This window comes from Betaproteobacteria bacterium (genome assembly GCA_009377585.1).
GTDB lineage: Bacteria > Pseudomonadota > Gammaproteobacteria > Burkholderiales > WYBJ01 > WYBJ01.
Map to the genome: position 1 here is coordinate 1 of WHTS01000037.1, position 50,748 is coordinate 50,748.

Below are 50,748 nucleotides of genomic sequence, written 5' to 3' on the forward strand. Positions count from 1 at the left end.
ACACCAAGACGCTCGCGATCGCGGCAATGTAGAGAGGCAGTGCGGGCCTGCCGGAGAAAATGCAGATTCCCACCGGAAGGATGTAGAAGATCCATTCCGCCAGGCCGAGCCGCGTGTAGTAGTCCGCTATGAATACGGAAACCAGCAGGCCGGCAATCAACAAGAGGAGCGTAGTGTTCTTTTCGTTGTCGGGAAACATATGACATTGCGTCGGTGTGATGGCGATGCTCGATATTAGGGCATGGCAGCGACTCGGCGCGATGTTCGCTCAGCGCTAGGGGGCTGCCGCGACGCGACGGCGTGCGGCGCGTGACGCCGTCCTGCAAGCGGGTGCAATAGTTGCAGCGTCTACACGGCCTCGGGTGGCGGTCAGTCCATGAGTCCCGCGCCCGCTGGAGGTGCGTGATGTCGATGCGCTACCGCGTCGTGGGCTTTGTGACCTACGCAGATGACAGGGGAAGGCGCTGCCCGGTCCCAGTGGGCACGCTGGTCGAAGTGAGTCCTGCCGCCGATGGCGGCGGCACCATGACATGGCAAGACCCCTCCGGGCGCACTTGGTCGGAGGCATTGTCCGACAGGCTTCTGGCCCACTACACGATGTCGCATCTGCAGCGCATCGCAGCGCAAGAACCCGTCAGCCGCTATGCGCGCTGGAACCCTCGCGTTCCCCTGGGCGATTTCCGGTATCGACGGCGCGTCTGAAATACGCGCCTGGTCGGCTCGACTTCAGTCGCAGCCCTTGCTACGGTAAGGGATACGACGGACAAGGGAGGCAGCCGATGGATTACTCGGCATACAAGCACATGCTGTTCGAGCGGCGCGAGCGCATTCTGCGAATCACGCTGAACCGGCCGCCGATGAATCCCATCCACTACGAGCTGCATGCCGAGCTCGCCCGTCTCTGGTATCAGGTCCAGGTCGACCACGATACGGATGTCGTCGTCTTCACCGGCGCGGGAGACGTCTTCTCGGCCGGCGGAGACATCCCGATGATGCAGCGGCGCATCGACGACCCGGAGCTGTTCAACCGCAAGAATCTCGAGATGAAGCAGATGATCTTCGGGCTGCTCGATCTCGAAAAGCCGGTCATTGCGCGCATCAACGGCGACTGCATCGGGCTTGCCGCCACACTGGCACTGCTATGCGACATCCTGATCGCCGTCGAGGATGCGCGCTTCGGCGATCCGCACGTGAAGATGGGTTACGTCGCGGGCGATGGCGGCGCCGTGATCTGGCCGCAGCTCGTCGGCTTCGCGAAAGCCAAGGAATATCTGCTGACCGGCGATCTGCTGGGGGCCAAGGAGGCCGAGCGCATTGGCCTCATCAATTACGCGCTGCCGCGCGATCAGCTGGACGCCAAGGTGAATGCGATCGCCGAGAAGCTCGCGAACGGGTCGACCAAGGCCATCAAATGGACGAAGACGTGCATGAACATCCCGCTGCGCCAGCTGGCGCACTCGATCATGGACGCTTCGCTCGCCTATGAAGCCATCACCAACATGGGCGCGGACCACCAGGAAGCCGTCAGGGCGTTTCAGGAGAAACGCAAACCCCGGTTCACGGGGCGCTGAAGCGGCCACGCGCTAATCACGCGGAGCGCGCGCACATCCCAAGCCGTCTGCTGCCGGGCGGCTATTCGTCACGCTGACCCTCTCCGCCCCAGCGCAGGCGGGCGCCTGTTGCGGACGCTCGTCGTCACCGAACATCGAGAAGATACCTACGTCGTCCCAGGCTCAAGACGCCCGCGGACGCGTCGATACGACGTTACAAGAGTCGATGACGACCGCACGAAGGCCGATCGGGTTCGAGCGATTCACCACCGCCATGCTCTCGATTCGCGCCCATCGAAGGTTCTCGACTCCCTGACAAACCACGTGGGATCGAAGCTCCTCTCCGCGGCAGCAAGCTGGGAGTAGGAAGCGTGATGATGACAGGACGCTTCCCGCGCCCGTTGCAGAAGCCCTTCCCGCGAAGCCGCCAAGGAGCGTTGCGAAAATGAATCGATCGCACGGTTTTACGTTGATCGAGTTGATGGTCACCGTTGCGCGGAGAACCGCCCTTCTATGCCGCGCAGTTCAACCAGATCTACTACAACCCGAAGATCACCTATGCCCCGGGGGTCACGTATCTCGGCGCCAGTCTCGGAGACCAGGGCTCACCCTGGAGCGCGGTCGAACGCGATCCGTACACCAGCAACGCCACCGACATATCGCCAGCGAGTATCGCGAGATCGTCTATTGCACGACGAACTATCCTTCGGCGTCGGAGCTCGCGGATCCTGCCAAGTGCCGGCGCAACGGCGTGCACAACGGCATCTTCAAGTACTGGGGAACTGCGGGCGCCAACGTCGCCTATCCGCAGGCGAGCGGCTCGTATTCCACCAGTTTTCGCTATCCGATCTCGGTCGATACAGGGCTCTACTACTTCACCATTACACCGATCGAGCACTGCAGCGATGTCGATCTGACGACCTGCACGTTGTCGTCCACGCCCACCGGCAGCTTCACCATTCCGGCGCCGGTGCGCTATTTCAGGACGACTTCCAACGCGGCCAGCACATCGGCGGTGACCGGCCTGTCCAGCGGGAAACCGAGATGCCAGCGGAAGTTCGACGCGTCGAGCTACCGCTATCCGCGCTACGGCGAGTTCACCCGCACCAACATCGTTTCCGGGACCACTTACCCGCAGGGCGCAGGCTCCACCCGGACCGATTGCGCCAATGCCGCGTCCTGCACCTACGAAGAAGAGATGACGAATTTCGCCAACGGGTACGCGTATTACCGCACCCGGATGCAAATGATGAAGACGGCTACGGGGCGGGCGTTCCTCGCCATCAACGATCGCTACCGGGTGGGATTCGTCACGATCAATCCGAACTCGCCGGTGACCTCGTCCAAGTACCTGGCCATCGACAAGTTCACGAGCACGCAGAAGTCGGACTGGTACGACAAGCTCTACGCGCAAGACACCAACGGCGGTACGCCGCTGCGTCAAGCGCTGTCGCGCGTCGGACGCCACTACGCCGCAGTCACCGACGGAATCAACCGAGGCATGCCGGTCGACCCCATGACGCACTCCTGCCAGCAGAACTTCGCCCTGCTGACGACCGACGGCTACTGGAACGGAAGCGGCGGCAGGAAGATCGATGACAACGCCATCGGCAACCAGGACAACAGCGATTCCGACTGGACCACGCGCGCGGTTGGCGCTTACGACGGCGCGATCAGCGGTGCGTCGGACACGCTGGCGGACGTAGCCGCGTACTTCTACAAGAACGACCTGCGCAGCAGCAGGTCGAAGTCGGCCGACGACGTGCCCACCACCGACAAGGACAGCGCGACCCATCAGCACATGACGACGTTCACGCTCGGCCTGGGATTGCAGGGCCTGATGAACTACACACCCGATTACGAAACGAATTCGACCGGCGACTTCGCCAAGATCAAGACCGGGTCGAGCGGATGCAACTGGGCGAGCGGAACGTGCAACTGGCCCGATCCTGGAAGACGATACTGGTGGCCGGCCTGAACAAGGGTGGCCGCGGCTACTACGCGCTCGACATCACCGATCCGAACAATCCCAAAGGTCTGTGGGAAATCTGCGCCGACAGCGCGCTGTGCGAAGTGTCCGACACCGACATCGGTTACACCTACGGCTATCCGGTGATCACCAAGCGCGCCTCGGACGGCAAGTGGGTCGTTCTCGTCACTTCGGGAATGAACAACGTCTCGCCCGGAAGCGGCCGCGGCTACTTGTACGTGGTCGATCTGGCCACCGGCGCCATTCTGCGCAAAGTCTCGACCGGGGTCGGAGACACCGCCACGCCCTCGGGCCTGGCGAAGATCGGGGGCTATGCGCAGAGCTTCAATACCAACAGCACGAGTCGATACGTCTACGGCGGCGATCTCGAAGGCAACGTATGGCGCTTCGACTTGAGCTCCGATCCGCCCGCCGTTCTGAAGCTCGCCGAGCTGCGCGACGCGACCGGCAAGCCACAATCGATCACCACGCGTCCGGAGCTCGCTTTGATCGAGGGCTACCCGATTGTCTACGTCGGCACCGGCCGCTACCTGGGCACGAACGATCTGCAGGATCCAGCGACGTTGAGCCCGCCGCAGCCGCACGCGTACCAGCAGTCCATTTACGCCATCAAGGATCAAGGTGCAGCCTACGGCGACGCGCGCCAATCCGGCAACTGGGTGGTGCAGACGATCAGCGCCTCGGGGCCGACTGTGCGCACGGTCAGCGACAACGCGGTCGAGTGGACAGCGAAGAACGGCGCAAAGCAGCCCTTCACGGTCAACGTCGGCGGTGACGGTGGTGTCGGGCGGCGCGTATCCTGGCGCGAGGTCGTGCGCTGAGCCGAAGCGTTCGCACGCCTGACAACACATTGCTTTCGAACGACCGCGCTCGCCGGAGGACCCGGCCTGCTCGACCGAGTATCCGCCGACAGGCCGCCGACACGGCGCGCGACAGGCACGCCTGGCAGTGCCCGGTTCGCTACCGCGTCATTCCCACAGCCTCTCCGGCAACGGCAGCCCGGCCAGATCCGAAGCCGTGAGCACCCCGTCGGCCTCGATGCCGATGCGCTCGAGCACGGCAACCAGCTGCCTGCAGTGCTGGGCGGAGTGCCAGGTGCAGCGCTCGAACACGAGGTGCGCGGCCGTGTCGCCGTAGTAGGTTTTGAGGATGCGGGAAAGCGAGCGATCATCGAGCCCGTTCCACCACGTCTCGTAGCGCTTCCAGACGCCTGCGCCGTAGCGGGCGATGTCGTCGCCGCTCCACGACTCCGGCGGCTCGCCGTCCGCAATCCCCTGCGAGTACTCCGCGCCGCCCCAGCTTTCCAGGAACGCTTCACCGATGCGAAACACGTGATAGCAGAGCGTGCGGACGAGACGCGGCCGATGCGGAATGACGCGCTCGCGGAAATGCTCAACCGGAAACTGGCGTGCATAGCGCTGAGCCGCGGCGAACACCATGCCGTACTTTTCGTAGAGCGCCTGCGGCGAGAGCCGCTCCGCACCCGGCATCGGAACGCCCGCCAGCCTGGCAAAAGGATCCAGCATCTGGCCCAACGCGTACTGGTCGCCCTTGGCGAGCACCGGCACCCTGCGCAAGCCATACTTGTTCAGCAGCAGCTCGCGGCCACCCGCGTCGTTCAGCACGTCGATGACCACCATGTCCACACCGCTTTTCGAAAGAAACTCTTTCGTTCGCAGGCAGCTGCTTCACCCAGGCTGGGTGAAATAAAGAAACTTGTCGGCCGGAATTTCCATGGGACATCTCCTCTCGGCGGGATAGCCTTGCGAAGTCTAACCCCAACCACATCCGGACGCTCGGGGATTTCACGACCCCGCTGCGCCGTCCGGACCGGCGGGCAGATAACCGGTGTGCAAGGAACCCGAGGCAGCGTCGACTACTCGATCAGCAGTGCAATCCCCGCAACGATCAGCGCCGCATGAACCATGCGGTGGAAATGAAGATCGGTGACACCGTTCGGCACGAAATGCAGGATCATTGCGCCCGCGATCGCGGAGAATGCGAATCCGACGGTGCTGGAGATGACCGCAGCCAGAAACAACAGCAGCCAGACAGCCGATCCGCGCGCGAGCTGCTCCGAGCCCGAGAGTTGATTCATCCAACCGGCCGCCGGAGCCAGCGCGGCAAGCAGCACCCACATGGCTGCCGCGCACCCGACGATGCCGAAACCGATGAGATACAGGCGCCGCGATGTCGATCTGGCTGTCATGGACACGAACACCTCCATCCACGAGAGCGAGCGAGTCTGCGATATCTGCGGGTTCGCCGTATCCGCCGTTGGTCTCAGCCTTTGGCGCTGGGTCGCCGTATCCCTGGTCCATGGCGCATGCGAGCCCGATTACCGCGGCCGGGCTTGGGGATGCTCGGAAACGGGCGCCGGGAACTTTACCGCACGAACCGAGGTCACCCTAGACTTCGACCATGATTCGTAAGCCCACATGCCAAACGATTCCAAACTTCTGAGGGTGCGGTTCCGCGACGTAGCGCTGGGCCAGTCTTTCTACGACCCGATCAGCGCCGAGTACTTCGTCAAGCGCAGCGAAGCCCATGCCGCAATGATCAGCGGGATGGGCGATGGCACGATGCCCGACGAGTTCGAGGCCGATGACGTCGTGGGTATCGGCCAGAACTAGGGAATGACGACGACCGCCGGGGCGAGGGGACCCAATAGCCCTTTTTAACCTCGGCCGGTCTCGGCAACAGGCAACGGGGCTTCTGCATCGATGCCACACAACCGAGCGGGCTCGAAAAACCCCGCAAACGACCGCGCTCGGTCCCGTTCAATAAGCGCTCGCCCGACCCCCGGGAACCCACGCCGTGGGCGCGAGCGCCTGGTCGTCGCTGATGCAATCGAGCACGACCGGCTTGTTCAGGCCGAATGCCCGCGGCAGCATCTCCTGCAACTGGGCCGGCGTCTCGACCCGCCAGCCGACGCAGCCAAGTGCCTCGGCCACCCTCGCCAGATCGGCGTCCTTGGAAAAGCGCCACATCTCGCCCGATCGGGCATCGCGCTTTTCCTTGTAAGCCGCTTGCACCAGCGGAATCTCCTGGTTGAGCGAGCTGTTGTTGTTGATCACGACCACGAGGTTGATCTTGTGCCGGGCGGCGGTCTCGAACTCGGGCAAGTGGTAGTAGAGCCCGCCGTCGCCGGTGAAGAGCACCACGGTCCGGTCGGGCAGCGCGCACTTGACGCCCATCGCACCGGGCAACCCCCAGCCGAGCGAGCCCTCGCAGCGGATGTAGCGCTGGCCCGGTCTTACGATGTCGATGAGCTGCCCGGACCACATCCCGGCGTGGCCGGTATCGGAAACGACCACGCCATCGTCCGGAAGCGCTGCGGTGATCTCCTTGCAGATGCGCTCGGGGCGCATCGGCACCGCGTCGGAGTTGCGCATCGCGTCCGCCGCAGCACGCCACTCGGAGACCAGCTGCTGCACGCGGCCCGTCCACGCGCGCGTGCTCTCGCCGGAGCGCTTCGGCGCTGCATCGATCATCATTCGCAAACCGACCTTCGCATCGCCCTGGAGCGATACGGCATTGACATAGTTGCGTCCGAGCTGCTCGGGATCGATGTCGAGCTGGATCACGCGCGTGCCGGGCGCGGGTATCTTCCAGGTCGCGGTGATCTGGCCGCCCGCGTGCGTGCCGACGAAGAACACGAGGTCGGCTTCCGAAACGGCCTTGTTGGCGCAGACGCGCGAGTACGTTCCGACCACGCCGACCGACAGGGGATGGTTGTCGAGAATCGCGCCTTTCGCACTGAGCGAGGTAGCCACGGGAATGTGCAGCTTCTCGGCGAGCTCGATGAGCTCGGCCTGAGCCTGCGATGCGACCAGGCCGCCGCCCGCCACGATCACCGGTTTCTGCGCGGCTGCGAGCATCTCGACCGCTGCGCGCACGCGCTCGGGTTCGGGCGCAGGGCGAAACGGCGGCACGCGGCCGAACTGCGCTTCGGCGATCGGCGTGAGATCGGCCTCGCCCTCGATGCCCTGACCGTGCGAGCCGCGCAGGCGCATGTGCACCGGGCCCGGTGCGCCCGAGGTCGCGGCACGAAACATGTGGTTCAACAGGTCCGGCAGCCGCGCCAGGTCGTCGAGCGTCATGTTGAGCTTGGTAACCGAGTCGAACTGGCTCAGGTCCTCGACTTCCTGGTACGCGTGGCGATAGCGGCCCGGCGTTCCCGGACCGCCCGTCATGGCGATGATCGGTGTATGCGCCATGAACGGATCGCGCAATCCGGCGGCGAGATTGGAGGCGCCGATCTGCTGTGCAAGGCAAACGCCTGGCGCGCCCTTGGCGCGCGCATAGCCATCGGCCATGTACACCGCTGCCTTCTCGCCGTGCGTGAGTATCTTCTGCACGCCGAGGCTGTCCATCTCGGCCAGCGCATCCATCAGGATCGTCGGCACGAAGAATACGTGCGTGACGCCGTAGCTCTTGAACACTTCCGCGACCAGACGCGATCCGGTCATCCTCGGCATGATGGTTCTCCTCCGTTCGAATCCGCTTGTATCGACGGGTGTCTGCCGCGACGCTCGGCTGCCACCCTCACCCCTAGCCCCTCTCCCGGGGGGAGAGGGGAATCAACCGCGGTGCCGCTAAGCGGCCGTGGCGTCGCTACGGCTGCGTGTCAACGCCTGCGCCGGCGTCTCGATCGCATAGAGCCGGGCGCAGTTGTCCCACAGGATCTTGCGCCGTTGCTCGTCGGAAAGCGGCAGACCGAGGAATTGCGCGATCGCCTCGGGAAACGCGCCGTCCGAATGCGGGTAGTCGCTGGAGACGACGAAGTATTGCGCGCCCAGCTTGTTGATCGCGTCGACCGCCGGCTCTTCGTCCACATCGAGCGCGATGTAGCACTGGCGCTTGAAGTACTCGCTCGGCGGCATCGACAATTGCACTTCGCAACCCGGGCCGAACTTCTCCCAATGGTCGTCGAGGCGCCATAGCCACCAATCCAGCCACCCGGCCGTGCCTTCGAGGAAAGCGCAGCGCAGCTTCGGATGCCGTTCCAGCACGCCACCCGTCGTCATGCTGCCGATCGCGCCCATGTGCTCGACCGGGTTGCGGATGGCATGCGCGATCGGATGGAAGTTCGCGTGCCCGACGAAACGTCTGCCCGCATCGTCCTTGAGCGAGCTGTTGCCGGTGGGATGGAAGCCGATCGGTACATCGAGGCGCTCGAGCTCGTTCCATAGCGGCTCGCACGCTTCGTCGTGCAAGTGCTGGCCGTTGACCGGATTGGGGCAACCGATGACGGCGACCGCGCCCAGATCGCGCACGCAGCGGCGTGCCTCCTCGGCAGCCATGCCGATATCGTGCATCGCGATTTGCGCGGCGAACTTGAGCCGTTGCGGGTCCGTCTTGCAATAATCGGCGGCCCAATTGTTGTAGGCGCGGGCGAGCGCGGCGGCATAGTCGGGAGCCAGATCGTCGTGGCAAAGGATCTGGCGCCCGCGCGTGCCGTACATCACCGCGACGTCGATGCCTTCGATATCCATCGCGGTCAGGGTCGATGGCGCATCGAACCCGCGCGATCGAGCGACATTGAAATGCGGATGGCGCGAACGGCTGCGCCGTCGCAATTCGCGGCTTTGCGCGTCCGCGCCCGCCGACTTCGCGAATGCCGGAATCGCGAGCCCCTGCACTTCCATCCCCCGGATGGTGTCGGCATTGCCCTTGTCTTCGGCGCTGGACGTCAACTGCTGCTGCTGGCCGCCGAAGAAGCGCGGCGGATTCGCCCGGTGCGGCTCGTCCAGGTATCGGGCCCAGAGATCGTCGGGCTCCATCATGTGCAGGTCGCTGTCGAGTATCAGGTAGCCTTCGCGTGCCATGATCGCCTCCTTCGGTGTGGCTTGTGAGTGCAAAAAGCATGCGCCCGGCGGGCGTGTGCGGTCAAGCGAAGCCGGGATGGCCGGTCAGTCGCCCGCGCGGGCGACTCGGATGCGCTACTTTTCACCGCTACGCTGCTCGAGCGTGCGCACCATCTGTCCGCACAACGGACTGTCGGATGCCTCGGACACGCAGAGCCGGAGTTTGTGCGCGCCCGCGAGCACCCAGACGACGAACACCAGCAGCACGGCCACCATCCAGATATGCCGATCGAGTACGAATCGCGGAGTAGCCATCCGGGCGATCCGCATCACGGGTCGGGTTACCGCCGCGAACAATTTGTAGACGAAATTGGATTCGCGCGAGCGTCCGGCGATCAGCCACAGGATGCCCTGCCCGACCAGGCTCAAGGCCAGGATCTCGCTGATCGCCTTGACGATGGAGACGAACAGAAGCACGCGCGTCGAGATTCTTCGAGTAAGATCGGCGGATTATAGCGGCCGCTCTGCCACGGCCGCCGGCCTTATAGCGGCCTCCCTACAACGGCCGCCGGCCTTCGCGACGTGAGCATACCTTCCCGAACAACATGATTTTCCATCCAGCCGAGCCGCGCGTGCTGGCGGTGCTCGACTGGGAGCTCTCCACGCTCGGGCACCCGCTGGTCGACTTTGCCTACCACTGCCTGGACTGGAAGCTGCCGCCTGACATGCTGGGGCGCCTGGGCGGCATCGACGTGGAAGCCCTCGGCATCCCCTCGATGGAAGCCTATGCCGAAGCTTACTGCCGCCGCACGGGGCGCCAGTCGATCGAGCACTTCGACTACTACCAGGCGTTCGGCCTGTTTCGCATCGCCGCGGTCCACCAGGGCATCGTCAAGCGGATCGAAGACGGCAGCATCTCGAGTCCCGAAGCGCGCGCGGTCGCCCGACCGGCTTACCTGGCCGACCTGGGCTGGCAACAGGTCGAGAAGATCCTCGCGCGACGGCGCTGAAGCCTCGCAGCGAGGACCTCAGCGGTCGGTCGTCAGCACCACCTTGCCGGCTACTTCGCGCCGCGCGAGCGCGTTCAGAGCATCGGCCGCACGCGCGAGCGGATAGGTCGCCGAGATGTGCGGCTTGATTTTTTCCTCGGCAAACCAGTGGCCCAGTTGTGCGATGTTGGCCTGGTGCTGCGCCCAGTCGCGCTTGGCGAATGCGCCCCACCATACGCCGACGATGCTGCAGCCTTTGATGAGCGGCAGATTCAGAGGAATTTTCGGGATGTCGCCGGCCGCGAATCCGACCACCAGCAGGCGCCCGCCCCAGGCCATGTCGCGCAGCGCCGGTTCGGTATACGGCCCGCCGACCGGATCGTAAACAACGTCCACGCCCTTGCCCCCGGTGATTGCTTTCACTCGGGCGCGCATGTCCTCGGTCGCGTAGTTGATGGTTTCGTCGGCGCCGTGGGCCCGGCATACCGCGAGCTTCGCGTCGTTCGACGCGCACGCGATCACCTTCGCGCCCAGAATCTTGCCGATCTCGATCGCGGCGATCCCGACGCCACCCGAGGCGCCGAGCACGAGGAGCGTCTCGCCGGCGCGCAAGCGGCCGCGCTCGATGAGGCCGTAGTACGACGTACCGTAGGCGAGCCCCAGGGTTGCGGCGCTCGCGAAGTCCATCCCTTCCGGCATCGCGATCAGGTGATCGGGCTCGGCCAGCACTTCCTCGGCGAAGCCGCCGTAGGTCGTTTGCGCGATCACGCGCTCGCCGACTTTCCAGCCCTCGACCCCGGCACCAACCGCTTTCACCACGCCCGCCACTTCGGAGCCGGGCGAGAACGGCAGCGGCGGCTTGTGCTGGTACTTGTTCTGAATGATCAGCGTATCGGGAAAGTTGACGCCGGCCGCCTTGACGCTCACGACGACCTTGCCCGGTTCGGCGACAAGCGGCGCGCATTCTTCGAGCAGCAACGATTCGGGCGGTCCCCAGGCCTTGCACAAAACCGCCTTCATGCGCGCGTGCTCTCCTCGCGGTACTTGCCGAGCTCCATGCGCGCGATCTGGTCGCGATGGACTTCGTCCGGCCCGTCGGCGAAGCGCAGGATGCGGGCGCGCGCCCATTGGTGGGCGAGCGGGAAATCCTGGCACACGCCGCCGCCGCCATGCGCCTGGATCGCCCAGTCGAGCACCTGCAGCGCCATGTTCGGCGCGGACACCTTGATCATCGCGATCTCTCGCCGCGCCACCTTGTTGCCCACCGTATCCATCATGTACGCGGCCTTGAGCACGAGCAGGCGCGCCTGCTCGATCATGATGCGCGCCTCGGCGATGCGCTCGCGCGTGACGCCCTGCTCCGCCAGCGTCTTGCCGAACGGCGCCCGGGTGCGCGCGCGCTTGCACATCAGCTCCAGCGCCCGCTCCGACGCGCCGATGAGGCGCATGCAGTGATGGATGCGTCCGGGGCCGAGACGACCCTGCGCGATCTCGAAGCCGCGCCCTTCGCCGAGCAGAATGTTCTCCTTCGGCACCCGCACGTTCTCGTACAGCACGTCGCCGTGCGCGTTCGGAATGTCGGAATAGCCGAACACGGTGAGGTGGCGCAGGATCTTCACGCCGGGTGTATCGCGCGGGATCAGCACCATCGACTGCTGGCGGTACTTGTCGCTGTTGTCCGGGTCGGTCTTGCCCATGAAGATGATGAGCTTGCAGCGTGTGTTGAGCACGCCCGAGGACCACCACTTGCGGCCGTTGATGACGTAGTGATCGCCGTCGCCGCGGATGGTCGCCTGGATGTTGGTCGCATCCGAGGACGCGACATCAGGCTCGGTCATGGCGAAGTTCGAGCTCATCTCGCCCTCGAGCATCGGCTCCAGCCATTGCTGCTTCTGCGCCTCGGTGGCATAGCGCTCGAGCGTTTCCATGTTGCCGGTGTCGGGCGCGTTGCAGTTGAACACGAACGGCGCCCAATACACCCGCCCCATGATCTCGCACAGCGGCGCGTATTCGAGATTGGTGAAGCCGGCGCCGTGCTTCGAATGCGGCAGGAACAGGTTCCACAGTCCCTGCGATTTCGCCTTGGCGCGCAGCTCGAGCAACAGCGCCGGATAGTCCGAGGTGTCGCAGCGCGCCGCCTCCTCGTCGAAGCGGCGCTCGTTCGGATAGATATGCTGGTCCATGAAGTCCGTCAGGACCTTCTGCCAGTGCTTCACCTTGTCGCTATATTCGAAGTGCATGGGAATGGTCCCGTGGTGAGTGGATCGTAGCGGCTGCCGGAGCGGCACGTTGCATGCCGACCGCGGCGACAGGCTGTTCGTTCTTCGGCGACTTTAGCATGCGTGTCGGGGGCCAACCAGCGCGGAAAGCAATACGCGGACCGTGCGGTCCCGCCCCCGGTCGCGGCGATACAATCGACCGCGTCAGTGCCACGGTGCACGTCAGAAGGACTTTGATAAACCTGATCTGCACGGTGCACGTCAGAAGGACTTTGATAAACCTGATCTGGCGTCATTCCCGCGAACGCGGGAATCCAGCGCATTCAATTGCATCCCTGGATTCCCGTTGGCACGGGAATGACGTTTCCAGATCATGCTTAAGTGAAGTCACCGTCCCGAATGGACCGCACTTGCGTTGCCTGTCCTTTCATCGCCAACCAAGGATGCCTCGAACGCCATGAAGCTCTTCAGCCTGACCGAAAAAGTCGCCATTGTCACCGGATCGACCCGCGGTATCGGCCGCGCCATCGTCGAGCAGATGGCGCTGGCGGGCGCCAAGGTCGTCGTCTCGAGCCGCAAGCCCGAGGCGTGCGACAAGACGCTCGCCGAGCTGAAAGCCGCCGGTCACGAAGCGATCGCCGTTGCCTGCAATGTCGGTTACAAGGACCAGTGCGAGCGCCTGATCCGAACGACGCTCGATACCTGGGGCCGCGTCGATGCGCTGGTGCTCAACGCCGCGATCAATCCCTACTTCGGCCCGATGCAGGACATGAGCGACGAGGTGTTCGACAAGATGATCGCGACCAACCTCAAGGCGCAGCTGTGGCTGTGCAAGCTCGTCTGCCCGCAGATGGCCGCGCTCGGCGGCGGGGCCATCGTCATCATCTCCTCGATCGCCGCGTTGCGCGGCAACTCGAAACAGGGGATGTACGGCTTGTGCAAGGCCGCCGACATCCAGCTCGCGCGCAATCTCGCCCTGGAATGGGGCGCGCAGGGCACCCGGGCGAACGCGATCTCTCCGGGATTGGTGAAGACCGACTTCGCGCGCGTGCTGTACGAGGATCCCGAGCGCCTGAAACGGCGGCTGGAATCGATTGCACTCGGGCGACTGGGCGAACCGAACGACATCGCAGGAATCGCCGTCTGCCTCGCCTCGGACGCCGGGCGCTTCGTCACCGGGCAGAACTTCGTCGTCGACGGCGGCGAAACGATTCGCGAGAACATCTGACCGCTCAGCGCAGCAGGATCAGAATCACACCGAGCGCAGTGAGAGCTACCCCCGTCAACAGCCGGGGGGTGACACGCTCCGCACGCATCAAGGCCACGTGCACGCCCAGCGTCACCAATGGTGCGGTCGCGACGATCGGAGCGACCACGCTGACCTCGCCGTGCTGAAAGGCCGCATACATCGCCACCAACCCCACGCCGTTCATCAACCCGGAGGCCGCGAACCAGCCCAGCGCCATGCGTGCGGGGATGGCATCGCCGCGCAGGAAGAGGATCAGCGCGACCACGACCGTAGAGGTCGTGTACGCGACCAGTGTAGCGGCATACGGACTCGGCCATAAGAGCATCCCGAAGGCAACCAGGATCTGCGCGACCGCACGGATCACCGCCGATGCGAGCGGGAAGGCGACCGAACGCGAGCTGAACAGGCGATGCGCATCGCGCACGCCCCCGCGACCGCTGAGCACCGCGATCCCGACGACGATCACCAGCGTGCCGAGCAGCCCCCTGAGCGCGAGCGTTTCGCCGAGCAGTGCGACTGCGGCGATGTAGGTGAACAACGGGGTAGTGCCGGAGATGCTCGCCGTGAGTGAAGGACCCAGCCGGCGGTTGCCTTCCAGCATCAGCAGCGTCACCGTGGCAGGAAAGAACAATCCGACCAGCGCGAAGAGGGAAAGCGCCGTCGCCGAGAAGCCCGCGGCGGTCCAGAACCATGGCGCGGCGAGCCAGAAGAAAAGCGCCGCGCTGGCATTGGCGACTACGGCGCCCGGCAGCGTCGGAACCGCGCGCACGCCAAGCTGGGCCGCGACGATCGCCAACCCGAACAGGATGGCGGCAATGAATGCGAGCGGAATCGGCGCCGAAAGTGCAGTCACGCTGCACTATACGCGATCGACCGCGCCCCTTCGCGAGCGCGACGACGGGATGGTCGCCCTCACCCCTGCCCCTCTCCCGGAGGGAGAGGGGAGAAAAAAACTTCCCGCAAGGAAGGCTCTTCCCACATAGAAAAGCCTCGCGCACGGCGAGGCTCTCCATCGTCCACGGACCGTCCGGATTGAGCGTCGCAAGACGCTCCAATCCGGACAGTTATTCCGTCGCGCGGTGACGGCGACGCCGTCACCAACCGACGGAATAACCTACATGTCCATACCGCCCATTCCACCCATACCGCCGCCATGTCCATGACCCATATGACCGGCGCCCTCTTCCTTCGGCGCTTCCGCAACCATGCAGTCGGTGGTGAGGATCAGGCCGGCAACCGAGGCCGCGTTCTGCAGGGCAGCGCGCGAAACCTTGGTCGGGTCGAGCACGCCCATGGCAACCAGATCGCCGTACTCGCCGGTCTGGGCGTTGTAGCCGAAGTTGCCCTTGCCTTCGACCACCTTGTTGACGACCACCGACGGCTCGTCGCCGGCATTGGCCGCGATGGTGCGGATCGGCTCTTCCAGGGCGCGCAGCACGATCTTGATGCCGGCATCCTGGTCGTGGTTGGCACCCTTCAGGCTCTTCACGCCTTCACGAGCGCGCAAGTAGGCGACGCCGCCGCCGGCCACGATACCTTCCTCGACCGCCGCACGGGTTGCATGCAGTGCATCTTCCACACGCGCCTTCTTCTCCTTCATCTCGACTTCGGTCGCGGCGCCGACACGGACCAGTGCCACGCCGCCGGCGAGCTTGGCCACGCGCTCCTGCAGCTTCTCGCGGTCGTAGTCGCTGGTGGTCTCTTCGATCTGGGCACGGATGTTCTTGATGCGGCCTTCGATCGCCTTCTTCTCGCCCGCGCCGTCGATGACGATGGTGTTTTCCTTCTCGATCTCGATGCGCTTGGCGCGGCCCAGATCCTTCAACGTGGCGTTCTCCAGCTTCAGGCCCAGCTCTTCGCTGATGACCGTGCCGCCGGTGAGAATCGCCATGTCTTCGAGCATGGCCTTGCGGCGGTCACCGAAGCCCGGCGCCTTCACGCCGCAGGTCTTGAGGATGCCGCGGATGTTGTTCACCACCAGGGTCGCGAGCGCCTCGCCCTCGATGTCCTCGGAGATCAGCAGCAGCGGCTTGCCGGCCTTGGCCACTTGCTCGAGCAGCGGCAGCAGGTCGCGGATGTTGGAGATCTTCTTGTCGTGCAGCAGGATGAAAGGATCCTCCAGCACGGCGATCTGCTTCTCGGGGTTGTTGATGAAGTAGGGAGAGAGGTAGCCGCGGTCGAACTGCATGCCCTCGACCACTTCCAGCTCGTTCTCGAGGCTCTTGCCGTCCTCGACGGTGATGACGCCTTCCTTGCCGACCTTGTCCATCGCATCGGCGATGATCTTGCCGATCGATTCGTCGGCATTGGCGGAGATGGCGCCGACTTGCGCGATTTCCTTGCTGGTGGTGCAGGGCTTGGATTGCTTCTTCAGCTGCTCGACGACTGCCTCGACCGCCTTGTCGATGCCGCGCTTCAGGTCCATCGGGTTCATGCCGGCGGCGACGAACTTCATGCCTTCCAGCACGATCGCCTGGGCGAGAACGGTGGCGGTGGTGGTGCCGTCGCCCGCGACATCGGAGGTCTTGGAGGCGACTTCGCGCACCATCTGCGCACCCATGTTCTCGAACTTGTCCTTCAGCTCGATTTCCTTCGCGACCGATACACCGTCCTTGGTCACCGTGGGTGCCCCGAACGAGCGCTCGAGTACCACGTTACGTCCTTTGGGTCCCAGCGTGACCTTGACCGCATCGGCCAGGACATTCACGCCGGCGACGATGCGGCTGCGCGCCTGCTCATGAAAGCGTACTTCTTTGGCTGCCATTGTGGGTTTCTCCTGATACTGACTGCGTCCTGTGACGCGCCGCTTGGCGCTTGGCCCCAGAAACGCGTTAGAAGGGGTTTTACTTGCCTTCGACGACGCCCATGATGTCTTCTTCGCGCATCACGAGCAGCTCGTCGCCTTCGACCTTGACGGTCTGGCCGGAATACTTGCCGAACAGCACGCGGTCGCCGACTTTGACGTCGAGGGCCCGCACCTTGCCGTCTTCCAGAACCTTGCCTTTGCCTACCGCCATGATCTCACCCTGGTCGGGCTTCTCGGCGGCGGTATCGGGGATCACGATTCCCGATGCCGTCTTGCGCTCTTCCTCGAGCCGCTTGACGATCACGCGATCGTGCAGGGGACGAATTTTCAGTGCCATATATCGATCTCCTTGGTCGGACTGTTAGCACTCACCGGAGTGGAGTGCTAATAATAGCCACGCGTCGGCGCGGCTTCAAGCCCTTCGCTTCGGCATGGGTGTGTAAGTAAACGCTAACTTCGAAGGCAAGGTCCGCAGCTGAGCGAACTCGCGCGCCGAGTTGGCGACATGAGGGCAGGGAGCGCCGGCTTCAAGGGGCTCGTTCTCGAATTTCGCAAGCCGGGCCGAAGGGAGGGCGGTGGGTCGCGTGCTTGCTGAAGCGGGCGGGTTCCTGGGTAACGTGACGGCCGCTCGCTTCGGCTAGGATAGCAGCGTGGCTCCCCAATCCGCCCCTCGCGTCGCACGCTCCTCGACAGCGTCGCCCATGCTGCGGCTCGCGCAGTTCGTGACCCCCTACAAGGGTCGTTTGGCCGCCGCGGGACTCGCGCTCGTGGTCGCAGCCTCTGCCGTGCTCGCGCTCGGTCAGGGCCTCAGGCACGTCATCGATGCCGGTTTTGCGAGCGGCAATCCGACCTCGCTCAACGCCGCCCTGGCCGGGATTCTCACCATCGCGGTCGTACTCTCGATTGCGACCTACGCGCGCTTCTACCTGATGATGTCCACGGGCGAGCGCGTCATCGCCGATCTGCGCCGGGCGGTATTCGAGCGCATCGTGACGCTCTCGCCCGCTTTCTTCGACGCCACCCGCACCGGCGAGATCGTCTCGCGCCTCACCAACGACACCACGCAACTGCAGATGGTGATCGGCTTCGGCTTCTCGATGTTCCTGCGCAATCTGCTCATGATGATCGGCGCGACTGCGCTGCTGTTCGTCACCAGCGCGAAACTGGCCGGGCTGGTGGCGCTCGGCGTGCCCGCCACGCTCGTTCCGATCCTGCTTCTGGGCCGGCGGGTGCGGCAACTGTCCCGCGCCAATCAGGATCGGGTCGCGGACGTCTCGGCGCACGTGGACGAAGCGATCCACGAGATCCGCACGGTGCAAGCCTATGTGCACGAGCACGCGGAAAGCGAACATTTCGCGAGCCGCGTCGAGGCGGCGTATCGGGTCGGGGTCGCCCGGGTGCAGCAGAAGGCCTGGCTGATCGCGGCCGTCATGCTGATCGCCTTCAGCGCAGTCGGCATCATCCTCTGGATCGGCGGCCACGACGTGCTGGCGGGCCGGATGAGCGCCGGCGAGCTTTCCGCCTTCGTGTTCTATGCGTTCATCGTCGCCAGCGGCGCGGGCACAGTGTCCGAAGTCTGGGGGGAAATCCAGCGTGCGGCCGGAGCGACCGAGCGCTTGATGGAGCTTCTCGATGCACGGTCCGACATCGCTGCGCCCGCGAATCCGGTCTCGCTGCCGGCGAGGCTGCGCGGTCGCGTCGGCTTGCAGAGGCTGCGCTTCGCCTATCCGACCCGCCCGGACAGCATCGCGCTCGCCGATTTCAGCCTCGAGATCGCGCCCGGCGAGCGCATCGCGCTGGTGGGTCCCTCCGGCGCCGGCAAATCGACGCTGATGGCGTTGCTGCTGCGCTTCTACGATCCGCAGGCTGGCCGGATCCTGCTCGACGGCATCGACATCCGCCACTGCGACCCTGCGGACGTGCGCCGGCGCATCGCGCTGGTGCCGCAAGAGCCCGTGATCTTCGCCGCGAGCGTGCTCGACAACGTCCGCTATGGGCGCCCGCAGGCCACCGAGCGCGAGGTGCGCGCCGCGCTCGAAGCCGCCTACGCTGCCGAGTTCGTCGACCGCCTGCCGCAAGGACCCGCCACCGAGCTCGGCGAACGCGGCGTGCGCTTGTCGGGCGGGCAGCGGCAGCGGCTGTCGATTGCGCGCGCCCTGCTCGCCGATCGCGAAATCCTGCTGCTCGACGAAGCAACCAGCGCGCTCGACGCAGCCAGCGAGCGGCTGGTGCAACAGGCGTTGCAGGTGCTCATGCGCGCTCGCACGTCGATCGCCATCGCACACCGCCTGTCGACGGTGCGCGAAGCCGACCGGATCGTGGTCATCGAGCAGGGCCGCATTCATGCGATCGGCCGCCACGAGGAGCTGCTGCGCCAGGACGGGTTGTATGCGCATCTCGCAGAGCTTCAATTTTTGCATGCGCTGCCCGCGGCGGTGGACGCATGATGCGCGCCACGCCCCGCCGTGCCCTGCCCCGCCGTGCCCTGCCGCTCGTGTGTCATCGCCCGGGCAGCCCTGCGGCGTTTGCGCCCCATATGGTCATGAAACAGGCCAGGCAACCGGTGCGCACCGCTTGCGCAGAGTTTGTGCGCACCGCTTGCGCGAAGTTTGTGCGCACCGCTTGCGCGAAGTTTGTGCGCACCGCTTGCGCGGTATTGGCGAGCGTCGCGCTGCTGCTGATCGCCGGCTGCGGTCCGATGCGCGATCTCGCTTCGCCCGCATCCGCGGAGCTGCCCGCCGAGTGGAAGGCGTTGCTCGACGAACTGCGCGCGTTCGAGCGCACCATCGGCTTCAGGGAAACAGGCAATTTCGCCCGACTCACCGACGAGCGCGAGGCCTACGACTATTGCGGTCACGCCTCCAGGCGTGTGCTCCCGTACTCCTACGAGGACCCTGCGATCCGATGGCTGGAACAGATCGACGCCGAGCAGTGCCGCGACGCCGGTTCCGACAGCGATTGGTATTTCGGTTCGGTGGAGGTGTGGGGCGAGATCGGAACGCCCGTCACGCCGTCGATGCTTTCCGCCGAGCTGGGCCGCTTCATTTACCTGGTGATCCACGAGGACTGCCACGACCAGTTCCAGCTGCCCTACGGCATCGAGGAGCCGCTCTGCAACATCCTCACCTATCGCGCCATGGCGCAGTTCGGGGCGCAGAAGTACGGCTGGTACACGCCCGAGAACCGGGCGCTGCGCAACTACGCCGTGACGCAATCGCGCGAGACGCGTACGACGGTCGCGCACTATCGCGAAGTGGAAGGGTTGTACGAGCGCTACCATCGCCGCGAATTGCCGCTGGACGACCTGATGCTGGCGCGAGGCGCTGTTTACGCGAAGCTCGAGCGCGCGCTCGACCTGCCCGCGGGCGAGATGAATAACATCATCCTGGCGAGCCTTATGACCTATAGCCGCCACTACGCCCGCCTGGAAAGCGTCGTCGACCGCGTCGGACCCGACCTCGCGCGCGTGGTGGCTTATTTCCGCGCGGTCGACGCCGCCAGGCCCAAGCCCGAGGAATTGCTGCAGCGGCTGTTGATCAAGGATCGAAAGAGCCTGGAGTTCGTGCGCGCCAACGAAGAAGCCGTGATCCGGACGATCGAGCAGGCCGGCCGGAGGCGCACGGCCGAGCTTCGGTAGCTCCCGCGCGCTCAGGCCATACGGGCTCAGGCAGCGATCGAGCTCAACGCCGGTGAGCACAGTGCGGGCGCGCTGACGGCCAGCACTTCGTGCCGCAGCTGCACCAGCAAGCGCTCTCCCGCCGGCCATGCGCCGAAGCCGGCCTCGGCGTTGATGTGCCCCGCAGCTATCGTTCCGTCCTTGCGCCGTGTCTCAGTCGGGCAGCTGCACGACACGCAGATAGGGTTTCACTTCGTTCCAGCCCTGCGGGAAGCGCTTCTTCGCCTCGTCGTTGGAGAGGCTGGGGACGATGATGACGGGCTCGCCCTTGTTCCAGTTCACCGGCGTGGCGACCTTTTGACTATCGGTGAGCTGCAGGCTGTCAATCGCGCGCAGGATCTCGAGGAAGTTGCGCCCGGCGCTCGGCGGATAGGTCAGGATCAGGCGAATCTTCTTGTTCGGATCGACCACGAACACCGAGCGCACGGTCAGCGTGGGATCCGATTCGGGATGAATCATGCCGTACAGCGTGGAGACCTTGCGATCCGCATCCGCCAGCAGCGGGAAATTGAGCGCGTGTCCCTGGGTATCCTCGATGTCCTGCGTCCAGCGCTGGTGGTCGTCGACCGGGTCGACGGAAAGCCCGATCGCCTTGACCTTGCGTTTGTCCCATTCGGGCTTCAGGCGCGCCACTTCGCCCAGCTCGGTCGTGCACACGGGCGTGAAGTCCTTCGGATGGCTGAACAGGATCCCCCAGGAATCTCCCAGCCACTGGTGGAAGCGAATGCGGCCCTGCGTGCTGTCCTGCTCGAAATCGGGGGCGGTTTGGCCCAGCTGCAATGACATGACGTCTCCTTACGGTTGTCGATCTGGTGTCTTGAGTCAGAAGTTCGTCACCCCGCGAACGCGGGGGTCCAGGCGGAGTCCCGTTCTGGATTCCCGCTTGCGCGGGAATGACGAATTGCGACGAATTCACGATTCACCCTAGTCGTTGAAACGGCGACCCTCGGTGACCTCCGGCACGTAGCCGGTGCGGATCACGAAGTCGCCGAAGTGCTCATCGCCGCGTCGCTCGCGTGCGTAGTGCGCGACGATCTTGCCCAGCGCGTCGAGAATCGCCGCCTCGTTCACGTTCTCGAGGTACATCTTGTTCAGGCGCTGGCCGTGGAAGCCGCCGCCCAGATAGAGGTTGTATTTGCCGGGCGCGCGGCCGGTCAGGCCGATCTCGCTGATATAGGGCCGCGAGCAACCGTTCGGGCACCCGCTCATCCGCAGCGTGATCGCCTTGCGCGACAGCTGATGCGCTTCCAGCAATGTCTCGATCTTCGAGAGCAGCGACGGCAGGTAGCGCTCGCTCTCGGCCATGGCGAGCCCGCAGGTCGGCAGCGCGACGCAGGCCATCGAATTGAGGCGCAATGCGCTTTGACGGTTGAGCGCGTCGAGCCCGTGTTCGTCCAGCAATGCCTGGATGCGCGCCCGCTCGGCGGGCGCAACGTCGGCGATGATCAGGTTCTGGTTCGGCGTCAGGCGCAACGTGCCGCGATGATGCCGCGCAATCTCGCGCAGGCTGTCCATGACACGGCAGCCATGCCCATTGGCGATGCGGCCGTTCTCGATGAAGAGCGTGTAGTGGCCGTAGCCGTCGGCACCCTCGACCCAACCGAAGTCGTCTCCGTTGGACGTGAACCGATTCGCACGCGCCGGCTGCAAGGCAAAGCCCTGGCGGCTTTCGATCTCGCCTTTGATCCAATCCAGCCCTTTGTCGTCGATCGTGTACTTGAAGCGGGCATGAGCCCGGTCGCGCCGGTCGCCGTAGTCGCGCTGCACCGACATGACCGCGTCGATCGTGGCGAGCAGCTGACTGGCCGGCACGTAGCCGATGACATCGGCGAGCCGCGGGTAGGTTTCCGGCGCGCGGTCGGTTCGGCCCATGCCGCCGCCGATCGCGACGTTGAAGCCGTTCAGTTTCCTGCCGCCGCCGATGGCGATGAAGCCCAGGTCCTGCGCATAGACGTCGATGTCGTTGACCGGCGGGACCGCGAAGCCGATCTTGAACTTGCGCGGCATGTACGTCCGTCCGTAGAACGGCTCTTCCGGGCCGGACGACGCAATGCGCTGCTCGCCGTACCAGATTTCGTGGTAGGCGCGCATTCTCGGGATCGCGTGATCGCTCGCCTGCTTCGCGAGCTTTTGAACGGCAGCGTGCAGCGCCGACATCCGAGGGTTGACCGCACACATCACGCCGCGCGCATCGTCGCCGCAGGCCGCGATCGTATCCAGCAGCACTTCATGCAGACCCTGCAGGGTCGCCCTGAGATCGCGCTTGAGCACCCAGTGGAACTGGAACGTCTGGCGTGTCGTGAGGCGCAGCGTTTCCCCGCCATGGGCGCGGGCGAGCTGTTCGAGCTTGAGCCACTGCGTGGGCGTGCACACGCCGCCGGGCAGCCGTACCCGCACCATGAACTGATACGCGGGCTCGAGCCTCTGCCGCCGTCGCTCGTCGCGCAGGTCGCGGTCGTCCTGCTGATAGATCCCGTGGAACTTCATGAGCTTCGGGTCGTTACCCGGGACGGCGCCGGTGAGCTCGTCCAGAAGTCCCGCCGCGATGGTGCCGCGCAGCTGATCGCTGCCCGCCTTCAGCGCTTCGTCGGTGCTGAGCTTCTCCAGCGGCTGCGACAGATCGTGGCTGCGGTCGATGGGTTCAGTCGTGACCATCAGTAGACATCCCGTTGGTAACGGCGATCGCGCTGCAGCGTGCGCACGTACTCTTCTGCCGATTCGGCTTCCAGTCCGCCTTGCCGGGCAACGATTTGCACGAGCGCCCGATGCACGTCGGGGGCCAGGCGTGCAGCATCGCCGCAAACGTAAACGTTGGCGCCTTCCTCCAGCCAGGCGTAAATGTCGCGGGCGTGCTCCAGCATGCGATGCTGGACGTAGGCCTTCTGCGCGCAATCGCGCGAGAAAGCGACGTTCATGCGAGTCAGCACCCCGCTTTTCAGGAATTCCTGCCACTCCGTCTGGTAGAGAAAATCGGTGCGGAAGTGGCGTTCGCCGAAGAAGAGCCACGTCTTTCCGTTAGCGCCATGCGCTTCGCGTTCCTGCAGGAATGCCCGATAGGGCGCGACACCGGTCCCGGCGCCGATCATGAGGATGGGCCTGTCGTCTTCGGGCAATCGGAACAGCGGATTGGATTGGACATAGACTGGAATCCGGGCGTCAGGCACGCCGCGCGTCGCGAGATATCCGGAAGCAACGCCCATGCGTGTCTGGCCATGCAGCTCGTAGCGAACGGTCGCCACCGTCAGATGCGCTTCTCCGGGAAGCGCGGCGCTGCTCGAGGCAATCGAGTAGAGCCTGGGCTGCAAGGGGCGCAAGCCGGCAACGAATTGCTGCGCCTGGATCCCGGGCACGGGGAAGCGCCGGAGGATGTCGACGATATGATGCGTTCCGAGAAACGCCGCGCGTTCCTCGGCGTGCGCATCTTCGGTCAGGCGCTTGAGTGCCGCAGCGCCGCTCAACTCCACCCAATGCTGAAGGAAGCGCGGCGTCGCGATGGTGATTTCGAGGTCCCGTCCGAGCGCGGCCTCCAGCGGCGCATCGCCCTTCTTCAGCGAGACCGGCGTGGCGGCGGGAAACGCCAACGTTTCCAGGATGGATTCCACCGCCGCCCGATCGTTTTGCGGCACGAAACCCAGGGCATCGCCCGGCCGGTAGTCGAGACGGGAATCGCCCAGCGACAATTCGACGTGGCGCGTTTCCTTGCTCGACCCGCGGCCGGTCAGCACCAGGTTCTCCGTCACGGCCGCAACCGCGGGATTGTTCTTGTCGACGGCAGCGGCCGGCTTGGCCCGAACGAGGCTCACGGCGGGAACGGGGCGGGCGGGCGCAAGCGGCGTGTTGCCAGCCTCGTGCTTTTCCGTCGTCAGCAGCGCCAGTACCTTCTCGGTCCAGTCCGCGGCCGCATCGTCGTAATCGACGTCGCAATCGATGCGCGGCTGCAGGCGCGTGGCGCCCAATTCTTCCAGCCGGCGATCGAGCCTCTTCCCGGCTTCGCAGAAGCGCTCGTAGGTCGCATCGCCCAGGGCGAGCACCGCGTAGCGCAGGTCCGGCAAGCGCGGTGCCTTGCGGCCTTCGACGAACTCGAAGAACTCGGCGGCGGGTTGCGGCGGGTCGCCCTCGCCGTGTGTGCTGGTGATGATGAGGACGTCCTGCGCCTCCTTGAGCCGCCGCGACTTGTACTGCGCCATGTCGACGACCTCGGGCGCAAGGCCCGCGGCACGTGCCGCCTCGGCCAGCTTGCGGCCGAGTGTCGCGCAGTTGGCGGTTTCACTGCCGTAGAGTATGGTCAGCGTGCGAATCGGCGCTTCGAGGCCGGCAGCGGCGGCAACGCGCGCCTTCGGCGACACCTCGGCCGCGGCCTGGGCGATGGCGCGTGTCGACGCGCTGAGCCCGGCGAAGTAGCCGCTGAGCCAGAGTGCTTGCTCGGCGCTCAGCGAAGTTGTCAGCGTTCTCAGCTGATCCGATTGCTCACTCGTCAGCGGGAATTCCGGAATATCTAGCGCACCCATTTCGATAGCGTTCGTCGTTTGCCACTGCGCACGCGCTTCTTTGGCGCACGCGGTTACCTTGCGTGGCGAGAGGGGAGAATGTACTAACATCGGCTCGTGCGATGAACGAACGAAACCGCACGAGCACATGCGAAAACCGGATATGCAGGTGGCAAGGTGAATTTTCAGCAACTACGCTCGGTGCGCGAGGCCATCCAGCGTAATTTCAACCTGACCGAGGTGGCCGAGGCGCTATTCACCTCGCAGCCCGGCGTGAGCCGCCAGATCCGCGAGCTCGAGGACGAACTGGGTGTCGCCATTTTCGAGCGCCGCGGCAAGCGGCTGACGGGGCTCACCGAGCCGGGAAAGGAAATCGCGCGCATCATCGAGCGGCTGCTGGGCGAACAGGACAATTTGCGCTGCGCCGGAGAGGAGTTCGCCAACCAGACGACCGGCCGGCTCACCATAGCGACCACGCACACCCAGGCGCGCTATGCCCTGCCGCCGGTGATCCGCGGCTTTCGCAAGCGCTATCCGCAGGTGCGGCTGCATCTGCAGCAAAGCGCACCGGATCAGATCGCGCGCTCCGTGCTGGAAGGGAAGGCCGATCTCGGAATCGCCACCGAGGCGCTCGAAGGCCATCCCGAGCTGGTCGCCTTTCCGAGCTACCCGTGGAATCACATCGTCGTGGTTCCGGCGCAGCACCCCCTGCTGCAGGCCAAGGTCCTGACCTTGCCGCTGCTGGCGAAACACCCGCTCATCACCTATGAAGCCGGTTTCACGGGCCGGCCGCACATCGACGAGGCGTTCGCCAAGCAATTGATCGAGCCGGAGATCGTGCTCACCGCCATGGATGCCGACGTGATCAAGACCTATGTCGCCGACGGCCTCGGCGTCGGGATCATCGCCTCGATGGCGTTCGAGCCGGAGCAGGACAAGGCGCTGCGCGCGCTGGAAGCGAAGCATCTGTTCCCTTCCAACATGACGCGGCTCGCCATGCGGCGCGGCGCCTACCTGCGCGGATTCGCCTACGCGTTCATCGAGCTGTTCGCGCCGCAGTTGACGCGCGCCGCCATCGACAAGGCGATGCAGGGCGAGCCCGAAGACTACGCAATCTGAAGACGTGAAATGAGAGCAAGCTGGTGGGTGAAGGACGGAACCGGCGGCGAAGCACGCCGGTGAGCGTCCGCTGCGCACGGTTAGGCCGCACTGTGGCATGAAACCGTCGCTTCACAGGAACTTCCATTTGAGAACAATCGCGACGGCTGCAGGGACCAGGAAGATAAGGGCAAATATAGGAAGCTCCTCAGCTACCGAGTAGCCGGCTTTGGCGATTCCGATCCACATGTTCAGTGCGGCAACGATGAACCATACAGCGATGTATCCAATTGCTGCCGTCAGTGTGGCGCCGGGATAGTTTGTAGAGAACAGCTTCCCGAGAATGAGGAATGCAGCCAGCAGCAGTAACCCGGCGAGCAAGAATAGTCCAGTGCGCATTGTCGTTGGTTACGTGCAGTCGGGTTGATCCTGCAGCGGATGTGGCGCCCAACGGTGCGGTTGAGCCGCAAGCGCAGGCGGGCGACGCCCACTGGAGCGCGTCGGCTCCAACCGCTTGTTAGGCCGCATCGCTGCCTCCGCCCTGCGCGTTGAGCAACACCGATGGCGTGCGGCTACGCATACGGCGAGCCATCTTTGTGCACAAACCGACCATCTGTGTTCGAGCTCATCATATCGATGTCAGAGCAAGTGGTGAGATCGCTCGGGTTGCGTGAACCGATCTCCAGACCATCCGCCCGGCGGCAGCGTCATCAAATTTACGCCAAAGTCGCGCAGCCCCCCGGCATCACCCAGACGACGGCGCGTCCGACTTGCGCACGGAGCATCGAACGGAGCTGGATAGCCCGAGCCTGTACGACCAGGAACGGATGCGATGGCAATCTTAGGCATCAGTTGCTCATTCAGTGGAATGCGGCATAGCGCCCCGGTTGTTAAGCGTCATTTCCTCGGGCGTCGGAGTACCACATGGGTGGCTTTCTCAGACGCTGCGAACTGCACGCATTCATATCCTAGAGCCCGCAGGTCCACCCGCTCGAACAACCGCTCGCCCCGACCCAGCAGGACCGGCGCAATCGCGACGTGCAGTTCATCAATGAGAGCCTCTCGAAGATACTGCTGAATCACATTGGGCCCTCCACCAATGCGCACATCCATGCCGTTCGCCGCTTCGCGCGCCTGGTCTAGCGCCTCGTGAATGCCGCCCGTGACGAAATGGAACGTCGTATTGCCTTCCATCTCAACGGGCGAACGCGCGTGATGAGTCAGCACGAAAACGGGCACGTGGTACGGTGGGTTGTCACCCCACCAGCCTTTCCAGTTCGAATCGGGCCAAGGACCGCGAATCGGTCCGAACATGTTCCTCCCCAGTATCCACGCTCCGATGTTTCTGAATCCCCGCGCGGCAAAATCGTCGTCGGCCCCGGTCGTGCCATCGCCCGCACCGTGGGTTCTCTGGAACGTGCGTGTTGGGATGAACCACTGGTGCAAGTCCTCCCCGCCCACCCCGAGCCCATTGTTAATGTCCTGATCCGGACCCGCTCCGTATCCGTCAAGTGAGATGGCAAAGCTCTCAACCCGAACCTGCCCCATTCTCCGACCTCCACTTGGATTGACGCCAACGGTGGCCATCAGGGGCAGGAGCCAGCGGACGAAGGCCGCTGGTGATTGTCCGCTGCATGGCGGGGTTGGGCGTCAGTGCGCACCACCAATACTATTCCGGATGCCCACGCGAGCCTAACGGTGATGAAACCCTCGCGGCACTCAAGCGCGTCGAGAAATTCTGGCACCCTTGAACCTTGGCCTTCCGGCCAGTTTCGTTGAGGAAGAAGGTCATCTGCGACGTATACGCCACCAACGCTTAGAAGCGACAGTGTTTCGTCGAGGTAGCTGAACTTCCCAGGCCAAGCGTCAGCAAAAATCAGTTCGTAGAATTTTCCCCGCGCGCCGTTGATGAACTCGGCTCCATCGGCAATGTGAAATGTAACGCGCGGGTCCATGCCGAGATGACGGCGCGCAATCGCGACCGAATCCGGGTCCGAATCGACCGTCTCAAGGCGCGACAATTGATCGGACCCTTCCAGGATCCAAGCCGTTCCATGACCGACGCCAGTGCCAAGTTCGAGGAAACGCCCTCCGGGCTTAGATGCGGCAATGGCCGCCAGCAACGCTCCGGTCTTCTCCTCCGACGCGAATCCGAATCCCATCCTCTCGGAATCCGCTTGGATCGCTGCGAGAGGTTTCGGTCGGCGATGAATTTCAGTATCGTCCATCGAACGCTCAGTATGACGCCTAACGATCGTGTTGAGCAGCCGGACAACAGCAAGCGAAGCGCCGCTGTTGGACGGGTCTGCTCCAACACACGGTAGGCGCTATGTCCAGCCGAGCTCCTTCATGGCCATTCCAGCATGCCAGATCTTTGTCATGTGCCGGATCTTCTCACCGTCAAAATCCATCACATACACATAGTCGGTCTTTACACTCTTGCCAGTTGGTGGGCAGGGGCCACCTTGGCCAGTATGGGTGCCAGAAAAGACGCCATATGCACAGACGCTCTTCCGCTCATCATCAGTGCCAAACGACTTCAGTTCATATCGTCCGTCAGGAACAAATGTGAGCAAGCCCTTCATCCAGTCCGTGTACTGCTGCAGAGTCTTCACGCTAGCAAGCGGTTCAGCTTGAGCAGAAAAAGTAGCATCCGTTTTGCAGTACTCCTTGCATCCCTCCCATCCTTTGCCTGTTTCGCACGCATCAAAGAATTGTTTGGCAATCCCCGTAATGGACGTCATGGCTCTCTCCAATTTGACAAGGGTCGGGACGTAACCGCCGACGACTCTAAGCGCAGTGCGTAGCAAGGACCTCTTTGCAACTTCCGTCCCTTTCCTCGTCGTCCCGCGACAGCGTAGAGGAAAAGAAAACGCCAATTTGCCAATGATCATTGTTGCTTCAGCCGCGACATACCTACTTTCCGCTCCGGTAAAACTTGCGCCTAGCGTTACGTAATAGGGACGCACACAATTTTCAGCGGAAGCTGAATGCAACTCTCTTGTCTTCTGCCGTGCTTGGAAAACCGCGTGCGTTGCAGATCAACCACCGGGCACGATGCCGGGCTCGAGTCTCAGGCAGTATTCCGCAATATCTCCGGGGCGGCATTTCCACACTCGCTCGCCCATGAGCTTGTGCGCAAAGCAATGCTGCAACGCCTTGCGCAACGGGCGCAACCGGAACGGATAGCCGAACGTGTGCGGGTGGATGGAGACGTTGAACACGAGCGGATGCTTCGCGCACTGCTCGATCATCTCCTCGAACTGGTCCACCAGCATGTCGCAGAACTCGCGCCCCGTGTGCTGGCGGTGAATGATCTGGGGCGAGTCGTTCAACTCCACCGGGTACGGCACCGACAGGATCGGGCCCGAGCGGGTTCTAAGCCACATCGGCTGATCGTCGCAGGGCCAGTCGCTGAAGTAGAGATAGCCCGCTTCCTTCAGCAGGTCCGGCGTCCAGGTGTGCTCGTAGGAGCCGCCGCTCAGCCACCCCTTGGGCGGCTTGCCCTCGTTGCGCGTGAAGGTCGCCGTGACCTCGCGGATAAGGCGTGCTTCGTCTTCCTCCCAGCGGAAGTCGTTGAGGTTCTCCGCGTTGGTGCGCCCATGGGCGATGATCTCGTCGCCGCGCGCGCGGATGCGCTGGAAGATCTGCGGCGCCTCGTCGTAGAGCAGGCTGTTGGTGTTGTGCGCGAGCGGGATGCCGAGCTCGTCGGCGAGATCGAACAGCCGCCAGATGCCGATGCGGTTGCCGTAATCGCGCCAGGAGTAGTTGCGCGGTGTCTGCGGCTCGCCGTGCTTGGCGTTGTCGTGGCCGCGCCCCTTGAGAAACGCGTGCACCGCGATGTTGGTCGTGAGGCAGAACGCGAGTCGCTTGCCGCCGGGCCAGCTGTAGTCCTTGCGCTCGATGATGGGCGAATAGTCGTAGCGGCCATGCCCGGGGAGCTTCAATGTCATACCGGCTCCGGTCGTGAGAAATCGCGATGGTCGCGACTGTACCAGAGGGGGCGCACCCATGGATGCGCCGGATCGCCGCCTCAGGAAACGGAATGGCGCCCCAACCCCGAGGATTCGCCGAACCGGTACACGGTACGACGCTTGCCCTCGCATTGCGGGCGCACCGGTGCGAGCGGACAGTGCGGCGTACGCGTGCCATCCGCGTTCAGCGTGGCATCGCCTTGCACATCGCTCCAGATGCCGCCGTGCACGGGCCGGAACTGCCAGCAGAGATAACCCGACTGGGCCGCGATCTGAATGAGCTCGTCCATGTCCGGCGCTTCGGCCACGAACAAGTCGCTGCCTCGATACGGCACCGGACAGGCGCCGAACGCACGCAAACAGTCGACCGCTTCGGCCGCGGCTGCCCCCGGCCGCATGCAGGGCGCATACTCGGCGCGCACCACATCCCAGGCACCCAGCTCCCAGCCTGCTTCCAGGGTCGCCACGTCGACATCGAGCAGATCGCGCCAGCGTTCGTTGAGCTGCAGGGAAGTGCTCGGAACGCTCGCCAGGGCGACTTCGCCCGCCGCGTCATCGACCGGCGCTTGCTTGCGAAACCCATGCCAGTGCAAGCTCAGGATGATGGGGGTATCGGGGCACGGAACCGCGGCCACCGTAACCCCGACCAACGGCAGCCGATTGCCAGATATCTGCTCCGTGATGCACTCTAGAATCTCCATCGAGCGTCCACTCCTCAACGACACACCGGCGCCACGCGCTCATGAGCAATTACAATGCCAGCCACGTCTTCGCTCTACGACGAACGCGCGTGCACGCTTGAGCTGGGATTGTGAGTCAGCTTGCCGCGCAAGTGTTGGCAGCCACCCCCCATGACTGATAGCAACACGCTTGTGTCTCGCAGCCTGCATGCAGTCTGGCATCCGTGCACCCAGATGAAGATGCACGAAGCGCAGCCGCCCGTTCCGATCGCGCGCGGCCAAGGGGTATGGCTGTACGACTTCGACGGCCGGCGCTACCTCGATGCGATCAGCTCGTGGTGGGTGAACCTCTTCGGCCACGCCAATGCCCGCATCAACGCGGCGCTGATCGACCAGCTGGGCCGGCTCGAGCATGCGATCCTTGCCGGCTGCACGCACGAGCCGGTGGTGGCGCTCTCCGAGCGCCTGGCGCGCGTCGCACCCGGTTCGCTCGGGCATTGCTTCTACGGCTCCGACGGCGCCTCGGCCACCGAGATCGCGCTCAAGATGAGCTTCCACTACTGGCGCAATCGCGGTCGGACCGCCAAGAACGAGTTCGTGAGCCTGGCACAGAGTTACCACGGGGAAACCCTCGGCGCGCTGTCGGTCACGGACGTCGCCTTGTTCAAGGACGTGTATGCGCCGCTGCTGCGGGCGTCGATCCAGACGCCGAGTCCCGATTCGCGGCTCGCACCCGCAGGAATGAACGCCGAAGCACATGCGCACGCCTGCGCCGATCGGCTCGAACGCCATCTCGAACGCCACGCCGAAGGCACCGCGGCCCTCATCCTGGAGCCGCTGGTGCAAGGCGCCTGCGGCATGGGCATGTACCATCCGGCTTACCTCGTGCGTGCACGAGCGCTCTGCACCCGGTACGAAGTCCTGCTGATCGCGGACGAGATCATGACCGGGTTCGGCCGCACCGGGACGCTCTTCGCTTGCGAGCAGGCGGGCATCGCCCCGGACCTTCTGTGCCTGTCGAAAGGGATCACGGCCGGCTACCTGCCCTTGTCCGTCGTCATGACTTCGGATGCGGTGTACGACGCCTTCTATGCCGACGCGGTCACACGCGCTTTCCTGCATTCGCACTCGTATACCGGCAATGCGCTCGCCTGCCGCGCGGCGCTGGCGACGCTGGATATCTTCGAGCAGGACGGCGTGATCGCCGCCAACCGGGAGAAGGCCGCGCGCTTTTGCGCCCTGGCGCAACCGCTTGCCCGGCACCCGCGCGTGCGCGACTATCGCAACCTGGGAATGATCTGGGCATTCGAAGTGGCGAGCGCGAATCCAGCCTTCGCACGCGAGTTTCATGCGCAGGCGCTCGCGCGCGAGCTGCTGCTGCGCCCGATCGGCAACACGGTGTACTTCATGCCCCCCTACGTCATCGCCGACGACGAATGGCGATTGCTCATCGAGCGCACGATCGAATGCCTGGATTCGTGCGCCTGATCGCCGCATGCGTGCTCGCCCTGGCGCTCACGGCGGCCTCGGTGACGGCGGTCCCAGCGGCAGCAGCCTCGGCGGCAGCAGCCTCGGCGGTAGCGGCCCCAGCGGCAGCGCTGCCGGCGAGTGTCGAGGCGGCCTTGCGCACGACCGGAATACCGCCCGATGCAGTCTCGATCGTGCTGCAGGAAGCGGCGGCGCAGCGCCCGGTGCTGGCGCACAACGCCGAGCGCTCGATGAGCCCGGCCTCCGTGATGAAGCTCGTGACCACGTACGCGGGACTCGAGATGCTCGGACCCGCGTTCACCTGGTCCACCGAGGCTTTTGCAACCGGGCCGCTGGCCGATGGAATTCTCACGGGCGACCTGGTCCTGCGTGGCCACGGCGATCCCAAGCTCACGATCGAGAACTTCTGGCTGCTGCTTCGCGGCGTGCGCGCGCGCGGCGTGCAGGAGATCCGCGGTGACCTGGTTTTGGATCGCAGCTATTACGGCTTCGACCCCGGCGATCCGGGCCACTTCGACAACGAGCCGCTGCAGGTCTACAACACGCTTCCCGATGCGCTGCTCGTGAACCACAAAGCGGTGCGGCTGACCTTCACCCCCGACACGAACAGCAAGCGCGTTCGCATCCAGGCCGACCCGCCGCTGGCCGAGCTGCGTATCGTCAATCAGCTCACCCTCGACGCGGCGCCGTGCGGCGACTGGCGTGCGCGCGTGAAGACCGAGATGGGCGCGGAGCCAGGCGGCGGCGCGCAGCTCGTTTTCGCCGGCAACTACTCCGTGCTGTGCGGTGAACAGTCGCGCCACTACAGCATCCTCTCGCCGCAGATCTACGCCGGCGGGCTCTTCCGGCAGCTCTGGGGCGAGCTCGGCGGACGCCTGACCGGCAGCGTGCGCGATGGCGTGGTGCCGCACGGTGCGCGGCTGCTCGCGGCGCACGAGTCGCCCGCGCTGTCCGAAGTCGTGCGCGACATCAACAAATACAGCAACAACGCCATGTCGCGGCAGCTTTACCTCGCGCTCGGTGCGGCGGCGTTCGGCCCCCCCGCCACGCCCGAGAAGTCCGACCGCGCCGTAAAGCAATGGCTGGCGCAGAAACGGCTCGATCTGCCCGAGCTGGTGATCGAAAACGGCTCGGGGCTTTCGCGCATCGAGCGCGTCAGCGCGAGGGGCTTGAGCGCGATGCTGGCCGCCGCCTGGCGCAGCCCCGTCATGCCGGAATTCATCGCCTCGATGCCGGTGGTCGGGGTCGACGGTACCTTGCGCCGCTTCAAGCATCTGAGCTACGCACGCCAGGCGCACATCAAGGGCGGCACCATCAACGGCGTGCGCGCGATCGCCGGCTACGTGCTCGACGCCACCGGGCGGCGCTGGATCGTCGCCTGCTTCATCAATCATCCCAAGGTTCACAATGGCAACGCGCAGGCGATATTCGACGCGCTGCTGCAATGGGCATACAGCCGCGGCGGCACGCTGCCGCAGCTGAGCACCGATACGCTGCTGCCGGTTCCGCCACAGTAAAAGCGCTATGGTGGCATCGGCTTGCACGACCGGGTAGGCCGCACTACAGTAAGGTTGCTACACGGAGCGGCATCATGCGATTCGGACTTTTCGGCGGCGCCCGGGTTGGAAACCGCGACCCGCTGGGTGATAGCTACGGCTATAGCGACTTCATCGAATACATCGTAGCCGCGGACCGGCTGGGCTACGAGAGCGTTTTCATGGTCGAGCACCACTTCACCGGCTACGGCCAGCTGTCCGCGTCGCTCAATCTGCTCTCATATCTCGCCGCACGCACGCAGCGCATCCGCCTGGGAACGGCAGTCGTGGTGCTGCCGTGGCATAACCCGGCGCTGCTCGCCGAGCAGGTGGCAACGCTCGACGTACTGTCGGGCGGACGCGTCGAGCTCGGCGTGGGCCGCGGCTACCGCAAGGTCGAGTTCGACGCGTTTTGCGTGCCGATGGACGAGGCGTGGGATCGCTTCAACGAATGCCTCGAGTTCATGCTGAAGGCGTGGACCACGCAGGGCCGGTTCTCGTTCGACGGCAAATTCTGGCGCTATCGGGACGTCATGGTCGAGCCGGCGCCGATCCAGCAGCCGCATCCGCCGATCTGGATGGCGGCGGGAAGCCCCGAGTCGATCCAGCGTGTCGGGCAGGGCAATTACAACCTGCTGCTCGACCAACTCGGGAACGTCGAGCTGACGCTCGCGCGGATAGAGACCTACCTCGACGCGTTGGAATCGCAGGGGCTAGCGCGCGATGCTGGACGGGTGGGCGTTGCGCGCGCGCTGCACATCGTGCGCAACGAATCCGAGCGCAGGCGGGCCTACGAGCGGCGGCGCGAGACGATCGCCAACATCGGCGAGCTCGCGCGCAGGAGCAAGCAGGAGGTCCAGGCGCTGACCGACGATGAAATCCGCGCCGACGATGCGCCACTCATCGGCACGCCGGACGAGATCGTCGAGCGCCTGCAGCGCCTCGCCGACGGTGGCGTGGAGTACGTGCTGCTCACCAACGCGACGGCGACCCCGGCGACGCTGGAGCTGTTCGCGAACGAAATCGCACCGCGGGTCACGTCGCGCCGCCCGGATACGAGCGCTCGCGCCAGCGCGGCCTGAGCGGACCTTTCCGTTCGGCGACCGGACACCACCCATCTCAATCAAACGCCACTCGGAGATTCGCATGACCAATACCCCGCTGCTCGCCGCTCACGACCGCTTTGTCGCCGTCCACGGGCACGGCCGCCAGCACTACCAGGAGGCGGGCAGCGGCGAGCCGCTGATTCTCATCCATACCAACGGCGCGTCGTGCTGGCAATACATCGAGGTCCTGCCGCACTTGCTGCCGCGCATGCGGGTGCTCGCCTGGGACATGCCCGGACACGGTGACTCCGACGCGATCGGACGCCACTACAGCGTCGAGGACTACGCCGACGCGCTCGCCGGCTTCATGCAGGCGCTGGGCCTCGATTCGGCGCACGTCTCGGGCTGCTCGATCGGCGGCAGCATCTGCGTCGCATTCGCCAGCCGCTATCCCCGTCGCACCCGCTCGACGGTGATCGTCGAGACGCCCTTTCGCACCGAAGCCGAGTGGGCCGCGAACTGGAGTCACGTCGAAGGCAATTTCGGCCTCCCCACGCAGACGGCACAGCAGATGGGGGAGCGCGTGGCGCAGGTAGACGATGCGCGCCTGGCGCGCTGGAACATCGACCGCAACAAGGCGGGTGCGCGCGCGATGGTGGACGTGATGTGGGCGATCCGGCAATTCGACGTGGGCGCAGCGGCGAAAGCGATCCAGCGCCCGGCGATGATCCTGTACGGCAAGCGCGGGCCGACCATCGCGGGGCGCGAACGCTTCGAGCAAGCCGCGCCGCATATCCCGATCCAGGTGATGGCGGGCTCGGGGCACTTCCCCATGCTGGACGAGCCGGCGGCGTTTGCCGAGATCATCGCGGGTTTCTGCGCCAAGCACGCAGGTAAGTGAGCGCTGCGTTGGTCTTTATCTACTGTGGCAGGCGATTCCGAGAGCGCCGTCGCCCCCGTGTAACCGGGGGCCCAGAGAAAGAGGCCTGGATGGAAGAGGCCTGGATTCCCGCCTGCGCGGGAATGACGCCGTTGAGTGCGCTACAGGCCTAGTTCAGTCATCAGCGCATCGATGCGGCGCTTGACCTCGGCATCCATCGTGATCGGCGTGCCCCACTGGCGCTCCGTCTCCCCGGGCCACTTGTTGGTGGCATCGATGCCCATCTTCGATCCCAGACCCGCCACGGGGCTGGCGAAATCCAGGTAGTCGATGGGGGTGGCATCCGCGATCAGCGTATCGCGGCGCGGGTCGACCCGCGTGGTCAGCGCCCACACCACGTCGTTCCAGTTGCGCACGTCGACGTCGTCGTCGGTGACGATGATGAACTTGGTGTACATGAACTGGCGCAGATAGCTCCAGATGCCGAACATCACCCGCTTGGCATGGCCGGGATAGCTCTTACGGATGCTCACCACCGACATGCGGTAGGAACAGCCTTCGGGCGGCAGATAGAAATCGACGATCTCGGGAAACTGGCGCTTGATGAGCGGCACGAACACCTCGTTCAACGCCATCCCGAGCACCGCGGGCTCGTCGGGCGGCTTGCCGGTGTAGGTGGAGTGGTAGATCGGATCGCGCCGCATGCCGATGCGCTCGATGGTCAGCACCGGAAAGCGCTCCTGCTCGTTGTAGTAGCCGGTGTGATCGCCGAACGGCCCCTCCAGCGCTGTGTCGTTCGGGCGGATCGACCCTTCGAACACGATCTCCGCGTGTGCCGGCAGGTCGAGATCCGACCCGATGCATTTCACCAGCTCGGTGCGCCCCCCGCGCAGCAGCCCCGCGAACTGATATTCCGACAGCGTATCCGGAACCGGGGTGACGGCGCCCAGGATCGTGGCCGGATCGGCGCCGAGCGCGACCGCGACCGGAAACGCCGTGCCCGGGTGCGCCAGCGTGTGATCGCGAAAGTCGAGCGCGCCGCCGCGATGCGCCAACCAGCGCATGATGACCCGATTGCGGCCGACGACCTGCATGCGATAGATGCCGAGGTTCTGGCGCCGGCGCTGCGGACCGCGCGTGATCACCAGGCCCCAGGTGATGAGCGGACCGGCGTCCCCCGGCCAGCAAGTCTGGACGGGGAAGCGACCGAGGTCGACCGCATCGCCTTCCAGCACGACTTCGTGGCAAGGCGCGCGCGCAATGCGCTTCGGCGCCATGGCGAGGATCTGCCGCACCAGCGGGAGCTTCTCCCAGGCATCGCGCAGGCCCTTCGGCGGCTCGGGCTCCCGCAGCTGCGCCAGCAGCTCGCCCAGCTCGCGCAATTCGGCGAGCGTGTTGCGACCCATGGCGAGCGCCACGCGCTCCGGCGTGCCGAAGAGATTGCCGAGCACCGGCATCGCATGGCCCTTCACGCGCTCGAACAGCAGTGCGGGACCGCGCTTTTTCAGCACCCGGTCGCAGAGCTCGGTCATTTCGAGGTTCGGATCGATCTCGGCGCGGACGCGGCGCAGCTCTGCGCGCGCTTCGAGCTGGCTCAGGAAATCGCGCAGGTCGCGATAGGCCATCGCCGGCTCGCTTTGTTATCGGCCCGGAAAGTGGCTGAAAAGCCGCTTTCCGCAGTACGCTCCCCTCTCCCCCTGGGAGAGGGGCTGGGGGGTGAGGCCGGGAATTCGCGGACCATGGTCCGCGCCGGGCGAACGGCATCGGCCTGCATGCCGATGCGCGCACTGCAAGTGAGGGAGCGAGCGGTAAGGCATTACTGAAAGCTCGCTAATTGACTCGAATCCAGGGCGCGGGAATACGCAGGGCGAAATCGGCCACGATGCCGGCGAATATCGCGGCGCCGATCCAGTTGTTGTGCAGGAAGGCCTTGAAGCTCGTCTCGCGCGTGCGCGGGCGCAGGATGAAATACTGCCGCACCGCGAGCGCCGCGGCAGCTGCAATGCCGAGAAAATACATGGTCCCGAGATTGAAGCGCACGCCGATCCAAAGCATCGCTCCGAGGAACAGCGCCTGGCAGAGCATGGTGAAGAACACGTCGCGCTCGCCGAACAGGATGGCCGAGGTTTTCATGCCGATGCGCACGTCGTCGTTGCGGTCGACCATCGCATATTCGGTATCGTAGGCGATCGTCCAGAACACGTTCGCCCCGAGCAGCCACCAGGCCACGGGAGGAATCGCGTTCTGATGGGCGGCGAATGCCATCGGGATGCCGAAGCCGAAGGCGATGCCGAGCCAGGCCTGCGGCAGCCAGAACACGCGCTTGAGGAAAGGATAGATCACGGCCAGCGCAAGCGCGACCAACGCAAGCTGGATCGTCAGGCGATTCAACTGCAGCACCAGGGCGAACGCGAGCAGGAAGAGTACCGCGGCGAGCGCGATCGCCTCGGCCACCGGAATCGCGCGCCGGGCGAGCGGCCGTTCGCGCGTGCGCTCGACCTGCGGATCGAAATTGCGGTCGGCGATGTCGTTCACGGTGCAGCCGGCCGAGCGCATGAGCACCACGCCGAGAACGAAGATCACCAGTATGCCCGGGTTCGGGTAACCGTACGACGAAAGCCAGAGGCCCCAGAGCGTCGGCCACAGCAGGAGCAGGATGCCGATAGGCTTGTCCAGCCGCATCAGCTGCTCGTAGATATCGAGTCGCTCCCTCAACGTCACGATGGTCTTGGCACCTGTCGCCGGCCGCTGCGCGATCGCCTGTCCGTCGCGCTCCCGGCCTGCATCACACACGGTTCGTGGCGATCCATTCACGGCGATCTTTGGGCCGAATCTCAGCCGCGCAGTATAGCCGATGCGCCCGCGCGGGCCGATCGCGCGCGTGCACGCGATTCATGCGTTGAGATAGTCGTGACGCGAGCCGAACCAGCGCTCGAGATGCGCACGCGCGAGCTCCGGCTCGAGCTCGAGCATGCGCTCGGCGGCCGAGCGCGCCTTTTCCAGCAACGCGAGATCCGTCCCGAGATCGGCAAAGCGCAGCATAGGCACGCCGCTTTGGCGCGCGCCGAGCAATTCTCCCGGCCCGCGCAGCTCCAGGTCCTTGCGCGCGATCTCGAAACCGTCGGCAGTCTCGTAGACGATCTTCAACCGTGCGCGCGCCAGCTCGGACAGTGGCGTCTCATACATGAGGATGCAGACGCTCGCCTCGCGCCCCCGCCCCACGCGTCCGCGCAGCTGGTGCAGCTGCGCAAGCCCCATGCGTTCGGCGTTCTCGATCACCATCAAGGTCGCGTTCGGCACGTCCACGCCGACTTCGATCACGGTGGTCGCGACCAGGAGGCGGATCTCGCCCCCCTTGAAGCGCGCCATCACATCGGCCTTTTCCGCCGGCGCAAGCCGGCCGTGCACGAGACCCACGGTCAACTCCGGAAACGCCTGCTGGATCGCCTCATGGGTCGCGATGGCCGTCTGCAGCTGCAATGTCTCCGACTCCTCGATCAAGGGACAGACCCAGTACGCCTGTCCGCCGCCGACGCACGCATCGCGCACGCGTGCGAACACTTCCTCGCGCCGGCGCGCGCTCACGAGCTTGGTCGCGATCGGCGTGCGGCCCGGCGGCAGCGTGTCGATCACGCTCACGTCGAGATCGGCATAGAAGCTCATCGCCAGCGTGCGCGGAATCGGCGTGGCACTCATCATGAGCCGATGCGGTTCCGAGGCGGCCGACCCTTTCTCTCCCAGGGCCAGCCGCTCGCGCACGCCGAAGCGGTGCTGCTCGTCCACGATGGCGAGCGCCAGGCGCGGAAAGGTCACGGCGTCCTGGATCAACGCATGGGTTCCGACGGCAACCAGCGGCTGCGCCTCGAGCAGGCGCTTGCGCGCTAGAGCGCGTGGTCGTTTCCCCTGCCCGCCTGCGATCCATATCACCTCGACGCCCAGCGGCGCGAGCCAGGCGCTGAACTTGAGGTAATGCTGCTCGGCAAGGATCTCGGTCGGCGCCATCACCGCCACCTGCCAGCCGTTCTCGATCGCCTGCAGCGCCGCGGCGGCGGCCACTACGGTCTTGCCGCTGCCGACATCGCCCTGCAGCAGACGCTGCATGGGATGCGCGCGCGCAAGATCGGAGCGAATCTGCGCGACGGCGCGATGCTGTGCCGGCGTGAGTGCGAACGGCAGCGTATCGAGGAGCTTGCGCAGCAGGTGACCGCGCGCGGGCAAGGCCGGCGCGGCGCGCAGCCGGCGGCGGCGGTAGCTCGAGCGCATGGAGAGCTGCTGCGCAAGCAGCTCGTCGAACTTGATCCGAACCCAGGCCGGATGCGAGCGCTCCTCCAAGGCGTCGAGCGCAACGTCCGGCGGCGGCGCATGCAGGAATCGAACCGCTTCGGCAAATCCCGGCAGCTTCAACTCGGCAGCCAGCGCCTGCGGCAGCGTATCGCCCAGGTCGCATTGCGCGAGCGCGCGGCTGACCAGCGCGCGGACGGTGTGCTGAGCGAGACCCGCGGTGGTCGGGTAGACCGGAGTGAGCGTGGCGGCCAGCGGTACGTCACCTCGTACGATGCGGTAGCGCGGGTGAATCGCTTCGGCACCGAACATGCCGCGCCGAATCTCGCCCAGAAGCCGTACCCGGGTGCCGGTCGTGAATTGCTTGAGCTGGCTCGGATAGAAGTGCAGAAAGCGCAGCGTCAGCTCCTCGCCCGCGTCCTCGACCCGGACCACGAGCTGGCGGCGCGGTCGATACTGCACTTCGGCGTTCAATACCGTGGCTTCGACCTGCACGACCTCACCGCTGGGCGCCGAGGCGAGCGGCACGAGCCGCGTCTCGTCCTCGTAGCGCAAGGGTAAGTGCAGGATCAGGTCGTTCCAGGCGCGGATGCCAAGCTTCGCCAGCTTGGGCGCGACGTCGGCCGGAACAGCGCTTGCGGCCTGGGCAGCCGATGCGTTTATTCCGGCCGGCGCCGGCGCTGCACGGCGTTGCGGCGCATCGGGCGAGGCTGCCTTGGGCCGCATCGGTTTTTGCCGCTCGGCTGCGAGGCGCGCCGAGCTCCGCCTAGTCGCTGTCGCCGCGCAGACGTTCGACTCCCGCGTCCATGATCGCATCGACTTCGACCAGCGCACCGCGCGGCAGGCTTGCCACACCGACCGCGGCGCGCGCAGGATAGGGCTTGCCGAAATGACGCGCCATGGCTTCGTTCACCTTGGCGAAGTGGTTCAGGTCGGTCAGATAGACAGTGATTCGAACCATGTTCTGGAAGCCGCCGCCGGCAGCCTGGGCGACTGCGCCGAGATTCTGGAAGACGCGCTCGATCTGCGCGTCGATGCCGGAAACGAGCTCGCCCGTTTTCGGTTCGAGGCCGATCTGTCCGGACAGGTACACGGTGTCGCCGGTGCGAATCGCCTGCGAGTAGGTGCCGATGGCAGCCGGTGCATTCGGCGATTGGATCTCGGTCTTGGACATCGTCACACGCGGCAGCGAGAAAATCGATATGAAATCATACCGGAAATGGCCACTCCCCTGATCGAACGGCTGGAGAGCCTGCTGGCAGGCGGCAAGGACAATGCGCTGCTGCGCTTCTCGCTCGGCTCCGAATATCTCAAGAGCGGCAATGCCGCGAGCGCGTGCGAGCATCTCGCGCGTGCGCTGGAGCACGATCCCGATTATTCGGCGGCATGGAAGCTCTACGGCAAGGCCCTGGCGGACAACGGCCAGGCCAGCGAGGCACTGGAAGCCTATCGCCGCGGCATCGTCGTGGCGGAACGAAAGGGCGACAAGCAGGCCGCCAAGGAGATGCAGGTGTTTGCGCGCCGTATCGAGCGCCAGCTCGGCAGCTAGGCTGTCCTGAAGGGTATTGACTCTACGCGCAAAGCCCTTCTTTCGCGTCGCTCTGCACGTAGACGTCGGCGCCGTTGGCTCCCGACAGTCACTGCGGAGTGATCCCCGCTTCCTTCACCACCGCCGCCCACTTCGCGAGCTCCGCACGTATCACGGCTGCCATGCCTTCGGGCGTGTCGGACGGCGTCTCGAATGCCTCGCTGCGCAACCGTTGCTGAACGTCCGGCAGCTTGAGGATGCGCATCGCCTCGCGGTTCAGGCGCTCCACGATGGCGCGCGGCGTGGCGGCGGGCGCGAGCAGTCCGTACCATGCCGAGACCTCGAATCCGGGCAATCCCGACTCGGCTATCGTGGGCACTTCCGGCAGGGCCTGGGAGCGCTGCGGGCCGGCCACGCCGAGTGCACGCAGCCGGCCAGCCTGCACCTGCGGGCGAGTGTGCGCGATGCCGCCGAACACCACCTGCGCCTCCCCGCTGACGACGCTGGTCACCGCGGGCGCATTGCCCTTGTACGGGATGACGAGCACGTTCACCTTCGCTTCCTTCCTGAAAAGCTCCGCCCCGAGCTGGGTAGGCCCCCCGCCGTACGCCCAGGCGATCTGTCCCGGCCGCGCTCTTGCGAGCGCGATCAGCTCTTTCACCGAGCGCGCGGGCAACGACGGATGGCAGACCAGCAGGAAGTACTGCAGCGCCAGCCTGGTAATCGGCGCGAAATCCTTGACCGGATCGTACGGCACCTTGGCGAACAAGCTCGAGTTCATGCCGTGAGTGCCGCTGGTGCCGAACACCAGCGTATAGCCGTCGGGCGGGCTCTTCGCGACGATGTCGGCGCCGACCATGCCGTTCGCGCCGCCCCGATTCTCGATAATGAACTGTTGTCCCCAGGCCTCGGCGAGCTTGTGGCCGAACACGCGCGCCAGCAGGTCGGTCGGCCCACCGGGGCCGAACGGCACCACGATGCGGACAGGCTTGCTCGGGTAGGTCTGTGCCGTTGCGCTCGTTGCGGCTACGGCGGCGATCGCCAGCGTCATGGCGCACGCCGCACCAAGAAAGTTTCGAAGAAGTGGTATTTCGTCATTCCCGCGCGGGCGGCCATCCATCCCCTTCAGTCCGTAGATGAGAGCGCGGCGACGAGAGAGGCCTCTTGCTGCCGTACCAACCGGATTGCCCATGACATGTTCCTTGTGAAGACGGCAGCATAGCTCGAAACCGCTGCCGGGTTCATCTGTTCGTCTTGCCGTTTTCGCTCGATGGCGCAGACGCTACACGCGATCCACGCGACTTGCACGCTCGGCCCGCAACACGATTCGCTCGGTCCACCATGATGACTCACGGGAGCGGGTCGAGCGGCTTTTGACAGCGCGGCAGGCGGCGCGCATGATCGCCGCATCATAAACGAGCGGGAGCGGATACCATGCCATACGCGACGGTGCGTGGCGCCGCAATCCACTACGAGATCGAAGGCAGCAAAGGGCCGTGGGTATCGCTATCCCCCGGCGGGCGCCGACCGATGGCGGCCGTGCGCTCGCTCGCGGAACGGATTGCGTCCGCAGGCTACCGGGTGCTGCTCCACGACCGGCGCAACTGCGGCGCGTCCGATGTCATCATCGCCGGCGACGAGTCCGAGTACGACATCTGGGCCGACGATCTGCACGCGTTGCTGAACGATCTCGGCGCGCTGCCCGCACATGTGGGCGGTGCTTCGTCGGGCTGCCGGATGTCGATCCTGTTCGCACTGCGCCATCCGCAGTCGGTGCGCTCGCTGCTGCTGTGGCGCGTTACGGGTGGGCGCATCGCCGCCGAGCATCTCGCGCGCCAGTACTACACTGACTTCATCGAGCTCGCACAGCGCGGCGGTATGGCGGCGGTATGCGATTCGGAATTCTTCCGCGAACGCATCGCCGAGCGTCCCGAAAATCGCGCGCGGCTGATGGCCATGGACCCGCAGCGCTTCATCGGCGTGATGTCGCACTGGCGCGAGTACTTCATCGCCGGCGCCGACCAGTCGGTCATCGGCGCAACGGAGGCCGAGCTCCGCGCGATCCGCGTGCCGGCATGCATCGTCCCCGGCAACGACAGGATTCACGCACGCCGCGCGGGCGAGAACGTCGCGGGACTCATACCGGGCGGCGAAGTACGCGACATCATGCCGGCCGGTCCGGATGTCGACGACATTCCGTTCGCCGATTGGGAGCAGCGCGAGGACGAGCTGGCGGCGGTGTTCCTGGAGTTCCTGAAGCGGGCCGAAGCGTCGGGGCAAAGACCCGCGGCCTGACTAAGCGAGCTTGCACGAACACCAGACTCATCCCCGCCCAGGCCCGCCGAAGGGCCTGGGCGGACATCTCACGGCAGAGATCGCGCGCTGAACCAGGGTGGTCGCGGTCGGCGGCATTTCCCCGAACTGATCACGTGGACAGGCCCTATACAATCGGACCATGCGATCGTTCTTTTCGAGGGTCCGTAACCATCACGCGTTAACAGCACTGCAGTTCCGGACATTTCGGCTCGTCTGCGGCGGCCAGATCTTCGGCAACATCGGCACCTGGATGGACGAGCTGAGCCGCGGCTGGTTGATGTACCAGCTTACCGACTCGGTCGTGCAGCTCGGCCTTGCGCGCGGCATTCAGCTGGTTCCCACGCTGCTGGTTTCGCCTTTCGCCGGGACGGCCGCCGACCGCTATTCGCGCAAGACGCTGCTGCTCGTTTCGCAGTCGGTACAAGGCCTGTCGTTTGCGGCCCTGGCGCTGCTGATCTTGAGCGGCCATGTCGCACCGTGGCACGTGTATGTCACCGCGGTGATTGCCGGCACGATGCAGGCGATCCAGCAGCCCGCACGCGCTTCGATCGTGACCGAATCGGTGCCGCCCGAATCTCTGACCAATGCCATTGGCGTCACGTCCTTGATCTTCAACATGGCGCGTCTGCTGGGGCCGGCGATGGCGGGCGCCATCATCGCCGTCGCGGGCACGGGCGGCGCGTTCGCGCTGCAGGCCGCTTGCATGTTCATGGCGACCTTATGGGTCTCGAAGCTTCCGGCCATGCCTCATCCCGAGGACGAAGCGAACAAGGGCCGCCGCGAATCCTTCGCACGAAGCATCGTCGAGGGCTGGAAGTTCTCCTGGCAGAATCAGTCGGTCCGCGCCGGAATTCTGTGCACCACGATCGTGTGCGGGTTGATGTTTCCGTTCGCCACGCTGCTGCCCGTGTTCGCGCGTGACCTGCTGGGCGTGGGAGCGCAAGGACAGGGCATTCTGCTCGCGGCGATGGGCTTCGGCGCACTGTTGAGCGCGGCCACGATCGCTGTGGCGGGCCACCGTTTGACACGAGGCAGAGTGATGATGGACTCATCGATCGTGTACGGATTCGCGCTCGTCGTATTCGCCGTCTCGCCGTGGTACTCGTTGTCGATCGTCGCGATGGTCGTCGCGGGGCTTTGTCACGTTCACGCCAACGCGCTGGTGCATACCGTCGTGCAATCGTACTCGCCGCCGGCGTATCGAGGCCGCGCCATGGCTTTGTTCAACATGAGCCAGATGCTGTCCACCGCGGGTAGTGTGTTGATCGGCCTGCTGGCCGTCGTGCTCGGGTCGCGCGGCGCGGTTGCGGTGATGGGGATCGTCGGTGCATTGGGGATCGTTGCGCTGGCGTGGCGCATGCCGGGCGCACGGCGGATTCAATGAATCCGATTACGCGGAAGGTGTAGTGGCCGGTGTCGACCCTGACGAGACATTCGGGCGCGGTTATTGGTCGCTCGGCGCAAACTGTGTCAGCTCCCCGCCAACTCATGCTCACCGGACGCGCTTTGCCTAACAGGCGCAATCGGTCTACAGTCGTCGCGGTGTTCTATGCGACGCGAGCATGCCGTGGAAGCGGATCAGGTGCGCGGGCGTGGCACCAGCGCGGCCAGGCGTTGCATGAATTCCAGCGGCGACATCACGATGTGTGTGGTGCCGTCGCGATAGGCGCTCTTCAACGGCAACACGACTTGGCCCCTTGCCATTGCGGCTGAGGCCGCTCGTTCGCAATCGCTGGGCGGGTGATCTAGTGGCATAGCCGTTCAAGTCGCTTTCGCTGATGCGCGCCACAGCGCAGCGCAGCGCGCAAACTGAACCCATGCGCATCGGCGCAGAATCTGCGTGGTCTTCTCCTCCCGGCTGGGCAGCGTTCGCAGACTCAGCACCTTCTGCTCGGGCTTTCCACTCTTCAGCGGTCTGGAGAAGTCGCTCGCGGACGCACCCTCGATCAGCCGCACATCGACCGCCCGTGGTGCGAGCTTCAGGCGTGCGTCTTCGAGAACCTGGCGCGCTTGAACGTGCATCGCGTTCTCATGCTCCGCCGCACGCGAGCCCAGGTTAGGGAGCACCGAGACGACCAGGATCTGGGACTCCGCTGGCAAGGGAAAGCCCGCCAGCCAGTCAGCGGCACGGACCGCGTCTGGGGAACCACCCGTGCCGACCAACACTCGCATTCCCATTCTCCTTTTAAGCTCGTGAGGCGGGCCATGTCGTTCACTGGCATCAGCGCCCGCATCGCGCCGTCGCCTCGTGGATCGAACGCAAGTCGAAGGCGAAAAGCAGCCGAAGCTTCGCGATCCGCTCTAGTAGTCGACCAGCCGCGCCCAATCGGCGGCTTTGAAGGCGTCTGCGCGGTTGGGACGCGGCGGATAGATCCACTGCGTATTGATCTCGCGCTTCATAGCCTTGGCCTTGTCGCCGCTCATCTCGACCTTGCTGTCCCAGCCTCTGGTGAACACGGCGTCGGATGGGCCAAGATCGAGGCAAGTGACGTAGTTCTTCTGCTGATATGGCTCCAGCGGCACGCCGAGCAAGTCCGCCGCCGCATTGTGTCCGGCAGAGGCACCCAGCCGGTTGGCGTGCTGGCACGACATCAGCGCGCGGTGGCCCAGGTCGTCTGTCAGCGCATGCACGGTGTCGCCGGCGGCGAAGACCGTCGGCACGCCGGGAACGCGCAGGTTGCGGTCGACCACGAGTCGGCCAGACCGATCACGCTCAGCCTGGATTTGCTCGGTCAGCGGATTCGCCCGCATTCCGGCCGCCCAGATTACGGTCGCACTCTCGATGGACCGCCTGTCGCTCAGGGTGACGCTGCTTTCGCCCAGCGCCGAGACGCCCACGCCGAGCCTGGTTTCCACGCCGGCCTCGCGCAGCGCCTTCTCGATCAGCGGACGCGGATGGGGGCCCATCGCCGGCGCGATGGCTTCGTTGCGGTCGACGATGATGACGCGGACGTTTGCCTTTGGCCCGAGGATAGCCCGCATTCGCGACGGCATTTCGGTGGCCACCTCGATGCCGGTGAAGCCGCCGCCGCAGACGACCGCCGTGTCGCGGGCGGCAGAGGACGGCCGGTTCGCCAAGGCGTTGAGGTGGTGGTCGAGCGCGATCGCGTCGTCGAGCTGATCGACGGTGAAGCCGTACTTGTCGAGGCCTGGGATGTCCGGCTTGAACCCCTGGCTGCCGGCAGCCAGCACCAGACGGTCGTAGGGCAGCGAGCGTCGCACCCCGTCCGGCCCGACGATCACGGCCGACTTGCTGGGGGAGTCGATGACGTCGACCCGTCCCTGTTCGTATCGGATGTCGAGGGCCTCGAACAGTTTCCCAAACGGTGCCACCATGGTCTCGGGCGCAGGCTCGTAGAGGCGGGGACGGATCACCAGCCGTGGCTCCGGCGCAACGACGACAATCTCAAGGGTGTCGGGCGAAACGCCTTGCTCGTCGCGTAGGCGCGCGGCGCAAAGGGCTGCATACATGCCGGCGAAGCCGGCACCGACGATCAGGATGTGCTGCATGGTTGTGCCTCCGGTTAGAGGTTGGGGATAAGACCGCCACTGTGTGCTCGACGCGCACACTGCCGCTCCTCAGCGGTGACCGCCGCGCGCAGCGGCGCATCGGGCGCCAACACGCCGAAGTAGCGGTGGTGATGCCGGCGTGGTGGTGGGATCAAGCGGCGAGACGCTCGATCAGTTCGAGTGGGGTCAGCATCAACTCTTCGCAGAACTTCGCCCCGGAGCGATGCTCGCGGTGCAGCAGTTGTTCAAACGCATGCGGTCGTCTAGTTCGGCCCTAACCCAACAAGCGGTCAGTGCTCCCAGTCGGCCGGTACAAAACGAAAGACGTCGCCGGCGACCGCCACCCGGCCGACGGACGGGAACGACAGGTGAGCGGCCACCAGCGGCTCGCGGGTCGCCGCCAGCTCCCGCAAGAGACGAACCCGGACGCGGATTGCCTCCTCGGGGTCGTGGTCGAAAGCGTTGTGCCAGTCGGGGTGATCGAAGTGATTCGGGAACACGGCATCGCCAACGAACGTCAGCCGGTCGCCGCCGGACGCAGGCGGACCACGCTGTGCCCGAGGGTGTGGCCGCCGGTGCGACAGACGACCACCCCCGGCGCCACCTCGTACTCCTTCTCGAACGGCCGCAGCTGGCTGCGGTACTTGTCCACGAACCGCTCTTCGGCCGACCGAAGCACGTCCGGAAACCCGCCAAAAGTGTTGCGGGAGAAGTCGGGCGACGACCAGAACTCGGCCTCGGCGGCCGCCAAGTGGATCGGCACGTCCGGACGCAACCGGCCACTCAGCCCGTCGGCGAGCAGCCCGCCAACGTGGTCCACGTGCAGGTGGGTAAGCACCACGTCGGTCACGGATGCGGGATCGATGCCGGCGGCGTCCAGTCGCGTTGCCAACTGCTCGATCCCTGGGAAATCCGGGAACTCCGACCCTGCCCCAGAGTCGATGAGTACGGTCCGGTCGCCGCTACGCACCACGACCACGTTCAGCGGCCACTTGTACACGTCGGGCGGCTGGAGCCTGTCGTCCAGCCAGGCCGCCAGATCGGCCGGGTCGGCATTGGTGGCCAACGTCGCGGCTGCCAGCGGAAACACCCCATCGCTGATCACCAGCACGTCAATCTCGCCGACCCGCAGTGCGTAGCGCGACGGGACCAACTCGTCGGTCCCCGTTCTACCGGGGTGTGAGGCAATGTCCAAGCTCATGTTTGTCTCCTGTTGACCGACTTAGAGTTGACCGAAAAAGAAGAGTCGCGAGCATGTCTCGCCTTCTTTGAAGGCGCTTGAACTGGTCCGTGTTTGCGCGCCCCGGCTTGAGTACTGGATCTCCTTCTGCCGCGTCGCGACCTCGGCGAGGTCGCCGGGAAACTCTCCACGCGCGTGGAGATCCGCCTCCGAGAGCGCCTGATACAAGCCGCCCTCCAGTTCAGCTCTTGATGAAGGCGAGAAGGTCGGCGTTGACCACGTCGGCATGCGTCGTGCACATGCCGTGCGGGAACTGCTCGTAAACCTTCAGGGTGCCCTTCCTGAGGAGCTTTGCGGAGAGCAGCGCTGAGTCGGCGATCGGGACGATCTGGTCGTCGTCGCCATGCATGACGAGCGTCGGCACGTCGATGACCTTCAGATCCTCGGTGAAGTCGGTCTCCGAGAAAGCCCTGATGCCGTCGTAATGCGCCTTCGCGCCGCCCATCATGCCCTGGCGCCACCAGTTCTCGATTACGGCCTGGGACACCTTCGCGCCCGGCCGGTTGTAGCTGTAGAATGGCCCGCTCGCGAAATCTCGATAGAACTGCGCGCGGTTGGCAGCGAGCTGTTGCCGGAGGCCGTCAAATACCTCGATTGGCAAGCCGTCCGGATTGGCTGGCGACTTCACCATGATCGGCGGCACGGCACCGATGAGCACCAGCTTCGCCACTCGGGCCTTGCCATGGCGCGCGGCATAGTGCGTCGCTTCCCCGCCGCCGGTCGAATGGCCAATGTGGATGGCGTTGTGCAGATCGAGATGCGCGACGACCGCGGCGGCGTCCGCGGCGTAGTGGTCCATGTCGTGCCCATCACTGACCTGGCTCGACCTGCCATGGCCCCGCCGGTCATGAGCAACGACGCGATACCCCCCTCTCCACGAAGTAGAGCATCTGGGCGTCCCAGTCGTCGGCGCTCAGTGGCCAGCCATGATGGAAGACTATGGGCTGCGCGTTCTTGGGGCCCCAGTCCTTGTAGTAGATCGTCGTGCCGTCCTTCACCGTAATCGTGTTCATCTGCGTTCCTCCTGACTTGGCAAATATTCGCAAAGGACAGGAATTCCAGCGGCACTTCAGGACTTATATCTTCGCCGTCAGCCGTTGGTCAATGGAGGATTTCCTTTGAGCGGCCTATCTTGCGCGCGCATGGTGCACGGTCAGGAACTTACCCCGCGCTTGGCCCGGCGTGACCCGATTCCGCGCGGAGCTCTGCTCCCGGCAGAACGACTGGCAATCGCTCGGTCATCCCCCTCTGGGCAGCACGGAGCGGTGACTATAGATTGCCCGGAGTGATCGCCGCGCCCGCTCACGATCCCCGCAAATAGCATTCGCCTGAGGATGTGTCTGCCTATCGACTGGCCGTGCTGGGGTAGTATGGCCCCATCGCGAAAGGGAGGGTCCAATGAGCGAATTCGCCGGCAGGGTCGTGATGGTCACGGGTTGTGCGCGGGCGCGCGGGATTGGCCGCGCGATCGCGGTCGCGTTTGCCCACGCGGGTGCCGACGTCGTCGTTACGGACGTGGCGGCAGGCGGGACACGCAACGAGAACGAGGAGGGCCTTGAGGAAACGCGCCTCGGGTGGACGGGCCTTGATAGCCTGGCCAGGGAGATCAAGGGCCTCGGGCGTCGCGTCCTTACGCTTGTCGGCGACGTGAGCCGCGCCGCTGACGCCGAGCGCTTTGTCGCGGACGCGCTCGCGCAGTTCGGCCGCATCGACGTGCTCGTCAACAACGCCGCCGCCCCCCACGGTGCCGATCGTCACCTGCTCTGGGAAATACCCGAGGAAGCCTGGGATCTGGTGATCGACGTCAATCTCAAGGGCACGTTCTTGATGAGCCGCGCCGTGATCCCGCATATGCTCGAGCGCGGCAGCGGGCGGATCATCAGCATGGCCTCGGTGTCGGGTAAGCGGGGCACTGCCCGCCGCGGCGCCTACACAGCGTCGAAGTTCGGCGTGATCGGCCTGACCCAGGTCATGGCCCAGGAGTTGGGAGCCCACGGCATCACGGTCAATGCGATCTGCCCCGGCAGCGTCGACACGAGCCGACGCGAATCGACCTCCCGGCGCGAGCGCGCGCTCGCTGAGCGCGACCCCAACGCTCCGGTGCTGTCTCTTCCTCCCACTGGTCGCGTCGCGCGACCTGACGACATTGCCCACTTGGCGCTGTTCTTCGCGTCCGAGGCGAGCGACCACATCACCGGTCAAGCTTGGAACGTCGACGGGGGGGCGGTGATGCACTGAATGCCGGGTGGTGTTGTCTTGCCAGACCCGACCTGGTCAATACAATCTTCGCTGACCTTGGCGCTTTGCTTTGCGGGATCGTGCCGGCAGGCACGAAGATGAACGCTTGGCGCCAGTTGCGAACCGAGGTCGCGGTTGGTGAAACCGCGCAGGCAGTG

Annotated in this window: 46 protein-coding genes and 5 pseudogenes; 18 read left to right on the forward strand and 33 right to left on the reverse strand. The window is 65.1% G+C overall.

The genetic code is table 11. The features are described 5' to 3' along the window. On the reverse strand, positions 1 to 199 hold a 199-nt coding region (locus GEV05_13755; protein ID MPZ44443.1), incomplete at its 3' end, for a hypothetical protein. 206 nt (positions 200 to 405) lie between these two features. Here GEV05_13755 and GEV05_13760 point away from each other — a divergent pair. From GEV05_13760 to GEV05_13775, 4 genes are all read left to right on the forward strand, one after another. Continuing rightward, complete coding sequence (locus GEV05_13760; GenBank protein ID MPZ44444.1) at positions 406 to 702, forward strand: hypothetical protein; 297 nt, start codon at positions 406 to 408, stop codon at positions 700 to 702. Positions 703 to 779: 77 nt separating this feature from the next. Further along, positions 780 to 1,571, forward strand: a complete 792-nt coding sequence (locus GEV05_13765) for an enoyl-CoA hydratase/isomerase family protein (protein MPZ44445.1) — start codon at positions 780 to 782, stop codon at positions 1,569 to 1,571. A 424-nt stretch (positions 1,572 to 1,995) separates the two neighbouring features. Continuing rightward, positions 1,996 to 3,528, forward strand: a complete 1,533-nt coding sequence (locus GEV05_13770) for a prepilin-type N-terminal cleavage/methylation domain-containing protein (protein ID MPZ44446.1) — start codon at positions 1,996 to 1,998, stop codon at positions 3,526 to 3,528. Further along, entirely contained in the window at positions 3,462 to 4,361 is a 900-nt protein-coding gene (locus tag GEV05_13775; GenBank protein ID MPZ44447.1) for a hypothetical protein, read from the forward strand. The genes GEV05_13770 and GEV05_13775 overlap by 67 nt, the downstream gene beginning before the upstream one ends. Before the next feature lie 147 nt (positions 4,362 to 4,508). On the opposite strand, the gene GEV05_13780 is transcribed toward GEV05_13775, so the two are convergent. Both GEV05_13780 and GEV05_13785 read right to left on the reverse strand, forming a co-directional pair. Beyond that, positions 4,509 to 5,180 (reverse strand): NrdH-redoxin, encoded by a 672-nt coding sequence (locus GEV05_13780; protein ID MPZ44448.1) that lies wholly within the window; start codon positions 5,178 to 5,180, stop codon positions 4,509 to 4,511. Positions 5,181 to 5,416: 236 nt separating this feature from the next. Further along, positions 5,417 to 5,749: a hypothetical protein gene (locus GEV05_13785; protein MPZ44449.1), complete on the reverse strand. Its 333-nt coding sequence runs from the start codon at positions 5,747 to 5,749 to the stop codon at positions 5,417 to 5,419. A gap of 229 nt (positions 5,750 to 5,978) precedes the next feature. Here GEV05_13785 and GEV05_13790 point away from each other — a divergent pair, with 229 nt between their 5' ends. Then, positions 5,979 to 6,173: a hypothetical protein gene (locus tag GEV05_13790; GenBank protein ID MPZ44450.1), complete on the forward strand. Its 195-nt coding sequence runs from the start codon at positions 5,979 to 5,981 to the stop codon at positions 6,171 to 6,173. A 147-nt stretch (positions 6,174 to 6,320) separates the two neighbouring features. Here GEV05_13790 and GEV05_13795 read toward each other — a convergent pair whose 3' ends face one another. The 3 genes and pseudogenes from GEV05_13795 to GEV05_13805 all read right to left on the reverse strand — a co-directional run bounded on the left by GEV05_13795 (position 6,321) and on the right by GEV05_13805 (position 9,839). Beyond that, complete coding sequence (locus GEV05_13795; protein MPZ44451.1) at positions 6,321 to 8,021, reverse strand: thiamine pyrophosphate-binding protein; 1,701 nt, start codon at positions 8,019 to 8,021, stop codon at positions 6,321 to 6,323. Between the two features lie 117 nt (positions 8,022 to 8,138). Beyond that, complete coding sequence (locus GEV05_13800; GenBank protein MPZ44452.1) at positions 8,139 to 9,371, reverse strand: amidohydrolase family protein; 1,233 nt, start codon at positions 9,369 to 9,371, stop codon at positions 8,139 to 8,141. A gap of 216 nt (positions 9,372 to 9,587) precedes the next feature. Continuing rightward, positions 9,588 to 9,839 (reverse strand): annotated as a pseudogene (locus tag GEV05_13805) (hypothetical protein). 116 nt (positions 9,840 to 9,955) lie between these two features. Here GEV05_13805 and GEV05_13810 point away from each other — a divergent pair. Then, on the forward strand, positions 9,956 to 10,360 hold the full coding sequence (locus tag GEV05_13810) for a phosphotransferase (protein ID MPZ44453.1): 405 nt from the start codon (positions 9,956 to 9,958) through the stop codon (positions 10,358 to 10,360). 18 nt (positions 10,361 to 10,378) lie between these two features. On the opposite strand, the gene GEV05_13815 is transcribed toward GEV05_13810, so the two are convergent. Continuing rightward, positions 10,379 to 11,359: a zinc-binding dehydrogenase gene (locus GEV05_13815; GenBank protein MPZ44454.1), complete on the reverse strand. Its 981-nt coding sequence runs from the start codon at positions 11,357 to 11,359 to the stop codon at positions 10,379 to 10,381. Next, on the reverse strand, positions 11,356 to 12,579 hold the full coding sequence (locus GEV05_13820) for an acyl-CoA dehydrogenase (GenBank protein MPZ44455.1): 1,224 nt from the start codon (positions 12,577 to 12,579) through the stop codon (positions 11,356 to 11,358). The genes GEV05_13815 and GEV05_13820 overlap by 4 nt, the downstream gene beginning before the upstream one ends. Positions 12,580 to 13,015: 436 nt before the next feature. On the opposite strand from GEV05_13820, the gene GEV05_13825 reads away from it, so the two are divergent. Then, positions 13,016 to 13,786, forward strand: a complete 771-nt coding sequence (locus GEV05_13825) for a glucose 1-dehydrogenase (protein ID MPZ44456.1) — start codon at positions 13,016 to 13,018, stop codon at positions 13,784 to 13,786. A gap of 4 nt (positions 13,787 to 13,790) precedes the next feature. Here the strand turns inward: GEV05_13825 and GEV05_13830 are convergent, their stop codons facing one another. The 3 genes from GEV05_13830 to GEV05_13840 all read right to left on the reverse strand — a co-directional run bounded on the left by GEV05_13830 (position 13,791) and on the right by GEV05_13840 (position 16,944). Beyond that, complete coding sequence (locus GEV05_13830; protein ID MPZ44457.1) at positions 13,791 to 14,660, reverse strand: EamA family transporter; 870 nt, start codon at positions 14,658 to 14,660, stop codon at positions 13,791 to 13,793. Positions 14,661 to 14,921: 261 nt separating this feature from the next. Beyond that, positions 14,922 to 16,571 (reverse strand): chaperonin GroEL, encoded by a 1,650-nt coding sequence (groL, locus tag GEV05_13835; protein MPZ44458.1) that lies wholly within the window; start codon positions 16,569 to 16,571, stop codon positions 14,922 to 14,924. A gap of 79 nt (positions 16,572 to 16,650) precedes the next feature. Beyond that, entirely contained in the window at positions 16,651 to 16,944 is a 294-nt protein-coding gene (locus GEV05_13840; GenBank protein MPZ44459.1) for a co-chaperone GroES, read from the reverse strand. A 370-nt stretch (positions 16,945 to 17,314) separates the two neighbouring features. Here GEV05_13840 and GEV05_13845 point away from each other — a divergent pair, with 370 nt between their 5' ends. Both GEV05_13845 and GEV05_13850 read left to right on the forward strand, forming a co-directional pair. Further along, positions 17,315 to 19,060 (forward strand): ATP-binding cassette domain-containing protein, encoded by a 1,746-nt coding sequence (locus GEV05_13845; GenBank protein MPZ44460.1) that lies wholly within the window; start codon positions 17,315 to 17,317, stop codon positions 19,058 to 19,060. A gap of 188 nt (positions 19,061 to 19,248) precedes the next feature. Beyond that, entirely contained in the window at positions 19,249 to 20,250 is a 1,002-nt protein-coding gene (locus GEV05_13850) for a hypothetical protein (GenBank protein ID MPZ44461.1), read from the forward strand. A 26-nt stretch (positions 20,251 to 20,276) separates the two neighbouring features. On the opposite strand, the gene GEV05_13855 is transcribed toward GEV05_13850, so the two are convergent. The 4 genes from GEV05_13855 to GEV05_13870 all read right to left on the reverse strand — a co-directional run bounded on the left by GEV05_13855 (position 20,277) and on the right by GEV05_13870 (position 24,797). Next, positions 20,277 to 20,471, reverse strand: coding sequence for a hypothetical protein (locus GEV05_13855; protein MPZ44462.1), 195 nt, complete (start codon positions 20,469 to 20,471; stop codon positions 20,277 to 20,279). Next, positions 20,443 to 21,075 (reverse strand): redoxin domain-containing protein, encoded by a 633-nt coding sequence (locus GEV05_13860; GenBank protein ID MPZ44463.1) that lies wholly within the window; start codon positions 21,073 to 21,075, stop codon positions 20,443 to 20,445. Before GEV05_13860 ends, GEV05_13855 begins: the two co-directional genes overlap by 29 nt. Before the next feature lie 138 nt (positions 21,076 to 21,213). Then, positions 21,214 to 22,944: an NADPH-dependent assimilatory sulfite reductase hemoprotein subunit gene (locus tag GEV05_13865; protein ID MPZ44464.1), complete on the reverse strand. Its 1,731-nt coding sequence runs from the start codon at positions 22,942 to 22,944 to the stop codon at positions 21,214 to 21,216. After that, a complete protein-coding gene (locus GEV05_13870; protein MPZ44465.1) occupies positions 22,944 to 24,797 on the reverse strand; it encodes an assimilatory sulfite reductase (NADPH) flavoprotein subunit in 1,854 nt (617 codons plus the stop codon). Before GEV05_13870 ends, GEV05_13865 begins: the two co-directional genes overlap by 1 nt. 156 nt (positions 24,798 to 24,953) lie before the next feature. Between GEV05_13870 and GEV05_13875 the strand changes: the two genes are divergently transcribed. After that, on the forward strand, positions 24,954 to 25,895 hold the full coding sequence (locus tag GEV05_13875; GenBank protein ID MPZ44466.1) for a CysB family HTH-type transcriptional regulator: 942 nt from the start codon (positions 24,954 to 24,956) through the stop codon (positions 25,893 to 25,895). A 111-nt stretch (positions 25,896 to 26,006) separates the two neighbouring features. Here GEV05_13875 and GEV05_13880 read toward each other — a convergent pair whose 3' ends face one another. From GEV05_13880 to GEV05_13910, 7 genes and pseudogenes are all read right to left on the reverse strand, one after another. Continuing rightward, complete coding sequence (locus GEV05_13880) at positions 26,007 to 26,273, reverse strand: hypothetical protein (protein ID MPZ44467.1); 267 nt, start codon at positions 26,271 to 26,273, stop codon at positions 26,007 to 26,009. A 173-nt stretch (positions 26,274 to 26,446) separates the two neighbouring features. Beyond that, positions 26,447 to 26,723 (reverse strand): annotated as a pseudogene (locus tag GEV05_13885) (hypothetical protein). Between the two features lie 48 nt (positions 26,724 to 26,771). Then, entirely contained in the window at positions 26,772 to 27,422 is a 651-nt protein-coding gene (locus GEV05_13890; GenBank protein ID MPZ44468.1) for a dihydrofolate reductase, read from the reverse strand. A 38-nt stretch (positions 27,423 to 27,460) separates the two neighbouring features. Then, positions 27,461 to 28,102: an SAM-dependent methyltransferase gene (locus GEV05_13895; GenBank protein MPZ44469.1), complete on the reverse strand. Its 642-nt coding sequence runs from the start codon at positions 28,100 to 28,102 to the stop codon at positions 27,461 to 27,463. Between the two features lie 99 nt (positions 28,103 to 28,201). Continuing rightward, positions 28,202 to 28,618, reverse strand: coding sequence for a nuclear transport factor 2 family protein (locus GEV05_13900; protein MPZ44470.1), 417 nt, complete (start codon positions 28,616 to 28,618; stop codon positions 28,202 to 28,204). Between the two features lie 297 nt (positions 28,619 to 28,915). Further along, on the reverse strand, positions 28,916 to 29,821 hold the full coding sequence (locus GEV05_13905; protein MPZ44471.1) for a polysaccharide deacetylase: 906 nt from the start codon (positions 29,819 to 29,821) through the stop codon (positions 28,916 to 28,918). Positions 29,822 to 29,907: 86 nt separating this feature from the next. After that, the gene (locus GEV05_13910) at positions 29,908 to 30,549 is read right to left on the reverse strand and encodes a diguanylate cyclase (GenBank protein ID MPZ44472.1); all 642 of its coding nucleotides are present in this window, start codon (positions 30,547 to 30,549) and stop codon (positions 29,908 to 29,910) included. A 150-nt stretch (positions 30,550 to 30,699) separates the two neighbouring features. Here GEV05_13910 and GEV05_13915 point away from each other — a divergent pair, with 150 nt between their 5' ends. The 4 genes from GEV05_13915 (at position 30,700) to GEV05_13930 (ending at position 35,498) form a co-directional block, all read left to right on the forward strand. Next, positions 30,700 to 32,016 carry an adenosylmethionine--8-amino-7-oxononanoate transaminase gene (locus GEV05_13915; GenBank protein MPZ44473.1) on the forward strand — a complete coding sequence of 439 codons (1,317 nt, stop codon included), beginning with the start codon at positions 30,700 to 30,702 and terminating at the stop codon, positions 32,014 to 32,016. A 110-nt stretch (positions 32,017 to 32,126) separates the two neighbouring features. Next, positions 32,127 to 33,533 carry a D-alanyl-D-alanine carboxypeptidase/D-alanyl-D-alanine-endopeptidase gene (gene dacB / locus GEV05_13920; protein ID MPZ44474.1) on the forward strand — a complete coding sequence of 469 codons (1,407 nt, stop codon included), beginning with the start codon at positions 32,127 to 32,129 and terminating at the stop codon, positions 33,531 to 33,533. Between the two features lie 74 nt (positions 33,534 to 33,607). Next, a complete protein-coding gene (locus tag GEV05_13925) occupies positions 33,608 to 34,633 on the forward strand; it encodes an LLM class flavin-dependent oxidoreductase (protein ID MPZ44475.1) in 1,026 nt (341 codons plus the stop codon). Between the two features lie 64 nt (positions 34,634 to 34,697). Then, a complete protein-coding gene (locus tag GEV05_13930; protein ID MPZ44476.1) occupies positions 34,698 to 35,498 on the forward strand; it encodes an alpha/beta fold hydrolase in 801 nt (266 codons plus the stop codon). A 140-nt stretch (positions 35,499 to 35,638) separates the two neighbouring features. Here GEV05_13930 and ubiD read toward each other — a convergent pair whose 3' ends face one another. From ubiD to GEV05_13950, 4 genes are all read right to left on the reverse strand, one after another. Next, a complete protein-coding gene (ubiD, locus tag GEV05_13935; GenBank protein MPZ44477.1) occupies positions 35,639 to 37,102 on the reverse strand; it encodes a 4-hydroxy-3-polyprenylbenzoate decarboxylase in 1,464 nt (487 codons plus the stop codon). A 205-nt stretch (positions 37,103 to 37,307) separates the two neighbouring features. After that, positions 37,308 to 38,198 carry a 4-hydroxybenzoate octaprenyltransferase gene (locus GEV05_13940; GenBank protein ID MPZ44478.1) on the reverse strand — a complete coding sequence of 297 codons (891 nt, stop codon included), beginning with the start codon at positions 38,196 to 38,198 and terminating at the stop codon, positions 37,308 to 37,310. A gap of 171 nt (positions 38,199 to 38,369) precedes the next feature. Next, entirely contained in the window at positions 38,370 to 40,574 is a 2,205-nt protein-coding gene (gene recG, locus GEV05_13945; GenBank protein ID MPZ44479.1) for an ATP-dependent DNA helicase RecG, read from the reverse strand. Then, positions 40,525 to 40,932, reverse strand: coding sequence for a RidA family protein (locus GEV05_13950; GenBank protein ID MPZ44480.1), 408 nt, complete (start codon positions 40,930 to 40,932; stop codon positions 40,525 to 40,527). Before GEV05_13950 ends, recG begins: the two co-directional genes overlap by 50 nt. A 45-nt stretch (positions 40,933 to 40,977) precedes the next feature. Between GEV05_13950 and GEV05_13955 the strand changes: the two genes are divergently transcribed. Further along, complete coding sequence (locus GEV05_13955) at positions 40,978 to 41,307, forward strand: tetratricopeptide repeat protein (protein MPZ44481.1); 330 nt, start codon at positions 40,978 to 40,980, stop codon at positions 41,305 to 41,307. Positions 41,308 to 41,395: 88 nt separating this feature from the next. On the opposite strand, the gene GEV05_13960 is transcribed toward GEV05_13955, so the two are convergent. Further along, entirely contained in the window at positions 41,396 to 42,478 is a 1,083-nt protein-coding gene (locus tag GEV05_13960) for a tripartite tricarboxylate transporter substrate binding protein (GenBank protein MPZ44482.1), read from the reverse strand. A 242-nt stretch (positions 42,479 to 42,720) separates the two neighbouring features. Here GEV05_13960 and GEV05_13965 point away from each other — a divergent pair, with 242 nt between their 5' ends. Further along, positions 42,721 to 43,581, forward strand: coding sequence for an alpha/beta fold hydrolase (locus GEV05_13965; GenBank protein MPZ44483.1), 861 nt, complete (start codon positions 42,721 to 42,723; stop codon positions 43,579 to 43,581). 160 nt (positions 43,582 to 43,741) lie between these two features. Beyond that, a complete protein-coding gene (locus tag GEV05_13970) occupies positions 43,742 to 44,986 on the forward strand; it encodes an MFS transporter (GenBank protein ID MPZ44484.1) in 1,245 nt (414 codons plus the stop codon). Between the two features lie 194 nt (positions 44,987 to 45,180). On the opposite strand, the gene GEV05_13975 is transcribed toward GEV05_13970, so the two are convergent. From GEV05_13975 to GEV05_14000, 6 genes and pseudogenes are all read right to left on the reverse strand, one after another. Then, complete coding sequence (locus GEV05_13975; GenBank protein ID MPZ44485.1) at positions 45,181 to 45,357, reverse strand: hypothetical protein; 177 nt, start codon at positions 45,355 to 45,357, stop codon at positions 45,181 to 45,183. A gap of 6 nt (positions 45,358 to 45,363) precedes the next feature. Further along, positions 45,364 to 45,774: a hypothetical protein gene (locus tag GEV05_13980; protein ID MPZ44486.1), complete on the reverse strand. Its 411-nt coding sequence runs from the start codon at positions 45,772 to 45,774 to the stop codon at positions 45,364 to 45,366. A 129-nt stretch (positions 45,775 to 45,903) separates the two neighbouring features. Beyond that, the gene (locus tag GEV05_13985; protein MPZ44487.1) at positions 45,904 to 47,112 is read right to left on the reverse strand and encodes an NAD(P)/FAD-dependent oxidoreductase; all 1,209 of its coding nucleotides are present in this window, start codon (positions 47,110 to 47,112) and stop codon (positions 45,904 to 45,906) included. A gap of 290 nt (positions 47,113 to 47,402) precedes the next feature. Then, positions 47,403 to 48,313, reverse strand: a pseudogene (locus GEV05_13990) (MBL fold metallo-hydrolase). Positions 48,314 to 48,350: 37 nt separating this feature from the next. Then, positions 48,351 to 48,502 (reverse strand): annotated as a pseudogene (locus GEV05_13995) (patatin-like phospholipase family protein). 31 nt (positions 48,503 to 48,533) lie between these two features. Next, positions 48,534 to 49,365 (reverse strand): annotated as a pseudogene (locus GEV05_14000) (alpha/beta fold hydrolase). A gap of 385 nt (positions 49,366 to 49,750) precedes the next feature. Between GEV05_14000 and GEV05_14005 the strand changes: the two are divergent. Next, the gene (locus tag GEV05_14005) at positions 49,751 to 50,590 is read left to right on the forward strand and encodes an SDR family oxidoreductase (protein ID MPZ44488.1); all 840 of its coding nucleotides are present in this window, start codon (positions 49,751 to 49,753) and stop codon (positions 50,588 to 50,590) included. Positions 50,591 to 50,748: the final 158 nt, after the last annotated feature.

Bases quoted from the DNA above. Each gene is read 5' to 3' on its own strand.
- GEV05_13760 (MPZ44444.1), top strand. From the start codon at position 406: ATGTCGATGCGCTACCGCGTCGTGGGCTTTGTGACCTACGCAGATGAC.
- GEV05_13765 (MPZ44445.1), top strand. From the start codon at position 780: ATGGATTACTCGGCATACAAGCACATGCTGTTCGAGCGGCGCGAGCGC.
- GEV05_13770 (MPZ44446.1), top strand. From the start codon at position 1,996: ATGAATCGATCGCACGGTTTTACGTTGATCGAGTTGATGGTCACCGTT.
- GEV05_13775 (MPZ44447.1), top strand. From the start codon at position 3,462: ATGCAACTGGGCGAGCGGAACGTGCAACTGGCCCGATCCTGGAAGACG.
- GEV05_13780 (MPZ44448.1), bottom strand. From the start codon at position 5,180: ATGGTGGTCATCGACGTGCTGAACGACGCGGGTGGCCGCGAGCTGCTG.
- GEV05_13785 (MPZ44449.1), bottom strand. From the start codon at position 5,749: ATGACAGCCAGATCGACATCGCGGCGCCTGTATCTCATCGGTTTCGGC.
- GEV05_13790 (MPZ44450.1), top strand. From the start codon at position 5,979: ATGCCAAACGATTCCAAACTTCTGAGGGTGCGGTTCCGCGACGTAGCG.
- GEV05_13795 (MPZ44451.1), bottom strand. From the start codon at position 8,021: ATGCCGAGGATGACCGGATCGCGTCTGGTCGCGGAAGTGTTCAAGAGC.
- GEV05_13800 (MPZ44452.1), bottom strand. From the start codon at position 9,371: ATGGCACGCGAAGGCTACCTGATACTCGACAGCGACCTGCACATGATG.
- GEV05_13810 (MPZ44453.1), top strand. From the start codon at position 9,956: ATGATTTTCCATCCAGCCGAGCCGCGCGTGCTGGCGGTGCTCGACTGG.
- GEV05_13815 (MPZ44454.1), bottom strand. From the start codon at position 11,359: ATGAAGGCGGTTTTGTGCAAGGCCTGGGGACCGCCCGAATCGTTGCTG.
- GEV05_13820 (MPZ44455.1), bottom strand. From the start codon at position 12,579: ATGCACTTCGAATATAGCGACAAGGTGAAGCACTGGCAGAAGGTCCTG.
- GEV05_13825 (MPZ44456.1), top strand. From the start codon at position 13,016: ATGAAGCTCTTCAGCCTGACCGAAAAAGTCGCCATTGTCACCGGATCG.
- groL (MPZ44458.1), bottom strand. From the start codon at position 16,571: ATGGCAGCCAAAGAAGTACGCTTTCATGAGCAGGCGCGCAGCCGCATC.
- GEV05_13845 (MPZ44460.1), top strand. From the start codon at position 17,315: ATGCTGCGGCTCGCGCAGTTCGTGACCCCCTACAAGGGTCGTTTGGCC.
- GEV05_13860 (MPZ44463.1), bottom strand. From the start codon at position 21,075: ATGTCATTGCAGCTGGGCCAAACCGCCCCCGATTTCGAGCAGGACAGC.
- GEV05_13865 (MPZ44464.1), bottom strand. From the start codon at position 22,944: ATGGTCACGACTGAACCCATCGACCGCAGCCACGATCTGTCGCAGCCG.
- GEV05_13870 (MPZ44465.1), bottom strand. From the start codon at position 24,797: ATGGGTGCGCTAGATATTCCGGAATTCCCGCTGACGAGTGAGCAATCG.
- GEV05_13880 (MPZ44467.1), bottom strand. From the start codon at position 26,273: ATGCGCACTGGACTATTCTTGCTCGCCGGGTTACTGCTGCTGGCTGCA.
- GEV05_13890 (MPZ44468.1), bottom strand. From the start codon at position 27,422: ATGGGGCAGGTTCGGGTTGAGAGCTTTGCCATCTCACTTGACGGATAC.
- GEV05_13895 (MPZ44469.1), bottom strand. From the start codon at position 28,102: ATGGACGATACTGAAATTCATCGCCGACCGAAACCTCTCGCAGCGATC.
- GEV05_13900 (MPZ44470.1), bottom strand. From the start codon at position 28,618: ATGACGTCCATTACGGGGATTGCCAAACAATTCTTTGATGCGTGCGAA.
- GEV05_13910 (MPZ44472.1), bottom strand. From the start codon at position 30,549: ATGGAGATTCTAGAGTGCATCACGGAGCAGATATCTGGCAATCGGCTG.
- GEV05_13915 (MPZ44473.1), top strand. From the start codon at position 30,700: ATGACTGATAGCAACACGCTTGTGTCTCGCAGCCTGCATGCAGTCTGG.
- GEV05_13925 (MPZ44475.1), top strand. From the start codon at position 33,608: ATGCGATTCGGACTTTTCGGCGGCGCCCGGGTTGGAAACCGCGACCCG.
- GEV05_13930 (MPZ44476.1), top strand. From the start codon at position 34,698: ATGACCAATACCCCGCTGCTCGCCGCTCACGACCGCTTTGTCGCCGTC.
- ubiD (MPZ44477.1), bottom strand. From the start codon at position 37,102: ATGGCCTATCGCGACCTGCGCGATTTCCTGAGCCAGCTCGAAGCGCGC.
- recG (MPZ44479.1), bottom strand. From the start codon at position 40,574: ATGCGATCATGGACGCGGGAGTCGAACGTCTGCGCGGCGACAGCGACT.
- GEV05_13950 (MPZ44480.1), bottom strand. From the start codon at position 40,932: ATGTCCAAGACCGAGATCCAATCGCCGAATGCACCGGCTGCCATCGGC.
- GEV05_13955 (MPZ44481.1), top strand. From the start codon at position 40,978: ATGGCCACTCCCCTGATCGAACGGCTGGAGAGCCTGCTGGCAGGCGGC.
- GEV05_13960 (MPZ44482.1), bottom strand. From the start codon at position 42,478: ATGGGCAATCCGGTTGGTACGGCAGCAAGAGGCCTCTCTCGTCGCCGC.
- GEV05_13965 (MPZ44483.1), top strand. From the start codon at position 42,721: ATGCCATACGCGACGGTGCGTGGCGCCGCAATCCACTACGAGATCGAA.
- GEV05_13970 (MPZ44484.1), top strand. From the start codon at position 43,742: ATGCGATCGTTCTTTTCGAGGGTCCGTAACCATCACGCGTTAACAGCA.
- GEV05_13975 (MPZ44485.1), bottom strand. From the start codon at position 45,357: ATGCCACTAGATCACCCGCCCAGCGATTGCGAACGAGCGGCCTCAGCC.
- GEV05_13980 (MPZ44486.1), bottom strand. From the start codon at position 45,774: ATGCGAGTGTTGGTCGGCACGGGTGGTTCCCCAGACGCGGTCCGTGCC.
- GEV05_13985 (MPZ44487.1), bottom strand. From the start codon at position 47,112: ATGCAGCACATCCTGATCGTCGGTGCCGGCTTCGCCGGCATGTATGCA.
- GEV05_14005 (MPZ44488.1), top strand. From the start codon at position 49,751: ATGAGCGAATTCGCCGGCAGGGTCGTGATGGTCACGGGTTGTGCGCGG.